Annotated in this window: 59 protein-coding genes and 1 tRNA gene (1 of these 60 only partly in view); 26 read left to right on the plus strand and 34 right to left on the minus strand. The window is 64.0% G+C overall.

What is annotated here, in order from left to right; translation table 11 throughout:
• On the plus strand, positions 1 to 503 hold the 3' portion of the coding sequence (locus tag MUY37_RS10520; protein ID WP_499195324.1) for an ATP phosphoribosyltransferase regulatory subunit. Its footprint begins 610 nt before the window's first position; 503 of the gene's 1113 nt are visible here — the last part of the coding sequence; the start codon falls outside the window, past its left edge; it ends in the stop codon at positions 501 to 503.
• Here MUY37_RS10520 and MUY37_RS10525 read toward each other — a convergent pair.
• Genes MUY37_RS10525 through MUY37_RS10535 form a run of 3 tightly spaced genes read right to left on the minus strand, consistent with a single transcriptional unit; the run spans position 500 to position 2924 of the window.
• Entirely contained in the window at positions 500 to 1105 is a 606-nt protein-coding gene (locus MUY37_RS10525; RefSeq protein ID WP_499195325.1) for a glutathione S-transferase, read from the minus strand. The genes MUY37_RS10520 and MUY37_RS10525 overlap by 4 nt on opposite strands.
• Positions 1098 to 2060: an oxygen-dependent tRNA uridine(34) hydroxylase TrhO gene (gene trhO / locus MUY37_RS10530; protein ID WP_499195326.1), complete on the minus strand. Its 963-nt coding sequence runs from the start codon at positions 2058 to 2060 to the stop codon at positions 1098 to 1100. The genes MUY37_RS10525 and trhO overlap by 8 nt, the downstream gene beginning before the upstream one ends.
• Before the next feature lie 45 nt (positions 2061 to 2105).
• Positions 2106 to 2924 (minus strand): aldo/keto reductase, encoded by an 819-nt coding sequence (locus MUY37_RS10535; protein WP_499195327.1) that lies wholly within the window; start codon positions 2922 to 2924, stop codon positions 2106 to 2108.
• A 182-nt stretch (positions 2925 to 3106) separates the two neighbouring features.
• Between MUY37_RS10535 and MUY37_RS10540 the strand changes: the two genes are divergently transcribed.
• A complete protein-coding gene (locus MUY37_RS10540) occupies positions 3107 to 4396 on the plus strand; it encodes an adenylosuccinate synthase (RefSeq protein WP_499195328.1) in 1290 nt (429 codons plus the stop codon).
• 6 nt (positions 4397 to 4402) lie between these two features.
• Positions 4403 to 4939, plus strand: a complete 537-nt coding sequence (locus MUY37_RS10545) for a L,D-transpeptidase family protein (RefSeq protein ID WP_499195329.1) — start codon at positions 4403 to 4405, stop codon at positions 4937 to 4939.
• Here the strand turns inward: MUY37_RS10545 and MUY37_RS10550 are convergent.
• On the minus strand, positions 4936 to 5310 hold the full coding sequence (locus MUY37_RS10550) for a DUF6768 family protein (protein ID WP_115416220.1): 375 nt from the start codon (positions 5308 to 5310) through the stop codon (positions 4936 to 4938). The genes MUY37_RS10545 and MUY37_RS10550 overlap by 4 nt on opposite strands.
• The gene (locus MUY37_RS10555) at positions 5307 to 5873 is read right to left on the minus strand and encodes an RNA polymerase sigma factor (RefSeq protein WP_499195330.1); all 567 of its coding nucleotides are present in this window, start codon (positions 5871 to 5873) and stop codon (positions 5307 to 5309) included. Before MUY37_RS10555 ends, MUY37_RS10550 begins: the two co-directional genes overlap by 4 nt.
• A 122-nt stretch (positions 5874 to 5995) precedes the next feature.
• On the opposite strand from MUY37_RS10555, the gene MUY37_RS10560 reads away from it, so the two are divergent.
• Positions 5996 to 6967 carry a MarR family transcriptional regulator gene (locus MUY37_RS10560; protein WP_499195331.1) on the plus strand — a complete coding sequence of 324 codons (972 nt, stop codon included), beginning with the start codon at positions 5996 to 5998 and terminating at the stop codon, positions 6965 to 6967.
• Here MUY37_RS10560 and MUY37_RS10565 read toward each other — a convergent pair.
• The 4 genes from MUY37_RS10565 to argH form a co-directional block, all read right to left on the minus strand.
• Positions 6925 to 7731, minus strand: a complete 807-nt coding sequence (locus tag MUY37_RS10565) for a precorrin-2 dehydrogenase/sirohydrochlorin ferrochelatase family protein (protein ID WP_499195332.1) — start codon at positions 7729 to 7731, stop codon at positions 6925 to 6927. The two genes, MUY37_RS10560 and MUY37_RS10565, sit on opposite strands and share 43 nt — an antisense overlap.
• A gap of 12 nt (positions 7732 to 7743) precedes the next feature.
• On the minus strand, positions 7744 to 9006 hold the full coding sequence (lysA, locus tag MUY37_RS10570; RefSeq protein ID WP_499195333.1) for a diaminopimelate decarboxylase: 1263 nt from the start codon (positions 9004 to 9006) through the stop codon (positions 7744 to 7746).
• Between the two features lie 61 nt (positions 9007 to 9067).
• Positions 9068 to 9304, minus strand: coding sequence for an LPS translocon maturation chaperone LptM (gene lptM, locus MUY37_RS10575; RefSeq protein WP_499195334.1), 237 nt, complete (start codon positions 9302 to 9304; stop codon positions 9068 to 9070).
• Entirely contained in the window at positions 9304 to 10680 is a 1377-nt protein-coding gene (argH, locus tag MUY37_RS10580) for an argininosuccinate lyase (RefSeq protein WP_499195713.1), read from the minus strand. The genes lptM and argH overlap by 1 nt, the downstream gene beginning before the upstream one ends.
• 16 nt (positions 10681 to 10696) lie before the next feature.
• On the opposite strand from argH, the gene MUY37_RS10585 reads away from it, so the two are divergent.
• Positions 10697 to 11254 carry a TlpA family protein disulfide reductase gene (locus MUY37_RS10585; protein WP_499195335.1) on the plus strand — a complete coding sequence of 186 codons (558 nt, stop codon included), beginning with the start codon at positions 10697 to 10699 and terminating at the stop codon, positions 11252 to 11254.
• 25 nt (positions 11255 to 11279) lie between these two features.
• On the opposite strand, the gene MUY37_RS10590 is transcribed toward MUY37_RS10585, so the two are convergent.
• A tRNA-Val gene (locus MUY37_RS10590) sits at positions 11280 to 11355 on the minus strand.
• Positions 11356 to 11455: 100 nt separating this feature from the next.
• Here MUY37_RS10590 and MUY37_RS10595 point away from each other — a divergent pair.
• Complete coding sequence (locus MUY37_RS10595; RefSeq protein WP_499195336.1) at positions 11456 to 12433, plus strand: asparaginase; 978 nt, start codon at positions 11456 to 11458, stop codon at positions 12431 to 12433.
• Positions 12434 to 12532: 99 nt separating this feature from the next.
• On the opposite strand, the gene MUY37_RS10600 is transcribed toward MUY37_RS10595, so the two are convergent.
• The 3 genes from MUY37_RS10600 to fmt form a co-directional block, all read right to left on the minus strand.
• Positions 12533 to 13645 (minus strand): zinc-binding dehydrogenase, encoded by a 1113-nt coding sequence (locus tag MUY37_RS10600; protein ID WP_499195337.1) that lies wholly within the window; start codon positions 13643 to 13645, stop codon positions 12533 to 12535.
• A 78-nt stretch (positions 13646 to 13723) separates the two neighbouring features.
• On the minus strand, positions 13724 to 14485 hold the full coding sequence (gene truA / locus MUY37_RS10605) for a tRNA pseudouridine(38-40) synthase TruA (RefSeq protein WP_499195338.1): 762 nt from the start codon (positions 14483 to 14485) through the stop codon (positions 13724 to 13726).
• 103 nt (positions 14486 to 14588) lie between these two features.
• Positions 14589 to 15497, minus strand: a complete 909-nt coding sequence (fmt, locus tag MUY37_RS10610; RefSeq protein WP_499195339.1) for a methionyl-tRNA formyltransferase — start codon at positions 15495 to 15497, stop codon at positions 14589 to 14591.
• A 43-nt stretch (positions 15498 to 15540) separates the two neighbouring features.
• Here fmt and recR point away from each other — a divergent pair, with 43 nt between their 5' ends.
• From recR to MUY37_RS10625, 3 genes are all read left to right on the plus strand, one after another.
• Entirely contained in the window at positions 15541 to 16137 is a 597-nt protein-coding gene (gene recR / locus MUY37_RS10615; protein WP_499195714.1) for a recombination mediator RecR, read from the plus strand.
• A 212-nt stretch (positions 16138 to 16349) separates the two neighbouring features.
• Positions 16350 to 16922, plus strand: a complete 573-nt coding sequence (locus tag MUY37_RS10620) for a peptide deformylase (protein WP_499195340.1) — start codon at positions 16350 to 16352, stop codon at positions 16920 to 16922.
• A 370-nt stretch (positions 16923 to 17292) separates the two neighbouring features.
• Positions 17293 to 18597, plus strand: a complete 1305-nt coding sequence (locus MUY37_RS10625; protein ID WP_499195341.1) for a DNA recombination protein RmuC — start codon at positions 17293 to 17295, stop codon at positions 18595 to 18597.
• On the opposite strand, the gene MUY37_RS10630 is transcribed toward MUY37_RS10625, so the two are convergent.
• The 7 genes from MUY37_RS10630 to MUY37_RS10660 all read right to left on the minus strand — a co-directional run bounded on the left by MUY37_RS10630 (position 18598) and on the right by MUY37_RS10660 (position 23874).
• On the minus strand, positions 18598 to 19416 hold the full coding sequence (locus tag MUY37_RS10630) for a TrmH family RNA methyltransferase (RefSeq protein ID WP_499195342.1): 819 nt from the start codon (positions 19414 to 19416) through the stop codon (positions 18598 to 18600).
• Between the two features lie 4 nt (positions 19417 to 19420).
• Positions 19421 to 19699, minus strand: a complete 279-nt coding sequence (locus MUY37_RS10635) for an HPr family phosphocarrier protein (protein ID WP_499195343.1) — start codon at positions 19697 to 19699, stop codon at positions 19421 to 19423.
• Positions 19696 to 20121 carry a PTS sugar transporter subunit IIA gene (locus tag MUY37_RS10640; RefSeq protein WP_499195344.1) on the minus strand — a complete coding sequence of 142 codons (426 nt, stop codon included), beginning with the start codon at positions 20119 to 20121 and terminating at the stop codon, positions 19696 to 19698. The genes MUY37_RS10635 and MUY37_RS10640 overlap by 4 nt, the downstream gene beginning before the upstream one ends.
• 71 nt (positions 20122 to 20192) lie before the next feature.
• The gene (gene rapZ, locus MUY37_RS10645) at positions 20193 to 21098 is read right to left on the minus strand and encodes an RNase adapter RapZ (RefSeq protein WP_499195345.1); all 906 of its coding nucleotides are present in this window, start codon (positions 21096 to 21098) and stop codon (positions 20193 to 20195) included.
• A gap of 12 nt (positions 21099 to 21110) precedes the next feature.
• Positions 21111 to 21557 carry an HPr kinase/phosphorylase gene (locus MUY37_RS10650; protein WP_499195346.1) on the minus strand — a complete coding sequence of 149 codons (447 nt, stop codon included), beginning with the start codon at positions 21555 to 21557 and terminating at the stop codon, positions 21111 to 21113.
• The gene (locus tag MUY37_RS10655; protein ID WP_499195347.1) at positions 21554 to 23125 is read right to left on the minus strand and encodes a sensor histidine kinase; all 1572 of its coding nucleotides are present in this window, start codon (positions 23123 to 23125) and stop codon (positions 21554 to 21556) included. Before MUY37_RS10655 ends, MUY37_RS10650 begins: the two co-directional genes overlap by 4 nt.
• Positions 23126 to 23142: 17 nt before the next feature.
• Positions 23143 to 23874: a response regulator transcription factor gene (locus MUY37_RS10660; RefSeq protein ID WP_499195348.1), complete on the minus strand. Its 732-nt coding sequence runs from the start codon at positions 23872 to 23874 to the stop codon at positions 23143 to 23145.
• A gap of 204 nt (positions 23875 to 24078) precedes the next feature.
• Here MUY37_RS10660 and MUY37_RS10665 point away from each other — a divergent pair, with 204 nt between their 5' ends.
• Positions 24079 to 25677, plus strand: a complete 1599-nt coding sequence (locus tag MUY37_RS10665) for a phosphoenolpyruvate carboxykinase (RefSeq protein WP_499195349.1) — start codon at positions 24079 to 24081, stop codon at positions 25675 to 25677.
• Between the two features lie 123 nt (positions 25678 to 25800).
• On the opposite strand, the gene MUY37_RS10670 is transcribed toward MUY37_RS10665, so the two are convergent.
• Together MUY37_RS10670 and MUY37_RS10675 are read right to left on the minus strand one after the other, a co-directional pair.
• Positions 25801 to 27381, minus strand: a complete 1581-nt coding sequence (locus tag MUY37_RS10670) for a tetratricopeptide repeat protein (RefSeq protein ID WP_499195350.1) — start codon at positions 27379 to 27381, stop codon at positions 25801 to 25803.
• A 74-nt stretch (positions 27382 to 27455) separates the two neighbouring features.
• Positions 27456 to 29309: a DUF885 domain-containing protein gene (locus tag MUY37_RS10675; RefSeq protein ID WP_499195351.1), complete on the minus strand. Its 1854-nt coding sequence runs from the start codon at positions 29307 to 29309 to the stop codon at positions 27456 to 27458.
• Between the two features lie 66 nt (positions 29310 to 29375).
• On the opposite strand from MUY37_RS10675, the gene MUY37_RS10680 reads away from it, so the two are divergent.
• Positions 29376 to 29585, plus strand: coding sequence for a hypothetical protein (locus MUY37_RS10680; RefSeq protein WP_499195352.1), 210 nt, complete (start codon positions 29376 to 29378; stop codon positions 29583 to 29585).
• A 7-nt stretch (positions 29586 to 29592) separates the two neighbouring features.
• Here the strand turns inward: MUY37_RS10680 and MUY37_RS10685 are convergent, their stop codons facing one another.
• Together MUY37_RS10685 and MUY37_RS10690 are read right to left on the minus strand one after the other, a co-directional pair.
• Positions 29593 to 30258 (minus strand): energy transducer TonB, encoded by a 666-nt coding sequence (locus tag MUY37_RS10685; RefSeq protein WP_499195353.1) that lies wholly within the window; start codon positions 30256 to 30258, stop codon positions 29593 to 29595.
• A 226-nt stretch (positions 30259 to 30484) separates the two neighbouring features.
• Positions 30485 to 31141 carry an alpha/beta hydrolase gene (locus MUY37_RS10690; protein ID WP_115417831.1) on the minus strand — a complete coding sequence of 219 codons (657 nt, stop codon included), beginning with the start codon at positions 31139 to 31141 and terminating at the stop codon, positions 30485 to 30487.
• Positions 31142 to 31223: 82 nt separating this feature from the next.
• Between MUY37_RS10690 and MUY37_RS10695 the strand changes: the two genes are divergently transcribed.
• The 3 genes from MUY37_RS10695 to MUY37_RS10705 all read left to right on the plus strand — a co-directional run bounded on the left by MUY37_RS10695 (position 31224) and on the right by MUY37_RS10705 (position 34227).
• Positions 31224 to 32315, plus strand: a complete 1092-nt coding sequence (locus tag MUY37_RS10695; RefSeq protein ID WP_499195354.1) for a cysteine desulfurase family protein — start codon at positions 31224 to 31226, stop codon at positions 32313 to 32315.
• A gap of 509 nt (positions 32316 to 32824) precedes the next feature.
• A complete protein-coding gene (locus MUY37_RS10700) occupies positions 32825 to 33901 on the plus strand; it encodes a cysteine desulfurase family protein (RefSeq protein ID WP_499195355.1) in 1077 nt (358 codons plus the stop codon).
• On the plus strand, positions 33898 to 34227 hold the full coding sequence (locus MUY37_RS10705) for a 2Fe-2S iron-sulfur cluster-binding protein (RefSeq protein ID WP_499195356.1): 330 nt from the start codon (positions 33898 to 33900) through the stop codon (positions 34225 to 34227). The genes MUY37_RS10700 and MUY37_RS10705 overlap by 4 nt, the downstream gene beginning before the upstream one ends.
• Here the strand turns inward: MUY37_RS10705 and MUY37_RS10710 are convergent.
• Both MUY37_RS10710 and MUY37_RS10715 read right to left on the minus strand, forming a co-directional pair.
• Positions 34224 to 35174, minus strand: coding sequence for a DUF4349 domain-containing protein (locus MUY37_RS10710; protein ID WP_499195357.1), 951 nt, complete (start codon positions 35172 to 35174; stop codon positions 34224 to 34226). The genes MUY37_RS10705 and MUY37_RS10710 overlap by 4 nt on opposite strands.
• A gap of 203 nt (positions 35175 to 35377) precedes the next feature.
• Positions 35378 to 35935, minus strand: coding sequence for a type 1 glutamine amidotransferase domain-containing protein (locus tag MUY37_RS10715; RefSeq protein ID WP_499195358.1), 558 nt, complete (start codon positions 35933 to 35935; stop codon positions 35378 to 35380).
• Between the two features lie 144 nt (positions 35936 to 36079).
• Here MUY37_RS10715 and MUY37_RS10720 point away from each other — a divergent pair, with 144 nt between their 5' ends.
• Together MUY37_RS10720 and parC are read left to right on the plus strand one after the other, a co-directional pair.
• Positions 36080 to 36853: an ion transporter gene (locus MUY37_RS10720; RefSeq protein WP_499195359.1), complete on the plus strand. Its 774-nt coding sequence runs from the start codon at positions 36080 to 36082 to the stop codon at positions 36851 to 36853.
• Positions 36854 to 36911: 58 nt separating this feature from the next.
• On the plus strand, positions 36912 to 39203 hold the full coding sequence (gene parC / locus MUY37_RS10725; protein ID WP_499195360.1) for a DNA topoisomerase IV subunit A: 2292 nt from the start codon (positions 36912 to 36914) through the stop codon (positions 39201 to 39203).
• 116 nt (positions 39204 to 39319) lie between these two features.
• Here the strand turns inward: parC and MUY37_RS10730 are convergent, their stop codons facing one another.
• The 6 genes from MUY37_RS10730 to MUY37_RS10755 form a co-directional block, all read right to left on the minus strand.
• Positions 39320 to 39850 (minus strand): hypothetical protein, encoded by a 531-nt coding sequence (locus tag MUY37_RS10730; RefSeq protein ID WP_499195361.1) that lies wholly within the window; start codon positions 39848 to 39850, stop codon positions 39320 to 39322.
• A 230-nt stretch (positions 39851 to 40080) separates the two neighbouring features.
• Complete coding sequence (locus MUY37_RS10735; RefSeq protein ID WP_499195362.1) at positions 40081 to 41265, minus strand: CCA tRNA nucleotidyltransferase; 1185 nt, start codon at positions 41263 to 41265, stop codon at positions 40081 to 40083.
• Positions 41262 to 41864, minus strand: a complete 603-nt coding sequence (locus MUY37_RS10740) for a CoA pyrophosphatase (RefSeq protein WP_499195363.1) — start codon at positions 41862 to 41864, stop codon at positions 41262 to 41264. The genes MUY37_RS10735 and MUY37_RS10740 overlap by 4 nt, the downstream gene beginning before the upstream one ends.
• Entirely contained in the window at positions 41861 to 42409 is a 549-nt protein-coding gene (locus tag MUY37_RS10745; protein WP_499195715.1) for a DUF1285 domain-containing protein, read from the minus strand. Before MUY37_RS10745 ends, MUY37_RS10740 begins: the two co-directional genes overlap by 4 nt.
• A 198-nt stretch (positions 42410 to 42607) precedes the next feature.
• Positions 42608 to 43129, minus strand: coding sequence for a GNAT family N-acetyltransferase (locus tag MUY37_RS10750; protein ID WP_499195364.1), 522 nt, complete (start codon positions 43127 to 43129; stop codon positions 42608 to 42610).
• Between the two features lie 49 nt (positions 43130 to 43178).
• Complete coding sequence (locus tag MUY37_RS10755) at positions 43179 to 44357, minus strand: PQQ-dependent sugar dehydrogenase (RefSeq protein WP_499195365.1); 1179 nt, start codon at positions 44355 to 44357, stop codon at positions 43179 to 43181.
• Here MUY37_RS10755 and rnhB point away from each other — a divergent pair.
• From rnhB to folP, 5 genes are all read left to right on the plus strand, one after another.
• Positions 44356 to 44982 (plus strand): ribonuclease HII, encoded by a 627-nt coding sequence (rnhB, locus tag MUY37_RS10760; RefSeq protein ID WP_499195366.1) that lies wholly within the window; start codon positions 44356 to 44358, stop codon positions 44980 to 44982. The two genes, MUY37_RS10755 and rnhB, sit on opposite strands and share 2 nt — an antisense overlap.
• A gap of 37 nt (positions 44983 to 45019) precedes the next feature.
• Positions 45020 to 45949 carry a calcium/sodium antiporter gene (locus MUY37_RS10765; RefSeq protein ID WP_499195367.1) on the plus strand — a complete coding sequence of 310 codons (930 nt, stop codon included), beginning with the start codon at positions 45020 to 45022 and terminating at the stop codon, positions 45947 to 45949.
• 197 nt (positions 45950 to 46146) lie between these two features.
• Positions 46147 to 47301, plus strand: coding sequence for a site-specific DNA-methyltransferase (locus tag MUY37_RS10770; RefSeq protein ID WP_499195368.1), 1155 nt, complete (start codon positions 46147 to 46149; stop codon positions 47299 to 47301).
• A 40-nt stretch (positions 47302 to 47341) separates the two neighbouring features.
• On the plus strand, positions 47342 to 47896 hold the full coding sequence (locus MUY37_RS10775; RefSeq protein WP_499195369.1) for a GNAT family N-acetyltransferase: 555 nt from the start codon (positions 47342 to 47344) through the stop codon (positions 47894 to 47896).
• Positions 47893 to 49002 carry a dihydropteroate synthase gene (gene folP / locus MUY37_RS10780; protein WP_499195370.1) on the plus strand — a complete coding sequence of 370 codons (1110 nt, stop codon included), beginning with the start codon at positions 47893 to 47895 and terminating at the stop codon, positions 49000 to 49002. The genes MUY37_RS10775 and folP overlap by 4 nt, the downstream gene beginning before the upstream one ends.
• On the opposite strand, the gene MUY37_RS10785 is transcribed toward folP, so the two are convergent.
• The gene (locus MUY37_RS10785) at positions 48999 to 49793 is read right to left on the minus strand and encodes an SDR family NAD(P)-dependent oxidoreductase (protein ID WP_499195371.1); all 795 of its coding nucleotides are present in this window, start codon (positions 49791 to 49793) and stop codon (positions 48999 to 49001) included. The two genes, folP and MUY37_RS10785, sit on opposite strands and share 4 nt — an antisense overlap.
• A 127-nt stretch (positions 49794 to 49920) precedes the next feature.
• Positions 49921 to 51339, minus strand: a complete 1419-nt coding sequence (locus tag MUY37_RS10790) for a sigma-54-dependent transcriptional regulator (protein ID WP_499195372.1) — start codon at positions 51337 to 51339, stop codon at positions 49921 to 49923.
• A 188-nt stretch (positions 51340 to 51527) separates the two neighbouring features.
• Here MUY37_RS10790 and MUY37_RS10795 point away from each other — a divergent pair, with 188 nt between their 5' ends.
• The 5 genes from MUY37_RS10795 to MUY37_RS10815 all read left to right on the plus strand — a co-directional run bounded on the left by MUY37_RS10795 (position 51528) and on the right by MUY37_RS10815 (position 55013).
• Positions 51528 to 51653, plus strand: coding sequence for an aa3-type cytochrome c oxidase subunit IV (locus tag MUY37_RS10795; protein WP_499195373.1), 126 nt, complete (start codon positions 51528 to 51530; stop codon positions 51651 to 51653).
• Positions 51654 to 51657: 4 nt separating this feature from the next.
• Positions 51658 to 52788 carry an NAD(P) transhydrogenase subunit alpha gene (locus tag MUY37_RS10800; RefSeq protein WP_499195374.1) on the plus strand — a complete coding sequence of 377 codons (1131 nt, stop codon included), beginning with the start codon at positions 51658 to 51660 and terminating at the stop codon, positions 52786 to 52788.
• Positions 52789 to 52811: 23 nt separating this feature from the next.
• On the plus strand, positions 52812 to 53096 hold the full coding sequence (locus MUY37_RS10805) for an NAD(P) transhydrogenase subunit alpha part 2 (protein WP_047806364.1): 285 nt from the start codon (positions 52812 to 52814) through the stop codon (positions 53094 to 53096).
• Between the two features lie 122 nt (positions 53097 to 53218).
• Positions 53219 to 54667: an NAD(P)(+) transhydrogenase (Re/Si-specific) subunit beta gene (locus MUY37_RS10810; protein WP_499195716.1), complete on the plus strand. Its 1449-nt coding sequence runs from the start codon at positions 53219 to 53221 to the stop codon at positions 54665 to 54667.
• Position 54668: 1 nt separating this feature from the next.
• Entirely contained in the window at positions 54669 to 55013 is a 345-nt protein-coding gene (locus MUY37_RS10815) for a hypothetical protein (protein WP_499195375.1), read from the plus strand.
• Positions 55014 to 55029: the final 16 nt, after the last annotated feature.

The following is a 55029-nucleotide window of genomic DNA, read 5'->3' on the forward strand; positions in this document are numbered from 1 at the left end:
GCGAGGCGTATCTGCCGCTGCTTTACGCGACCGGTGCGTTCGACGAGGCGATTGCCAAGCTCGCCGCGCTGGACGCTGGCGGGGTATTGGCCAGCCGCATCGCAGGGCTGCGCGCGGTAGCAGAGGCCATCGGCACCCGCGCCCGCGTAACGCTCGACCCGACCGAGCGTCACGGCTTCGAATATCAGAGCTGGTTCGGTTTCACGCTTTATGGCGAAGGCGCGCGCGGCGCGCTGGGCCGGGGCGGGACCTACACGATCAAAGGCAGCAACGAGGCTGCGACCGGCTTCTCGCTCTATATGGACCCGTTGCTCGATGCGCTGGCGCCAATGAAGACGGAGGAAGCGCAAAAGCTCTTCCTGCCGCTGGGCCATGATCGCGATGCGGCGGCGCGGCTGCGAGCGATCGGCTGGCGCACGGTTGCTGCGGTTGCGGAGGGCGACGATGCACGCACGCTGGGGTGCTCGCACGTGCTCGACGGCAAGGAACCGAAGGCGCTTTAGGCGGTCTTCCACTGGGGATGCTTGTGCATCACCCCGGCAAACAGCTCCGAATCGACCAGCCCCGCCAGCCATGCTTGCAGCCGGGGCAAGTCCTGTGCGTCGAACCAGGCGCGGTCGGCATTCGCGAACTGGCGGATGAACGGGAAAATGGCGATATCCGCGAAACCGCGCTGTGCGCCGCGGAGATAAGCGCTCTCATCCAGCCGCCGGTCCAGCCGTGCAAGAATTTCCATTGCGGCCGCGCGGTGCTCCTCCGGCTCCACATTCTCATACCGCGTGGCATATTTGTAGCGGTCGAGATGGTGCTTGAAAGGGCCGTCATTGGTCTCGACCAGTGCAGGATCGTCGCGGTCCAGCCAGCCTTCGGGATCGCCCTGGCCAAGCGCCCAACGCATGACATCCAGGCTTTCCTCCAGCACCTCGCCCTCCGCCGTCACCAGCACCGGAACGGTGCCTTTGGGCGACACTTCGAGCATCTGCGGTGGCTTGTCGCGGAGCACCACCTCGCGGTGCTCATAGGGCGCGCCGCTCACGCTTAACGCCATCCGGGCGCGCATGGCGTAAGGACAGCGGCGGAAGCTGTAGAGCACCGCGTCAGCCATCGGGGTCTGCTTCCTCGCGCCGCCCGATATGCTCCAGCCCGCGCGCCTCGGCGAGCATTTCCTGCCGCTGTCGTTCGGCATAGCGCGCGCGCTGTTCGTCCGTCCGCTCATCCCAGCAGCGATGGCAGCTAATGCCTTCCTCATAGTGTTCGTGCCCCATGTCCTCTGCACTCAGCGGGCGACGGCAGGCGCGGCAGAGTGCATGGTCGCCGAGCCTGAGACCGTGGCCCACGCTCACGCGCTCGTCGAAGACGAAGCACTCGCCATGCCACAGGCTTTCCTCTTCGGGCACATGTTCGAGGTAATTCAGAATGCCGCCCTTGAGGTGGTACACCTCCTTCACACCCTCGGCGCGGGCGAAAGCGGTCGACTTCTCGCAGCGGATACCGCCGGTGCAGAACATGGCGATCTTGGGCGAGCCACCTTGCGCCTCGATCTCGGCGCGCTTGGCACGGAACCACTCGGGAAATTCGCGGAAGCTCTTGGTCTCGGGATCGATCGCACCTTTGAAAGTACCGATCTGCACTTCGTAATCGTTCCGCGTATCGATGAGTATCGTTTCCGGATTGGAAATCAGCGTGTTCCAATCGTCGGGCGCGACATAGGTGCCCACGCCCGCCAGCGGGTCGAGATCGGGCTGGCCCATGGTCACGATTTCTTTTTTCAGCCGTACCTTGGTGCGGTGGAAGGGCATGGCCGCCGCGCGCGATTCCTTGACCTCGATTTCTGCGCAGCCGGGCAGGGTCCGCACATGGTCGAGGACCGCCTCGATCCCTTCGTCGCTCCCTGCAATGGTCCCGTTGATCCCCTCGCGTGCGAGCAACAGCGTGCCGCGCACCCCTGCTTTTTCCATCGCGCCAAGCAAGTCGGGCTTGATCGCGGCAGGATCGTCGAACCGCGCGAATTGGTAGAGCGCGGCAATGCGGATGGGGAGGTTGGTCTTGTCGTCGGTCACGCGGCGCCCCCTAGCACCGCCTTGCGCGCGCTGCATCCCCTCGCATCACCCCTCGAATGACGCCGGATCAGGTCCGAGTCGCCCCTCGGGATCGTCGAGGGCGTCGATCCGTGCCATATGATCGTCCGACAGTTCGAACGAAAGCGCGGCGAAGTTCTGCTCGATATGGTCGCGGCTGGTCGATTTGGGGATTGGGCAGAGGCCGTGCTGGATGTGCCAGCGCAGCACCACCGCGCTGGGCGGCTGGTTTGTTTCGCCCGCGATTTCCTGGATCGCGGCTGCGTCCATGCCGCCGCCCTGTCCGAGCGGCGACCAGCTCTGCGTGACGATGCCCATGTCGTCATGGACCTTGCGCAGGGCTCGCTGCTGAAAGCCGGGATGCAGTTCGATCTGGTTGAGTGCGGGCGTGACGCCTGTTTCATCGACGATGCGCTTCAAATCCTCTTCGCGAAAGTTCGACACGCCGATCGATTTCGCCTTTCCCTGGTCGCGCAGTTCGATCAGCGCTTTCCATGTGTCCACGTACAGGTTCTTGTCCGGGCAGGGCCAGTGAATCAACAGCATGTCGACATGATCGCGCCCGAGCCTTTCGAGGCATTTGTCGGCCGCCTTCAATGTCCGGTCGTACCCCTGGCTCTCGTTCCAGATCTTGGTCTGGAGGAAGAGGTCGGACCAGTCGCCTATCCCGTCGCCCACGCCGCGTTCGTTCCGGTAAATGGCGGCCGTATCGACCAGCCAGTATCCGACGTCGAGCGCGGTTTTGACCGCTTGAGCGGCCTGGTCATCCTCGATCTGCCAGGTGCCGAAACCGAGTTGGGGAATCCGGCGGCCATCGTTGAGAGCGAGTGTGGGATAATCGGTCATGGTGTCTCCTTTACGCTATCAATGACTGGCACGCGGCAAGGTTTCATTGGCTTGACGCGCCTTGCCCCGAGCCCTAACCCGCGCACCGCATTTGAAGCGGCTATCCGCTTCTCCATTCCATCCCTTGGTCGAGTCCTGTCGAAGGACCTTGTGGATCCCCGGGCAGGGGAAAAGGCGTATTCATGGCAAATGTGACCGTAATCGGTGCCCAGTGGGGCGATGAGGGCAAGGGCAAGATCGTCGACTGGCTCGCTAGTCGGGCAGACGCCGTCGTGCGCTTCCAGGGCGGGCACAATGCCGGCCACACGCTCGTCGTGGGCGACAAGACCTACAAGCTGTCGCTGCTGCCGAGCGGCATTGTCACCGGCACGTTGAGCATCGTCGGCAATGGCGTCGTGCTCGATCCCTGGCATCTCAAGGCCGAGGTCGAGAAGCTCGAGGCGCAGGGCGTCGAGATCAATCCCGACAATTTCGCGATTGCCGACAATTGCCCGCTGATCCTGCCCATCCACCGCGATCTCGACGGTCTGCGTGAAACCGCGGCCGGTTCGGGCAAGATCGGCACCACCGGGCGCGGCATCGGCCCGGCTTACGAGGACAAGGTCGGCCGCCGCGCGATCCGCGTGTGCGATCTGGCGCATCTCGACCATCTCGAACCGCAGCTCGACCGGCTGTGCGCGCACCATGACGCACTGCGGGCGGGCTTCGACCAGCCGCCCATTGATCGCGAGGAGCTGCTCGCCCAGCTACGCGAGATCGCGCCCTTCGTGCTGCAATTCGCCCAGCCGGTGTGGAAACGCCTGAAGAAGGTCCGCAAGGCCGGCGCCAAGATCCTGTTCGAGGGCGCGCAGGGCGTGCTGCTCGACATCGATCACGGCACTTACCCCTTCGTCACCAGCTCGAACACCGTCAGCGGAACCGCCGCAGCCGGTAGCGGTCTTGGACCGAACTCCACCGGCTTCGTGCTCGGCATCGTCAAGGCCTACACGACACGCGTCGGCAGCGGACCGTTCCCGACCGAGCTCGACGACGAGGTCGGCCAGGGGCTGGGGACACGCGGCCACGAGTTCGGCACCGTTACCGGACGCCAGCGCCGGGTGGGCTGGTTCGATGCCGTGCTGGTGCGCCAGACCTGCGCGATCAGCGGCGTGACCGGCATCGCGCTGACCAAGATCGACGTGCTCGACGGAATGGACGAAGTGAAGCTCTGCACCGGCTATCGGCTGCGCGGGCAGGTCTACGATTACTTCCCCAGCCACGCCGCCGACCAGGCTGCGGTGGAGCCGATCTACGAGACGATGGAGGGCTGGAAGGGAAGCACGGCAGGCGCGCGCAGCTATGCCGATCTGCCCGCCAATGCGGTGAAATACATCCAGCGCGTGCAGGAACTGATCGAAACGCCGGTGGCGCTGGTTTCCACCAGCCCCGAGCGCGACGACACGATCCTGATGCGCGACCCGTTCATGGATTGATTGCAAATGCGCGGTATGGTGCATGCCATCATGCGCAGCCTCGCCCTTTCTTTAGCGATCGCAGTTGCCGCAGCAGCGCTGCCAGCATCGCATGCCCATGCGCAGCAGGCGCGGCCGGGCGAGCGGGCGGATTTCGTCCTCATCGACAAGTCGGACCGCACATTGTGGGTGTATCAGGGCGGCCGGGTGATCCGCAGCTATTCGGGCCTGCAATATGGTGACCGGCCGATGGGGCACAAACGCTTTCAGGGGGACGAGCGTACCCCGGAAGGGCGCTATACGATCACCTATGGCAATGAGCAGTCGAGCTTCTATCTCAGCCTGCATATCAATTATCCCAATGCGCAGGACAGGGCCTATGCGCGTGCCCGGGGCCGCTCGCCGGGCGGGTTGATTTTCCTCCATGGCCAGCCCAACGGCCTGCCTTTCGACGAGCGGGTGCCGGGCGACTGGACCGATGGCTGCATCGCGCTCTCGAATGCCGAGATCGCCGAGCTGTGGAGCCTGGTGCCCGACGGAACCCCGATAGAGATCAGGCCCTAACCGCGACGATCCTCCAGCATCGCCAACTGCACCTGCAGTCGTTTCACTTCCCGCAGGACAGTGAGCATGTTCATGCGGTTGAAGAACCATTCTTTGAGGAAACCCTGCGCGATCAGCGCCGCGATCGTTGCGAGGCTCCACAGCACCGTCTCGCGCACGTCAGGTGCAACGAGCGCCTGATAGAGCGTGTAGATCATTGCCGCACCGAGGGCGAAGGATACCACCGCCATGAGCTTGGCCCAGCCGCCCAGCGCGCCCCCCATGGCATCGCCGATCTGTCGGAACATGCCGCGATCTTCCTCCAGCCGGTCGAGAAATGCTCTGTCGTCCGCGTCGAGCGCGGTGCGGATCTGGTCGTCGATATCGGTCATAGGTCTTCTCCTGGTTTGTCTTCGCTCAGGGCCACTTTCAGCTTGCGGCGAGCGTGGAAGAGGCGCGTCTTGGCGGTGCCCAGCGGCACTTGCTGCACCTCGGCGATCTCGGCGAGGGTGAGCCCTTCGACGAAGAACAGTTGCGCGGCGAATCGTTGATCGCGGGGTAGCGCAGCGAAGGCCTGGCGGATGGCTAACGCATCATCCGCCGTGGCGGGCAGATCGGGTTCTTCCCCGCTCTCGGCTTTGTGCAATCTGCTCGACTGCGCCCTCCGGATATGATCCGTGCATCGCCGACGCAGGATGCCGAAGGCCCAGGGTGCAAAGCGAGTCGGATCACGCAAGCCCTCGACCCCGCGCAGGATCGACAGCCAAGTCTCCTGAACCACCCCCAGCGCCGCTTCGTCATCGGCAAGGAGCCGCCGGGCGGTGCGCGCCAATCGTGGCTGCCAGCGTACCGCAAGCCGTTCCCGGGCGCGCCGGTCGCCAGATTGCACCAGCGTGACGAGCAATTCGTCATAGAGCCGTTCCGCCGACGGCGCTTTGGCGTTCCGCCCTGACATGATCGGATAGTCGCAGCAGGGCGGCAAATGGTTCAATCGGTCTCGCGATTTTTGCTCCACTTCTTGACCTGATCCTGATTTGTTCCCACTATGTCTCTTCGTCAGGCAAGGAGTACGACTCGATGCAGGCCAATTTTAGCTACGAGCCAGAATGCGATTCTTCCGGCAACCGACTTTCGGTGACCGTACTGGCGGATCGTGATCATGTTCGCGCCGAAATGCGTGAAGATGTACTGGCGGCCGGATTCCGCCTCCTCGAATGTTGTAGTCTGGAAGAGTATGCGCAGGGACCGCTCGCCGCGCTGGGCGATCTGGTGCTGATCGATTGCGGGCAGGCGAGTGCCGATGCGCTGGCGCTGCTTTCCCGGCTCGACATGCGCGGCGGCAAGGCGGGCGCGCAAATGGTGGTTTCCACCACAATGGCTGCGCTCGACAGCGTGTTCGCCTGCTTTTCGATGTCGTCTCCGCAGATCCTCGTCGATCCCGCGAGGGCCGAACGAGTGATCGCCATCGGCCGGGTGCTGGCGCGCATTTCCAATCTGCGATTGCGCGAAATGGGCGAGGAGGACCGGCTCATGCTTTTGCGCCTGACCGAGCAGGTCGGTCGAATTGCGGAACGGCTCGAAATGCTCTCACCCGGCCAGCGCGAAGGGGGTGGGGCGTTCCGCTTCGAAGCTCCGGCCACCGCGTGGCATGGCGAGGGGCAAGACTATACGCCGGAGCATCAGGACGATGACCGTCCCCGCCTTCCCGATGCTGCCGTCATCCGGCGGTTGATCAAGGCTCGCCAGTTGCGCGCGCGTTATTTCGATGCCGACCACTTCGCCGATCCCGCCTGGGATATATTGCTCGATCTGGCGGCTGCACGGGCCGAGCGGCAGCAGGTCAGCGTCACTTCATTGTGCATTGCGGCTGGCGTCCCGGCGACGACTGCGCTGCGCTGGATCGGCCAGATGGTTGATGCCGATCTCCTGGTACGGGTTTCCGATCCGCACGACCGGCGCCGCGCCTATATTGCCCTGGCCGACAACACGGCCGATGCAATGGCGCGCTATTTCGCCGAAGTGCGTGCAGGGGAACTGGCGGTCATCTGATCCAGTCTCAAAATGACGGTCAGGCCTGCTTCCGGCGGTGTGGCGGGAAGCGCCGTGCGCACCGCGTCGGCGCGCGCCCGGACCAGCACTTCTTCGGGTATCTGCGGATCGTGCAGCACGGTATCGGCCATGCCCAGCGCGCGTGCCTGCCGCAGCGTCAGCTCCTCGGGATCGCTGCTGGTCAGCGTGAAATCCAGCACTTCGCTCCGCTTGGTCGCGTTTCTCCCGGCTAGCCATTGCTGTACCGTCCCGGCCTCGGGGTTCGCGAATGGATCGAGCGCGCCCCCTTCCTGCAAAGCGGTGTCGATCGCCCGTCGCCGCGCATTGCCATCGGGGAAGCGGGCACGGATGGCATCGCGCGCTGCTGCCAATGCCGTCGCCAGCATTCCCAGCGATTGGGGCAGTATCGCCTCCAGCCGCAGGCGCAGATGCTTGGCCAGCCCGGCCGAGGCACCGCCCGTGCTTACCGCCACCAGCACCGGATCGCGGTCGAGCACACTCGGCAGAGTGAAATCGCACAAATCGGGCCGGTCGGCGACGTTTACCAGCAGCCCCGCGCGCTTGAGCCGCAAAGCGGCGGCCTCTGCGGCGCGGCTGTCTTCCAGCGCAACGAAAGCGATCATGGCATGATGGGCTTCGGTTTCGGGGCAGGGCAGGCCTCCGCAACGCTCCACCAGCCGGGCCTTCGCCCCGGCCATGTCGCCCGTCCCCACGACCACCACGCGCTTTCCGCGGATGCGGTGGAAGAGGGGAAGGCTATGCATGACGCCCGCGCATCAGCCGAGCCATTCCGGAACGCGCTCCGCATCCATGATCGCACTGGCCGCGATTCGCTCGGCGACCACGGCGTAGCGATCGCCGTCGACCAGCGCTTCCGCCACGAAACCGCGCGAATTGTAAGACGAGGCCATGGTCGCGCCATAGGCTCCGGCAGTACGAAACACCGCCAGGTCTCCAGCTACCAGGGCATCGCATTCGCGGTCCATGGCAAAGGTATCGCCCGTTTCGCAGATCGGGCCGACGATATGCGCGGTCATCTTCTCCCCCGTGGGCTCGACCGCTTCGAAATCATGCCAGGCGCCGTACATGGCAGGCCGTGCAAGGTCGTTCATCGCCGCATCGACGACAACGAAAGGAGGCCCGTTTCCACTGCGTTTCGAGCGGATCACGCGGGTCAGCAATACGCCCGCATTGCCCGCGATCACGCGACCGGGTTCGAACATCAGACGGACATTCCAGCCCTTGGTGACGCGCGCCACCATCGCCCCATAATCGGCCGGAGCGGGCAGTTGCTCGCCCGCCTTGTAGGGCACGCCGAGCCCGCCGCCGAGATCGGCGTGGGTCACCGTGCAACCCTTGTCGCGCAGCTCGGCAATCAGCGTGCCGACCTTGACGAAAGCGGTTTCCAGCGGCTCCAGCGAAGAAAGCTGACTGCCGATATGGACCGCGATGCCGCGCATATCGAGGCCATCCTCACGCGCCAGCCCCGCATAGATTTCCGCCGCGCGATCCAGCGGAACGCCAAACTTGTTCTCGCGCTTGCCGGTCGAAATCTTTTCGTGGGTGCGCGCGTCGACATCGGGATTGACCCGCAGCGCACAGGCCGCGCGCTTGCCCTGCCGTGCAGCGATGGCGGAAAGTTCGTACCCCTCTTCTTCGCTCTCGATGTTGAACTGGCCGATCCCTTCATCAAGCCCCTGCAGCAATTCGGCATGAGTTTTGCCGACGCCCGAAAACACGATGTCCTCCGGCTTCATTCCCGCAGCCAGTGCGCGTGTCAGCTCCCCGCCCGAGACGACATCGGCGCCGTACCCCTCGTTTGCGAGGATTTTCAGCACGGCAAGATTGGGATTGGCCTTGACCGCAAAGGCGATGTGCGGATTGTCGAGGCTGGATAGCGCTTCGCGGAACACGCGTGCGTGCCGTTCCAGCGTCGCGCGGGAATAGACATAGACGGGGGTCCCCACTTCCTCGGCAATGCGCGGCAGGGGAACGTCTTCGGCGTACAGCACGCCGTCTCGAGGCTGGAAATGATCCATGCGCGCGCCTGTGCCCAAAGCCCGTGCCTATGTCGAGCAAGGCTTGCTTGTTATGTTGAAATCACTCGGGCGGCAGGTCGAACGGATCGTCTTCGCGTTCTTCCGATCGGGTGCGCAATTCGACATTGCGGGCGGGCGCTGCTTCGGGATCGAGTACGAGCAGCTCATCGGCATCGGGCTGCACCTCCGCGCCATAGGGAGCCGGGGGCAGGGAGGCGCCTTCCACGGGTTCGAGCGGGGCTTTTTGCCCGCAAGCGCCCAGCATCAGGGCAGCGACAAGTGTGACCCGGTAACGCATCAATCCTCCATCCCGAGGCGCTGCTTCGCCGCGGCCACCTGCTCCCTTACGCGAACCGGCGCGGTCCCGCCATAGGATGCGCGCGCCGCGACCGAGGCATCGACGGACAGTGCCTGGAACACCTCTTGATCGATGCGTTGATCGATCGCCTTCAGGTCGTCGAGCGCGAGTTGATCGAGCGCCACGCCCTTTTCGTCGGCCAGCTTCACGGCAGCGCCCGTAATATGATGCGCCTCGCGGAACGGAATGTCGGCCTGGCGCACCAGCCAGTCGGCAAGGTCGGTCGCGGTCGCATGGCCTGCCTCGGCGGCCTTGCGCATGCGCGCGGTCTCGAAACCGCTGTCGGCGACCATCCCGGCCATTGCGGCGAGGCTAAGATCGAGCAGGCCCGCGGCTTCGAACACCGGCGGCTTGTCGTCCTGCATGTCCTTCGAATAGGCGAGCGGCAGGCCCTTCATCGTCACCATCAGCGATGTCGCGCAGCCGATCACGCGGCCGGCATGCCCGCGCACCAGTTCGGCAGCGTCGGGATTGCGCTTTTGCGGCATGATCGAACTGCCGGTCGACAGCGTGTCGGGCAGCTTGACGAAGCCGAAGGGCTGACTCGCCCAGATGATGAATTCTTCGGCCAAGCGCGAGAGGTGGAGCGAGCACTGGCTCGCCGCCATCAGGTAGTCGAGCGCGAAATCGCGGTCGGACACGGCATCGAGGCTGTTGCGCGTGGGCCTTGCGAAACCGAGTGCCTCGGCAGTCATCTCGCGGTCGAGATCGAATCCGGTCCCGGCCAGCGCCGCCGAACCCAGCGGGCACTCGTCCAGCCGCGTCAGCGCATCGGCAAAGCGCGAACGGTCGCGCATCAGCATCTCGAAATAGGCGAGGAGGTGATGGCCGAGCGTGACCGGCTGCGCGGTCTGGAGATGCGTGAAGCCCGGCATGATGCTGTCCGCATGCTCTTCCGCCCGGACCACCAGCGCGCCCAGCACGGCGTCGATCCCGGCCACGGCGCGTTGCATGGCGCTGCGCGTCCATATGCGGAAATCGGTCGCCACCTGGTCGTTGCGGCTGCGTGCGGTATGGAGCCGCCCTGCAACCGGCCCGACGATTTCGGTCAGCCGCGCTTCCACAGTCATGTGGATGTCTTCTAGGTCCCAGTTCTCGGGCACCCCGTCGCGTTCATATTCGGCGGCAACCTGTTGCAGACCGTCGTCGATTGCCCGCGCATCGGCTTCGCTCACGATGCCCTGCTTCGCCAACATGGCGACATGCGCGCGGCTGCCGGCGATATCCTCGCGCCACAGCGCCTTGTCGAAGGGGATCGAGGCGTTGATTTCGCGCATGATCGCGCTAGGTCCCTCGGCGAACCTGCTGCCCCACATCGAATTGGAGCTGTCCTTGTCCCGCTTGTCGTTCACGCTTGCCATTACCTTCGGTCTTGCTGTCGCCGCCTGCGATAGGGGCGCGTCTGATGAGGTGCAAGAAAGCAGCGCTTCACCCGCGCCAACCGGGCAGATCGATGATAGCGAGGCGGGTACGCTGATGCCCGCAGCCAATGTCACCGATCCGCAGGGACGTGTGCTCAACCTCGGCGCGCTGCAGGGCACGCCGGTGTTGATCAATCTCTGGGCCACCTGGTGTGCGCCCTGCGTCAAGGAGATGCCGCTGCTGGACGAACTGGCAAGCGAGTACGAAGGGCGGCTGCGGGTGTTGACGGTGAGCCAGGACATGCAGGGGGCACAGAAGGTCGAACCGTTCTTCGCCGCGAACACATTCGAATGGCTCGAACCGTGGATGGACCCGCAGAACGAGCTCGGCTTCGCCATCGGCGGCGGAATGATGCCGACAACGGTGCTTTACGATTCGCTCGGCCGCGAAGTCTGGCGCGTGCAGGGCGACTATGATTGGTCGTCCGAGGAAGCCCGCGCCGCCATCGACACGGCGATTGCGGAGTAGCGCTGGGCGCACCTGCAACAGGGAATGGTGGGCGATGACAGGCTCGAACTGCCGACCCTCTCGGTGTAAACGAGATGCTCTACCAACTGAGCTAATCGCCCCAACCACGGGAACCGCCATGTCTGCGGTGTGCTGCACATAGCGCCCAAATCTTCAAAATCAATTGCCGAGTTTGCATTGGCGGCGCTAGGCCGCTGAGCCATGACCACCAAGCTCACCGTCCTCGCCACCGGCGGCACCATCGCCGGGATCGCGGGAAGCGCCATCGCGCACGACTATCGTTCGGGTGAGATCGGGATCGAGGACTATCTCGAGCGGGTCGGCGGACTGGGGCTGGAGGCGGAGCTTTCGGGCACCCAGATTGCCAATATCGATTCGGCGGATATCGGGCAGGGCACCTGGCATTCGCTGCATGTCGCCGCGCTGGCCGCGCTGGCGGACGGGGATTGCCACGGCATCATCGTCACCCACGGCACCGATACGCTGGAAGAAACGGCCTTCCTGCTCGACCTGACGCTGCCCGCGACCAAGCCGGTGGTGGTGGTCGGGGCGATGCGGCCCGCCGATGCGGTCGGTTATGACGGGCTCAGGAACTTCGCCAATGCCGTGCGCGTGGCGAGCGATGCGCAAGCCTCCGGGCGCGGGGTGCTGGTGGTGATGGGCGACCGCGTGTTCGCCGCGCGCGATGTGCGCAAGGTGCGCACCCGCGGGACCGAGGCCTTTCGCGGTTTCCCGCGCGAATCGGTCGGGCTGGTAACGCCCGCCTCGCTCGAATGGTTCGGCGCGCCCTGGCGCAGCGAAACGCAGGCGGCCTTCGCCTGGCCCGAAACACTGCCCGAAGTGGTGGTCGTCTTCGCCTATGCGGGGCTCGACGGGGCGACCGTGAGGCGACAAATCGGCGACGAGACGCGCGGTGTGGTGGTTGCGGGCGTGGGCGAGGGCAATATGCCCGAGAGCGCGCGGACCGAGCTGGTCAAATTCGCCCATCGCGGCATCCCTGTGGTTCGTGCGAGCCGCGCCGACGAGGGCCTGGTCGACCGCGAGCCGGAGGACACGGCAAACGGCTTCATCGCTGCCCGCGCGCTCAACCCGCAAAAGGCGCGCATCCTGCTGCAATTGCTGCTGGCTGGCGGTGAGAGCGATCCTGCCGCCATCCAGCGCGCCTTCGACGGGCGATAGAGATCACGTCATTGCGAGCGGCAAAGCCGCGCGGCAATCCAGAGTGGCACGGACCCGCCCTGGATTGCTTCGCTTCGCTCGCAATGACTGTTTCGGGAGCTATCCGTTCGGCATGACGAGGTATTTCTCGCCCGTCTTCATCTGGCGATAGTCGAGAATCGCATCCTTGGTCAGCATGCCTTCGAGATCGACCTTGGTCTTGTAGCTGCTGGCGAAGGTCGTGGTGAGGTTGTCGAGCACACGCTTGCGCATCCGCATCACCGTGTCCATGCCCGCATGCTGCAGGAACGGGGTCAGCAGCCAGCCCGACAGCGTCCAGCCGAAGCCGTAGGAAGGCGTCAGCGTGGTCGGCGAGAAGTCGAGGCGGCCATAGATGAACATGCGCTTCGCCTGATTCGAACCGTAGCGCGAATATTCGGTCATCTTCGACACGGCGACCTGCTCCATCGCCTTGAAACAGGTGTCGACCATCTGGCCGCCGCCGATCGGGTCGAAGCCGTAGAAGGCGTCGGTCTCGTCGATGGTCGCCTTGAGGTTGGCGAAGAAGTTCTCGTCCGAAGAGTTGACCACGTGCTTCGCGCCGAGGCCGGTGAGCAGGTCGACATGCTCCTGCTTGCGCACGATGTTGACGAGATCGAGCCCGTCTTCCTGGCAGATCTTGACCAGCATCTGCCCAAGGTTCGATGCGCCGACCGTGTGCAGGATGGCCTTCTGGCCGTCCATCTTGGCGTTCTCGGCAAAACCCAGCGCGGTCATCGGATTGACGAAGCTCGATGCGCCGTCCTCTGCGGAATGGTCGCCCAGCGGTAGGCACATAGCGGCATCGGCGATGGCATATTCGGCATAGGCGCTCCCCGGCACGCAGGCGACGCGCTGGCCCATGAGGGCCTTGGCCATGTCGGAATCGCCCGTGGCGACGACCGTGCCGGCACCTTCGTTGCCCGCTGGAAGCCGCTGGCCGTGGCGCGCCTTCTGCCCCGAATTGAACGGTTCGGGCATCTTGGCGACGACCTTGCCGGGCGAGTATTCGGCATTCTCGAAATCGGCCGCCCCGGTCAGGATTGCGAGGTCCGAAGGGTTGATCGGTGCAGCTTCCATCTTGACCAGCACCTGATTGCCCGTCGGATCGGGAAACTCGCTCTGTGCGATCTCGACCGTCAGCGTACCGTCGCTTTCAAGAGTGGTAAAAAGCTGCTTTCCGGTAGTCGGCATGTCCATCCTCCCTATTCGAATCCGGTTTACGGAGCATCGCTACGCCTCTCCCGCACACTTGGCTAGAGCGACGTTACGTCAAGTGTCTTCGGGATAGACCGCGCGGACGAAATAGAGCCCATGCGGCGGGGCGTTGAGGCCGAGCGCCTGCCGGTCGCGCGCCGCCAGCGCCTCGGCCACCTGCTCCTCGCGCCAGCGGCCCATGCCGACCAGCGCGAGACAGCCGACCATGCTTCGGACCTGGTGGTGGAGGAAACTGCGCGCCTCGGCATGGATGCGAACCTCTTCGCCCCAAGGTGTTCTGGCGCGTTCGACGTCGAGTCGGTCGAGCGTCTTGACCGGACTGTCCGACTGGCAATGGACCGAGCGGAAGGTGGTGAAATCGTGAAGGCCCACCAGCGACTGCGCGGCAGCGTGCATCGCCTCGTGGTCGAGCTCCTGCGGGACCTGCCACAGCCGGTTCTTGTCCAGCGTCAGCGGCGCGCGGCGGTTGGCGATGCGATAGACATAGGCGCGGCCCGTGCAGGAAAAGCGCGCGTGCCAGTCGTCCGGCACCACCTTGCAATGCGTCACCGCGATCGGATCGGGACGCAGGTGCGCGTTCAATGCCTCCATCAGGCGATAGGGCGCGATGTCCTTCTCGATGTCCAAATGGCTGCGCATGGCGAGCGCGTGGACACCGGTATCGGTGCGCCCCGAACTGTGCAGCCGCACCTCTTCGCCCAGCACGCGAAAGGCGGCCTCCTCGACCGCCTGCTGCACGCTCGGCCCGTCCTTCTGGCGCTGGAGGCCGTAGAATGGCGTACCGTCGAATTCGAGGGTAAGCGCGAAGCGGGTCATGGCCTTGGTCCGTCATCCCAGCGAAAGCTGGGATCGCTCAATGCCTGGTGCCCGATCGAGGCCGATCCCAGCTTTTTCTGGGATGACGGAAGGGGGGGATTGGTCACGCCAGCGTGGTCCCCTTCGTTACGGGATTGCCGCGCAGGAAGGTGTCGAGGTCCATCTTGGGCTTGCCCGCGCGCTGGAGTTCGACGGGGCGGATCGCACCTTCGGAGCAGGCGATGGAGAGCCGTTCGTCGAGCACTTCGCCGGGCTTGCCCGAACCGTGCGCCACTTCGGCGCGCAGGACCTTTACCCGCACGCCCTCCACTTCGAACCAGGCGCCGGGGAAGGGCGAGAGGCCGTGGATATGGCGCACGACCTCCCGTGCCGGGCGGTCCCAGTCGATCCGCGCTTCGGCCTTGTCGATCTTGGCGGCATAAGTCGCCTCGTCGTCGTCCTGCTCCAGCGGATGCAGCATTTCGAGGTCGATCAGCGTGCCCACCATCAGCTGGGCGCCGATTTCGGCCAATTCCTCGGTCAGTTCGCCGGTCGTCTTGTCCTCGATCGGGGTGCGCGCCATCGTCAGCATCGGGCCGGTGTCGAGGCCGGCCTCCATCTGCATGATCGTGACGCCGGTCACCGGGTCGCCCGCCATCACCGCGCGGTGAATTGGCGCCGCCCCGCGCCAGCGCGGCAGGATCGAGGCGTGGACGTTGAGGCAGCCGTATTTCGGCGCATCGAGCACCGCTTGCGGCAGGATCAGGCCATAGGCGGCGACCACCGCCACGTCGGCGTCGAGCGCGGCGAAAGCCTCCTGCTCCTCCGCTGATTTGAGCGACTTGGGATGCCGCACCTCGATTCCCAGATCGCTGGCGCGCTGGTGCACCGGCGTCTTCGTCAGCTCCTTGCCGCGCCTGCCGCCCGGGCGCGGCGGCTGGGTATAGACGCACACCACCTCATGCGCCGCATCGACCAGCGCCTGCAGCGTTGGCACCGCGAAATCGGGCGATCCCATGAAGATAATGCGCATGACGGCCTTTCTCTGTTTCGCTGCGGCCCCTATCTGTCGCCTCATGGCATCGCAAGAGATCGAGACGCTGGCCGCCGCGCTGGCACGGCTGCCCGGCCTCGGCCCGCGTTCGGCGCGGCGCGCCGTGCTGTGGCTGGTCAAACGCCGCGAAAGCGCGCTGCCCGCGCTGCTCGAGGCCCTGGCCACCGTCGGCGAGGCGCTGGTCGAATGCGAGACCTGCGGCAATGTCGACACCACCAACCCCTGCGGCATCTGCGCCGACCCGCGCCGCGACCTGAAATCGCTCTGCGTGGTCGAGGATGTGGCTGACCTTTGGGCGCTCGACCGGGCAAAGCTCTTCACCGGAAGATATCATGTGCTCGGCGGCAAGCTGTCCGCGCTCGACGGTGTGCGGCCGGAGGACCTCAATATCGCATCGCTGATGGCGCGGGTGGAAGAAGGCGGAGTGGATGAGATCGTCCTCGCCATGAACGCGACGCTCGAAGGCCAGACCACCGCGCATTACCTCGCCGAACGGCTGGAGGAGCATCCCGTGCGGATCACGCAGCTTGCCCACGGCCTGCCGGTCGGCGGCGAGCTCGACTACCTTGACGAAGGTACGCTGGCGCAGGCGTTGAGAGCCAGAAGGCCGGTGGGGTAGGTTTTTGTCGGGTACGCCTTCGACCTCCGTCGAAGGCTTGCGGCACCGGCCCACGCCCCCACCCGGCCATCCACGGCACGGTATCTTATGGGTGGCCGGGTGGGGGCGTGGGCCGGTGCAGCCGCAAGGGAAGCGCGGAGGCGTTTCCCGCACGCAATGAACTCACGCAACGAACAATTGAAGAATCCCGCGCTCGCGACTATCTGGCCCACATGGCTATCCGTGAAATCCTCGAAGTGCCGGACCCCCGGCTTAAGACCGTGTCGACCAGGGTCGAACCCGACGAATTCGGCGACGACTTGAACACCCTCGTCTCCGATATGTTCGAAACCATGTATGCCGCGCCCGGCATCGGCCTTGCCGCGATTCAGGTCGGTGTGCCCAAGCGCGTGCTGGTGATCGACCTCCAGCCCGAGGATACCGACGCCGAGCCCGAACCGTGCAACCATGACGGTCACGAGCACGTGCACTATCCGGTGAAGAAGGAACCGCGCGTCTTCATCAATCCGGAAATCCTCGATCCGGCGGATGAACTGGCGACCTACCAGGAAGGCTGTCTCTCGGTCCCCGACATCTTCGCCGATGTCGACCGCCCGGCAACCTGTCGCGTGCGCTACCAGGACCTCGAGGGCGAGACCCATGAAGAAGACTTGGACGGGCTGATGGCCACCTGCATCCAGCACGAGATGGACCACCTCGAGGGCATTCTCTTCATCGACCACCTCTCGCGCCTCAAGCGCAACATGGCGCTGAAGAAGCTCAAAAAGCTGCGCGAAGCGGCGTAAGGTCGGCAGTCTTTCCAGCAACTCTTTGATCGTCACCCCGGACTTGATCCGGGGTCCCGCTTTTCTTCGAACCACCCGTCGCACCGAAAGTAAGCCTGACCCCGGCTCGGAGGCCGGGGCGACGATTGTGGGTAGGGTGGTCGAGGGGCTGGCGTTCCCTCTCCGTTCCGCCTAATGTCACGCGATGGATCCCGCAATTCTCGCCATCATCGCGCTCGTTCTCGGCCTCGCGCTGGGCTATTTTCTCGGCCACCGCTTCGGCTCGGCGCCCGCCAAGGACTGGCAGGCCCGGCACGGCGAAAGCGAGACGCGCGCCAAGGAGCTCGACGAGAAGTTTCGCAAGGCGATCGTCGATCTCGAAAACGCTAGTGTGCGCGCCGATCGCGCGGATGCGCTCGATGCGGAGCTGCGCGAGACGCGCGAAAAACACGAACGCGCGCTCGACGCGATACGTACCGAAAAGAGTGCTCTAGCCTCGGAGCTTAATGCCCTGAAGAGCGGCACCGCTGCGCGCGAAAAGGCCCTTGAAGAGCGCTATGCGGAGCGTGAGAGGCAATTCGAGCGCGAGCTGGCTCGCTTGATCGAAGCCGAGGAGAAGCTGCAAGCCAAGTTCGGAGAGATCGGGGAGAAAATGCTGGCTGGCGCGCAGTCGAAGTTTCTCGAGGGGGCTGGTGCTCACCTCGCCAATCTCAACAAGGAAAGCCTAGCGGAACTCGAAAAAAAGGCCGGTCCCATTAGTCGGACGCTAGAGGACTATCGCAAGCGAGTGGAAGAGTTGGAGAAAGGCCGATCGGAAGCTTGGCATCAGCTTCAGGGGGTCATCGGGGAGGTCAAGGCAGGGCAGCGAGAGGTGATAGATGGGGCGCGGCAGATCACCACTACCCTGCAGGGGGCCACCAAAGCGCGCGGCGATTGGGGTGAGCTACAATTGGAAAATCTCCTCGAAAGTTGTGGTCTCACCGATCGAACCGACTTTCGTCGGGAAGTTAATGTTAAAGATGACGATGGCAGGGATCTGCGCCCAGATGCGATCATCAACATTCCCGGCGGACGAAAGCTGATCGTCGACGTAAAAAACGTCTTCAACACGTATAAGGAAGCCAACGAGGCTGAGACCGAAGAGCAACGGTCCGTATTGCTCGCGAAACATGCGCGCGAGCTTCGTGGACACGTTCAGGCGCTCGCAGCAAAACGCTATCAGGACAGTGTGGAAGGGTCGGCAGATTTCGTCATCTTGTTCGTCCCTGGCGAGCATGTCCTTTATGCGGCATTGACTCAAAGCGAGGACCTGCTGGACTTTGCGCTCCGCCAGAACGTGGTACTGTCGAGCCCGCTCAACTTCATGTCCATTGCAATGACGGTCGCGACGGTATGGCGGCAGGCTGGCGTGCAGGCGGATGCGCAGGAAATCGCGAAACTGGGCAAGGAACTCTACGACCGGCTCGGTGTGGTCGCGGGCTACCTGTCCAACCTGCGCCGCGATTTGGGCAAAGCCAACAATAGCTTTGACTCGCTGGTAGGTTCTTTCGACACCAATCTGCGCCGCACCGGCGAGCGCTTCGAGGCTCTCAGCATCGACACGTCGGCTAAGGATTTGTCGGAAGCGCTTCCGCTCAACAAGCAGCCGCGGCGACTAGCTAACTTTGCGGACGAAGGTCATGAGGACGGAGAATAACTATCCCTCCAACCCCGCCAACACCTCATACCCAAGCACCGCCGCCGCTACCGCCGCGTTGAGGCTGTCGGCGCGGCCTTTCATCGGCATGGTGACGCGCAGGTCGCAGGCCATCTCGTACTGTTCGGGCAGGCCGCGGCTTTCATTGCCGACCATCACGAAGCAGGGCGCAGTGTAGGGCGCACCGCGATAAGGTTGGGCATCGCGCAGGGATGCGGCGACAAGCTGGCCGCCCTGTTGGCCTGGTACGCTGCGCAGCCAGCTTTCGAAATCGCTCCATTCGGCGCGGGCAATGCGCTGTGTGAACACGGCGCCCATGCTGGCGCGCACCGCCTCCACGCTGAAGGGATCGGCGCAATCGTCGATCAGGATCAGCCCGCCCCCTCCGATGGCATCGCCCGTGCGCAGCATTGTGCCCAGATTACCCGGATCGCGCAGCGCCTGCGCGACCAGCCAGATATCGGCGCTGCTCCGGTCGAGCGCGGCAAGCGAGGTGTCGAATTCCGCGAACACGCCCGCAACCGCCTGCGGATTGTCCTTGCCGGTGATCTTGGCGAGGATGTCGGGCGTGGTTTCGATAATCTCGCCGCCGCTGGCCTCGACCGCGGTTTCGAGCGCGGACAGCAGCGGATGCGGATCGCGCCGGTCGGCCAGCACCAGCACTTCGGGCACATGGCCGCACTCGCGCGCGTCGGTCAGCAGGCGCAGCCCTTCGGCGAGGAATTTACCTGCCAGCTTGCGATGCTTCTTCTCGCGCAGGGCGCGCAGCGCCTTGACGGTCGGATTGGAAAACCCGGTTATGTGGCGGCGCTCGGCCATGATCCTACGGCTCCCCGAAACCGTCCTCGATCATGGCGGATAGTTCGGCCATCACTGCTTCGGCATTGTCGCCCGCAACGATCAGGTCGACCGTATCGCCCTTGGCCGCGCCCAGCATCATCAGCCCGAGGATCGACCCGCCGGCTGCCTCGTTCTCGCCCTTGGCCACACGCACGGTGCAGCCATTGGGCAGTTCGGCCACGGCATTGACGAATTTTGCGCTGGCCCGCGCGTGCAAGCCGCGCTGGTTGACCACTTCGATGCTCTTGCGCAGCTCGCTCAAGAGGCTTTCCGTGCGCTTTCGAGGTCCTGGCCGAGGAACTCGCTGGCAACGGTGATGTAATTGCGACCGGCGGTCTGCGCGGCGTTCACCGCATCGACCACATTCATGCTTTTGCGTGCGCCTGCCAGACGGATGAGCATCGGCAGGTTGATGCCTGCGATCACTTCGATGTGGCCGGTGTCGAGCAGCGAGATGGCGAGGTTGGAAGGCGTGCCGCCGAACAGATCGGTCAGGATGATCGCGCCCGCGCCGGTATCCACCTGCTTGATCGCGTCGGCGATATCCGCGCGGCGTTGTTCCATATCGTCATTGGGGCCGATACAGATGGTGGCCACGCCTTCCTGCTTGCCGACCACATGCTCCATCGCATCGATGAAGTGTTCGGCCAGTCTGCCGTGGGTGACGAGGATCATGCCGATCATGCAGCTTCAGTTCCGTTTACGATGCCGAAGGATATGCGTGCTTGGCGCTTAACCATTCCTTGCCCCGGGGTCTAGCGTCGCTCGAGCGGGTCGGCGGGACGCGAACCGAGATTTCGGTGGATGACCGTGGGCGAAAATCCCGCCTTGCGCAAGGCTTCGGCTGCACGCTCTGCACTATAGACCGAGCGATGCCGACCGCCGGTACAGCCGAAAGCGATGTTGAGATAGCTACGTCCCTGCGCCGTATAACGCGGCATGACTTCGTACAGCAGCTCGAGAATCCGTTTGAAAGCCGGGGCGAAGGCGGGGTCGGCGGAAATGTGCTTGCCCACGGCCTTGTCCAATCCGGTTTTCTCGCGCAGCCCTTCGACCCAGTGCGGATTGTCGAGAAACCGCATGTCGAACAGCAAATCGGCCAGCGGCGGCATGCCACGGGCGAAACCGAAGCTGGAAATGGTCACGGTCATGTTGCCCTCGGCATGGGCCGCAAACCGTTCACGCACGAGCTGCTGCAAATGATTGGTCGCGTAATCGGTCGTGTCGATGACGATATCGGCCCAGCGGCGCAGCGGCTCCAGCAGTTCGCGCTCTGCCTTGATCCCGTCGAGTGCGGGCCGACCGCGCGCCATCGGGTGTGGCCGCCGGGTTTCGTTGTAGCGTCGCTGCAATTCGGCACTGGAGCAATCGATAAAGAGAGCGGTGAGTTCGACATCTTCCCGCGCTTCGAACTGCTTGCACATTTCGATGATTTCGGCGGGGACGAAACCGCGCGTGCGCGAATCGAAGCCGATCGCCAAGGGCGTGTCGCTGACGGTGCCGCCCTCGCTCGCGACGAGACCGCCGAGCAGACGGATCGGAAAATTGTCGATCGTCTCCCAGCCCAGATCCTCGAGCACTTGCAATGCGGTGGTCTTGCCCGCGCCCGACAGACCGGTGACGAGCAGGATACGCTGGGGGGGAATCGATTCGTCGGCCATCAGCGGCGGTGCCTATGCCTTTTCGTTGCGTTTGGGGAGAGGGAGTCCATGCAGCGAAAGCGCATATTCCGCGCGCAGGGCCTGCACCGCATCACCCGCCGCGAAATTCAGGGCGGGCACCTCCATGCCTTCTATCAAGCGCAGCGCGACGTCCAGCGGATAGCGCGGGGCCTTCGGATCGAGCTGCAGGATCAGCGCCACGGGACCGCTGGCCACCGGCAGTTCGACGATCCCGACATTGCGCACTTCGATCATTCCCCTTGTGTTGGGCGGGGGAGAGGCGGTGAGGAACCCGCCCTCGCGGGCGATGCTTACCGCGTCATCGCCCACCAACGTCGCCCCGCGGTCGATCAGCGCCAGTGCAAGCGCCGATTTCCCGGCTCCCGGAGGCCCCGCGATCAGCAACCCCCTGCCGCCGACGATCACGCCGGTGACATTGGCAAGGACAGTGGCGCTCATCGTTTCTGAGCGGCCGGCAGGCCGAGCTTGAGACACGCGCCGGATTCGCCGTCCTCACGCGATGCGGCGATCAGCGTACCGTCATGCGCTTCGGCAATCGTGCGCGCGATGGCGAGGCCGAGCCCCGAATGGTTTCCAAAATCCTCTTCCTCGGGCCGGTCGGAATGAAAGCGCTGGAAGACCTTTTCACGCTTTTCTTCCGGAATGCCCGGCCCTTCATCGCAGATTGCCAGCGTCACCCAATCGTCGCGGCGCGAAATGTCGGCCCAGATACGACCGTTCGGAGGCGAGAAGGAAACCGCATTGTCGAGCAGGTTCTGGATCACGCGTTCGAGCCGCACGGGAACGCCCATGACCCATACCGGCCGCTCGGCCCCGGATATCTCCAGCCTGCGCCCCTCATTCTCGTCGCGCGTCTCGCGGCTTTCGAAGATCGTACAGAGCAGTCGGGCCAGATCGACTCGCTCGAACTCGGTGCGCGACATTTCGGCATCGATGCGGCTGGCATCGGAAATCTCGGTCACCAGCCGGTCGATCCGGCGCACGTCATGGGTCGCGATGTCGAGCAATTGCGCGCGCAGGGCCGGGTCCTCGACCTTGCCCAGCGATTCGGTCGCGCTGCGCAAGGATGCGAGCGGGTTCTTGATTTCATGGGCCACGTCGGCGGCGAAATGCTCCACCGCATCGATCCGCTGACGCAGCGCGGCGGTCATGTCGGATATCGAGCGGGCAAGCATGCCGATTTCGTCGCGGCGCTGCGGCAGGCGCGGAACTTCCACCTGGCGGTCCCGCCCCTGGCGGACGCGGATCGCGGCCTGCACCAGCTCGCGCAGGGGCCGCACGATGGTCTGGGCCAGGAATAGCGACAGCAGGGTCGAGATCGCCAGCGCCAGCAGCACGACCAGCGCGACGGTAGACCGCGCTTCGCGCACGCTTTCGGTGATGTCGACCGGATTGCGCGTGAGCAGCAGTGTATCGCCGTCGAGCCCGACCGGGGCGGCGGCGTTGATCACATGGGTACCGTCGGGTGCATCGCGCAGCACGATCTGCGTCAGGCTTTCCTCGCGCGCGCGGCTGAGTTCGGGCCAGTCCTCCGCATCGTCGCTTTCGGGTTCGAGATAATCGGGCAGGGCGGGCGCGCCGACTACCCGGTCGAACCAGCGGTCGAGCTGCAAGGCAAAGGCGTCCTGGTCCACGTCCTCTGCGCGCGGCAGGGTGAAGCTGGGCGGGGCGAGCTGGAAGCTGTCGGCCTCGAGTTTGCCGTCCGGATCGTAGACGCGCAATCGCAAGCGCTGCTCCTTGCCGATCTGGATCAGCAAGGCTTCCTGGCGCTGGGGTGTCGCCCCGGCCAGCGCTTCGGCGGTGATCTGCGCTTCGACCAGTGCGAGCTTGAAGCGTTCGTCGAGCAATTGTTTGCGATAGGCATCGACATAGATCACCCCGCCGCCCAACAGGACCAGAGGCAGAACATTGACGAAGAGGATGCGACTGGTCAGCGAGAGCCGCCGCGACCAGCGCAGCTTTTCGAGCCGCGGATCGCCTTTGAGCACACTGCCGGTTTCGGACATGGTTTCCGCGCTCCGTCTCAGCCTTCGTTGAAGCTGTAGCCCGCGCCGTAGAGGGTCTCGATCGCGGAGAAGGCCGGGTCGATACTGCGGAACTTGCGGCGCATGCGTTTGATGTGGCTGTCGACCGTGCGGTCGTCGACGAAGACATCGTCGGGATAGGCCGCATCCATCAACTGGTTGCGGCTTTTGATCACGCCCGGACGCGCGGCCAGCGCCTCGAGCAGCAGGAATTCGGTTACCGTCAGCGATACCGCCTGCCCGCCCCAGGTCACGTGGTGCCGCGCCGGATCCATGAACAGCCGCCCGCGCTCGAGCACTTCGCCGGGCTTGTCGTCGAACTGTTCGGACAGCAGCAGCGGATGATCGCCGCCGCTGCGGCGCAGGATCGCGCGGATGCGCGCCAGCAGCAGGCGCAGGCTGAAGGGCTTGGCGATATAATCGTCCGCGCCCATTTCGAGGCCGGCTTCCTCGTCGGTTTCGTCATCCTTGCTGGTCAGGAAGATCACCGGCAGCGGGGACTGTTCGCGCAGGCGTCGAAGCAGTTCCATTCCGTCCATCTTGGGCATTTTGATATCGAAGATCGCCAGATCGGGCGGGTTCGACAACAAGGCGCCCAGCGCCGCTTCGCCATCCGAGTAAACTCGTGTGTCGAAACCTTCGGCCTGCAGGGCGATCGAAACTGTAGTGAGAATGTTGCGATCATCGTCGACCAGCGCGATGACTGTCCGGTTTTCCTCGCCCGTAGGCATGGATTCTCGCCCTGTGCTTTCCATCGTTTCGTGACTAGCCCTATTGTCGTGGCAAAACAACGCGGCGCTGTTCCACAGCGGCACTGAATGCCGGGCCGCAATTTGACGCAACGGCATGGGACGACTATTGGCGAGCGGGAAGGCCGCGCATTCGTATGCGAAGGCGATTCCCGGACCAACCCGCATCATGCGCTGGAGGATTCAGTGACCTTTCCGCTTTCCCACTCGCTTGCCGCGCAGGGCATCGAGACCACTGCCACCATTCACCCCAATCTGACCTCGGAAGAGCTGACCGCCGCCGCGCTGGAAAACGGCGAAGGCCGCCGCGCCAAGGACGGCCCGCTGGTCGTCGAAACCGGCAAGCACACGGGACGCAGTGCGAAGGACAAGTTCATCGTCCGCGATGCCGAAACCGAGGATACGGTGTGGTGGGACAACAATGCTTCCATGACGAGCGAGCATTTCTCCGCGCTCAAGGAAGATTTCCTCAAGGCCGTGGCCGATAAGGGCGATCTGTACGTGGCCGACCTGTTCGGCGGTTCGCAGCCCGAATATCGCGTGAATGTGCGTGTCATCAACGAGCTTGCCTGGCACAACCAGTTCATCCGCACGCTGCTGGTTCGCCCGACCGAGGCGGAGCTCGACGGTTTCGTTCCCGAATATACGATCATCGACCTTCCGACCTTCCGCGCCGATCCGGAACGTCACGGCTGCCGCAGCGAAACCGTGATTGCGGTGAACTTGTCTGAGAAGCTGATCCTCATCGGCGGCACCAAATATGCCGGCGAAATGAAGAAGAGCGTCTTCGGCATCCTCAATTATCTTCTACCGGCCAAGGGCGTCATGCCGATGCACTGTTCGGCCAATATCGGTCCCGACGGCAAGAGCGCGGTGTTCTTCGGCCTGTCGGGCACCGGCAAGACCACGCTTTCGGCCGATGCCAGCCGCACGCTGATCGGCGATGACGAACATGGCTGGTCGGACACGGCGGTCTTCAACTTCGAGGGCGGCTGCTATGCCAAGATGATTCGCCTAAACCCCGAAGCAGAGCCGGAAATCTACGCCACCACCAAAATGAAAGGCACCGTGCTCGAAAACGTGGTGATGAACGATGCGGGCGAAATCGACCTCGACGATAACAGCCTCGCCGAAAATACCCGCGGCGCCTATCCGCTGTCCTCGATCCCCAATACCTCGGAAGAGAATATGGGGCCGCCGCCGTCTAACGTCATCATGCTGACCGCCGATGCTTTTGGCGTGCTGCCCCCGATCGCGCGGCTGACGCCCGACCAGGCGATGTATCACTTCCTGTCGGGCTATACGGCGAAAGTGGCCGGCACTGAAATCGGCGTGACCGAACCGGAAGCCACCTTCAGCACCTGTTTCGGCGCACCTTTCATGCCCCGCCACCCGAGCGTTTACGGCAATCTGCTGAAAGAACGTATCGCCAAGGGCGAGGTCGCCTGCTGGCTGGTCAATACCGGCTGGACCGGCGGCAAATACGGCACTGGCAATCGGATGCCGATCAAGGCCACCCGCGCGCTGCTCAATGCCGCGCTCGATGGCAGCCTGAACAATGCGGAATTCCGCAAGGATCCGAATTTCGGTTTCGAGGTGCCGGTGAGCGTGGAGGGGGTGGACGATGCCATTCTCGATCCGCGTTCGACTTGGGCCGACAAGGACGAATACGACCGCACGGCCGCCAAGCTGGTCCAGCTTTTCGTTGACAATTTCGAACCTTTCGCCGCGCATGTCGATCAGGGTGTGCGCGATGCGGCACCGACGAGTGCGGTTGCCGCCTGATTGAGATCGGCTCCGCCATCGGAGCCCACGATTTGGAGAGGAGACCCCCGGCCGCGGCGACGCGGACCGGGGGTTTTGCCAATGGGAAGGTAGGGGTGAACAAAAGCCAGTGGCCGGATGCTCTTACGTGCTCGGGCCTTCGCTCTCTTCATCCTCTCCTGCAGTGTCGTCGGCAATCGCCTCGAGTGTGCCGGTCGGGTCGGCCATCGGGCCAGGGCGCCATTTAGTGCCCTCCGCGACCTCGGCCAGCTCGTCTAGATAGAATTGCGCGACGCGCGCGAGTTCGCCACCATGCGGATTGGCCGCCACCGGATCGAGGCTGCTGCGGGCGATGGCGATCTTGCCCTCGCTGGCCTGCATGAGCCCCTTGTTCATGGCGAGGCCTTGGTCGAACAGCGCAAGTTGTGAGGCGCGCTCAAGCGCATGTCGGGCGGTTTCATTCGGTTCCACGCCGCGCTCGACGAAGCTGCGGTAGTAATAGATCAGCGGTATCGGATGATCCTGCTCGATCCTGTTGAGGGCGGAGAAGGGCTGCATTGCCACCCCGTAGGCAGCATCCGGATCTTCGGCGTCCTCGGCTTTTGCGAAAAGCGCGTAGCCTTTCTGGATCAGTGCGTTCTTTACCGCTGGATCGATTGCCAGCGCGGCATCGGCGACAGCCACGGCGCGATCGTAATTGCCAGCGTCGAATTCGGCTTCCGCCAGCGTCGCGAGCACTGCTTGATCGTCCGGGAATTCGGCGGCGACCTCGCGCAGGTCGGGCAGTAGTTCGAGCGCGTCTTCCCGCGTCACGCCGCGCTGCAAACGAATGCGGAACGGCATAACCTCCCCTTCGCCTTCTGACAGCTTGCGCACCCGGACCGGAGCGGTCTCGAGCGCATCGGCCCCTAGATTCCACACCTTCATTCTGCGCTGACGGAGGTAACGGTCGAGGTCTTTCTGAAGCTCGTCGAAATCGCCGAAGGCCTGGTTGGCCGCCTCGACCTGGTCGGTGCCACGCGTGATCGCGACGAGGTACTGCCCAAGTTGCCCGCGGCGATCTTCAGCGAAATAGAGGTAATGGTACAGCAGCCAGGCGCGACCGTAAAAGGCGTCGTATCGCTTGCTGCGGTTCTTTCTGTAGAGTTCCGGATCGATCAGTTCGCGAACGCTGACATCCTTGGCGTGGAACAGTTCGCCGGCCCGATGACGAGCCGGACCGCCGATTGAGATACCGCCATCTTTTTCGAACTTCGCCGATGCATAGAATTCCGCCGCACCTTCGTTGACCCAGCGCGGCAACGCATAGGGCGAATTCGACATAAGGTAATGGTGCGCATATTCATGCAGCAAAATGGTGACCGAAAAATCCGTCCGCCGCTTGTGCATACGGATATCGGGCACGAATGCTCGCGAAGCGCCGGCACGCGAGAAATAGAAACCCGCAACATTGTTCGCGCCCTCGCCAAGGAGTTTGCGGACCTTGTTCTCGCTGCCGACCACGAAAATCGTCACGCGGTTGGAGGGGCTGGGTTTCGTGTCTTCTCGTATGTTCAACACATTCAAGGCGGCGTGATAGCGCTCCAGTGCTTCGCCGAATTCCTGCACGTCTTGCCAGCGATCGTCCGCATAGACGACGAAATGGTCCGATTCCGCCGCATACCAATCGGCTTGCGCGGGAAACGCGAAGACCAAGCTCGCAAGGAGAAGTAGAACCCTTTTCATCAAATCGACCCCTGAAATCCAATCAGGTCGACCATTGCATGATGATTATTACGGTTGAAGTCTCAATATGCAGTCTAGCCCCAATTCTTTGCAATATAGCGGCCTACATTCTTCTCCAGAACGTCCATGGGGACATTACCACCCAGCACCACGGCGTCGTTGAACGCCTTGAAGTCATAGGCTGCGCCCAATTCGCGCTGTGCGCGGGCGCGTTGGTCGACGATGCGGCTGTGGCCGAGCTTGTAGCCGGTCGCCTGGCCCGGCCAGCTGCAATAGCGGTCGACCTCGCTCTCCACCTCGGCCGGTTTGCTGCCATTGCGGGTGACGAAGAAATCGACCGCCTTGGCACGGCTCCAGCCCTTGGCGTGGAGGCCAGTGTCGACTACCATCCGGCAGGCGCGGAAGGCGAGGCTCTGCAAATATCCCAGCCGACCGACGGTGAAATCGTCATAAGCGCCCAGCTCGTCGGCCAGTTGCTCGCCATAGAGCGCCCAGCCTTCACTGAACGGATTGAAGGCGAGGATCGAGCGGATCAGCGGCAGGCGGTTCGAATATTCGCCCTCCCACACATGGCCCGGAATGGTCTCGTGATAGGTCAGATCGGCTAGGTCGTATTTGCGGTGCAGATCCGTGGTCCTCAGGTTGATCCAGAAGCGGCCCGGGATCGTCCCGTCCTTGCTCCCCGCGCCGCCATAGGCGCCCGGCGCGCCGACTTCCTCGGCGGGCGGAATGCGGCGCACCTCCATGTTCGGATCGACCAGCGTGTTGAAAGCACGCGGCATCTGCGCCTTGATCCAGTCTACCCGCTCGGCGATGAAATCCATGATCTCCGCGCGCCCCGGATCGCCCTTGGCGAACTGGTAACGCGGGTCCTGCGACAGAGCCTGCATGCGCTCGCCAACCGTACCGCTGGTATAGCCGATATCGCGCAGGATCGGGTCCATGCGCGCATGCAGCGCATCGAGTTCCTCCAGACCCTGGCGATGCACCTCGTCGGGGGTCAGGCGGGTGGTCGTGCTCGACCGCAGCGCCCAGTCATAGAATGCATCGCCATGGGCGCGCGCGGATATGCCCGGATCGTCCGTCGCCACAGCTCGCTCGGCGCGTAGTTCTTCGAGCTGGCGGGTCAGCGCTTCGGCGATCGGCCCGGCTTCGAGGATCGCCGCGCGGTTGGCGTGGCTTTCCGGCATGCCCTTGGCCGCCAGCTTCGCGCGCAGATCGTCTGCGAAAAGCTCGCCCTTTCCGGCGCTGGCGATGGTCTGTTCCATCTGGCGAAGCGCCTTGTCGAGCAGGAAGGAAGGCGGCACCACGCCCATGCCCCGGGCCGCGCGAATGCGTGCAAGTTCACCATCGAACACCGCGGGCATCTGTTCCATCCGTTCGATATAGGCATCGGCATCGTCGCCATTTTCGACCTTGTGGTTCGATTGCATGAACCGTGGCAGGGCGAGATACTCGCCGACATTCTGAATCACGACATAGGGTGCGGTACGCCAGTTGCCGACGGGTGTATCGCCATAGGGCAGGGCAAAGCCGTCGAGCGCGAGGTCGTAGGCGCTTTCGACCACGTCGAGACTGGTCAGCGTGTCGCTGTCGAGTCCTTCGCGCGAGTAAGCGCGGACACGGGCGAGATCTTGCCGCAATGTCGCGGCATAGGCTTCCTGCCCCACAGGCGATTGGTCCTCGAGCCTGCCGCGCAGGTAAGCATATCGCCCGGTGTCGACTCCCAGCGCCGTCGCGCGTTCGGGTTCGTGTTCGAGCAGGTTATACCCCACGACCTCGAGCAGACGCTGCGCCCCGATCGAGCGCGCCTGCGATATGGCCTCCGGCCGGGCCGTGGCGGCGCATCCGGAAAGTGCGAGGGCGGAGGTCGCGCCGAGACCGGCAAGGGCTTGGCGACGGGTGATGGCTGTGCTGGCAATGGTCATGCCCACGGGTGTGCTTCGCACGCGCAGGGCTGTCAAATACCGTGCAAGCTGCGTATGGCGACGTGCATGCTCGATACCGTGCTCTCCATCACCGTCCTTGCCGCGATCCTGCTGATTATCGGCGCCTTCTTCCTATGGCGCCGCACGGGCAATGTGAAAAATGCGCTGCTGATGGTGCTGCTCGCCGCAGTCGCGCTGATGAATGTCGCGATCTGGACGCTGCCCGATGCGGGCGGCGAAGCCCCGCTCGACAGGCTCGAGCAGGGCGCCCGCTAGCTGCGGCTTACTCGGGCAACTGCCAGAGCACCGATCCGGTGTAACTGCCTGCCACCGCCTCGCCATTGCCGCCGCGCGCAGGCTCGAAACGGGCGCGCTTGCTGACCAGACGGCAGGTGGCCGCGTCGAGCTCGTTATGACCGGTCGAGCCGGTGACAGCGCATCCGGTGACGCGGCCATTGGCGGCGATTTCCAGTCGGAAGGTGGCCAGGCCGGTAAGTTCCTTCCTGATCCAGACCGGGCGATAATCATTATTCGACAGCCACGCGCCGGGATCGTTCTTCGGCCTCGCGCCGACTGGATCGAAGCTCGGCTGCGGCGTCGGCTTTGGAATCTCCACGCCGAGGCCCGGCGAAGGCTTGGGAAGTGGCGGGAAAACCAGCGGGGTCGAGGGAATCGTCGGTTCGACCGGCTTCAGGTTCAGCTTCTGCCGGGGAATGTGAACCAGTGGCTGGGTCGGTTCGGCCGGTTTCGCCTCGACTGGATCTGCTGGCTTGGGCGGCGGTGGCGGCTCGACAGGAATATTGGTCGCGCCGATCTTGTTGACGATCTGCGGCAAGGTGCCGGTTACCGTAAGGCCGGTGACAAGCAAGGCGCCAACCGCAGCATGCACACCGATAACGGCGGCCATTCCGGCGGGCGAGGGCCTGCGCGTTTGATCCACGTAAGACATGGTTTCATCCTCCTCCAATGCGGGAGACGGCGACCCGACTCCTCGTCTCAGGAATGTTACAACGTAACAATGCCGAGGCAAGAAGTTTCGCGTTGCAGATCGCAATGCGTTTTCGTCGTGCCGGGTGCAGCGTGCTGCATATCCAGCAGCGACGAACCCGTAGAGGCGGGGTCGAAAATTGGAATCAATGGGAGACGCCGCCCATCGGGCTGGTGCGTCTAGGCCATCACGTGATCGGACAACTCGGGTCGAGGCGGAAGTCGAGATAGTTGTCGACCGACTTCATCAGCTCTTCCTGCTCGTTTTCGAAGAAGTGGTTTGCGCGCGGAATTTCTTCGTGATGCACGGTGATGTGCTTCTGCGTGCGCAGCTTCTCGACCAGCTTGGTCACCGCCTGCGGCTGAACCACCGTATCCTGCGCGCCGTGGATGAAGATGCCGCTGGCCGGGCAGGGGGCGAGGAACGAGAAGTCATACATGCTCGCGGGTGCGCCGATGCTGATCCAGCCGCGGATCTCGGGGCGGCGCATCAGCAATTGCATGCCGATCAGCGCGCCGAAGCTGACGCCGGCGACCCAGGTCACCTGCGCTTCGGGGTGGACCTGCTGCACCCAGTCGAGCGCACTGGCCGCATCGGAAAGTTCGCCGATACCGTTGTCGAAGCTGCCCTGGCTGCGACCGACGCCGCGGAAATTGAAGCGCAGCGTGGCAAACCCGCGATTGACGAAGGTCTTGTACAGCCGCTGGGTCATTTGCTCGTTCATCGTTCCGCCACCTTGCGGGTGCGGGTGGAGAATCATCGCCACGGGTGCGCGGGGGCGCGGAGCGGGGGAGAAACGGCCTTCGAGGCGGCCTTCGGGGCCGGGAAAGATCACGGTCGGCATGGGAGGTATACCCTGGTCGAAATTTTCATGGGCGCGGTGCCCGATCAGGACTTGCGCGAGGTTGCGCGCTATATAGGGTTTATTGCCCAAATCGCAATCATTTCGAGACCGTATCATCCCAGACCGTATCTATCTCGACCATGCCGCCACCATGCCGCTGCGTCCCGAAGCGCGCACAGCGATGGAGGAGGGGTTCGACCAATGGGCGAATCCCAGCAGTCCGCACGCGCAGGGGCGCAAAGCACGCAAGCTTCTGGAGGACGCACGCGAACGGGTAAGGGCGGCACTCGGTTGGGAGGGGGAAGTGATCTTCACTTCGGGTGCGAGCGAGGCGGCAGCGCTGGCGCTGCGGCATGCCAAGGCGGGTGCCCGGCTGGTCTCCACAGTGGAGCACGATTGCATGTTGCAGGCCGTGCCCGATGCCGAGCGTTTGCCGGTACGCAGCGATGGCGCGCTCGACCTCGATATTCTGTGCGAAGCGGTGCAGCGCGAAACGCCGCTTGTCGCCGTCCAGCAGGTCAATTCGGAAACCGGCAATCGGCAGGACCTGGCCGCCATTGCGGGCATCGTCCACCAGGCGGGCGGCCTGCTCCTCGCCGATTGCGCGCAAGGCGCAGGCAAGATGCCGCTGGCGCCATGCGATATGGCGGTCCTCGCCGCGCACAAGTTCGGCGGGCCGATCGGCGTGGGTGCGCTGCTGGTGCGGGATTACGCCATGCTGTCGCCATCGGGCGGGCAGGAGCGCGGCTACCGGCGCGGGACCGAGAACATGCCCGGCGTGCTGGCCATGGCGGCGGCGCTGGAGGCCTGCGACCAGCCCTTCCTCGATCCCCATATCCTCGCTCGGCTCAACGAGCTGTCGGCGACATGCCGCGACATCGGTGGCACATGGCTTTCCGACCGCCTTGCCGATCCCACACCCTATATCCGCGCCGTCGCCATGCCCAATATGAGCGCCACGGCGCAGGTCATGCGCTTCGACATGGCCGGGATCGCCGTATCCCAGGGTAGCGCCTGTTCCAGCGGGACGATGAAGACCAGCCGTGTGCTCGACGCGATGCAGGTCGAGCCCGAAATCGCCGCGAACACGATCCGCGTCTCGGTCGGCTGGAACACGACCCGCGCCGATGTGGAGCGCTTTTGCGAAGTGTGGCTCGAGTTGGCTAGGTCATGAGTTTTGCCAGGTGTTTCTGTCTCGTCGCCCCGGACCTGATCCGGGGCTGGTGCTTTGCTTTTGGCAAGCCTCGCCAAGTGAGCCCGATCCCGGATCAAGTCCGGGATGACGGCGTGGGGGCGAGTCCGGGATGACGGCGTGGGGGCACCGTCATGATCTATCTCGATTATCAGGCCATCACTCCGCCTTCCCGGAGGCGCGCGATGCCATGCTGCGCTGGCTCGCCGGGCGCTGATCCCGCGCCGCGGTGTTGGCATTCCCTCCGGGCAGCCGCGTCGGCGCGATGCCGGGGCTGAGTGACGGCGATGAATATTCCGCTTTCCTACTCGACATTTGCACGGCAGGTTCTGCGCCATGTTCGAACCGACAGCCCCCCCGGCCCACCCTGCAAGTGTCACTCACTGCGGATTTTTGCAACACACTGTAATTGAAGAAAGTCTTTGCGGTTCTTCATGGGTGACACGGTGTCACCTTCGTCACCCGGCTGTCCGGGTGCCGGGGCAGGGGGCATGATCTATCTCGACTACCAGGCCACCACCCCGCTCGCGCCCGAGGCGCGCGATGCGATGCTGCGCTGGCTCGACGGGCCGGGCGGCACCGGTTTCGGCAATCCGCATTCGGCGCACCGGATGGGCCGTCAGGCAAAGGCCGCGATCGAGCTGGCGCGCGACCAGGTCGCCGCGCTGTTCCCGCCCAATGGCCGCGTGATCTTCACCGGCGGTGCGACCGAGGCGCTCAATCTCGCCATTCGCGGCTCCGGACGGGGCGGCACGGTCTCTTACTCTGCGATCGAGCATTCGGCGGTCGGCGATACCGCGCAGGACGCGGGTAAAAGCCATGTGCTCAACGTCGCCAATACCGGCCAGTGCAATACGAAGCAGGACCTTCCGGCCGACACGCGGCTGGTCTGCGTCATGCAGGTCAATAACGAGATCGGCACCATCCAGCCGACCATCGAATGGCACCGCAAAGCCAAGGGAGCGGGCGCGCTGTTCCTGTGCGATGCGGTACAGGCCTATGGCAGGATCGAGCTGACCGGCGCGGATATGATCGCGATCTCGGCGCACAAGTTCCACGGCCCCAAGGGCGTCGGTGCGTTGTGGGTGCGTGGCGGGCTCGATCTGCACGAGGTCCAGACCGGCGGCGGGCAGGAATTCGGCCTGCGCTCGGGCACGCTCTCGCCTGCGCTCATCGCGGGCATGGGTGCGGCGGCGGCAGAGGCGAAAGACCGCATGGAGCAGGACCGCGAGCATGTCGAAAAACTCTGGAGCCGGGCGCGCGAGATGTTCGCGGGCTGGACGCTCAACGGCAGCGAGGAGGCGCGCTGGCACGGTAACTTCAACATCCGCCGCGATGGCCTCGACGTCGCCCGGCTGATGAGCGATGTGCGCGACGTGATGTTTTCCGCCGGATCGGCCTGCGCCAGCGGTTCGGGCCGCCCGAGCCATGTGCTCAAGGCGATCGGTCTTTCGGACAGGCAGGCGAAAAGCTCGATCCGCCTGGGCTTCGGGCGCTATACCACGTTGGAAGAGATCGAGGAGGCCGCGAGCAAGATCAACGCGGCTGCGAAGGCGCAAGGGTTGTGAGAATCGAATTCGAAACTGCGCAGGGCGAAACCGTCACTGCCGAGGCCGAGCCGGGCGACAATCTGCTGCGTGTCGCGCAAGGGGCGGGCCTCCCGCTGGAGGGAACCTGCGAGGGCCAGATGGCCTGCTCCACCTGCCATGTTGTCGTGGCCCCCGAATGGTTCGACCGGCTCAAGGAAGCGAGCGAGGAGGAAGAGGACATGCTCGACCTCGCCGCCGGTGTCGCGCGCACGAGCCGTCTGTCCTGCCAGATAATGCTAACGGCAGAAATGGACGGCCTAACCGTGCGCATCCCCGCGACGAGCCACGATATGCGGGGGTTCTAGGAGGTTTCGGTGTTCTCCGGCTTTGTCCAGCCGGCTCCAATTCCGGTTGACAGGCCGAAACGCCGCCAGACTTTGCCGCCCAGCCACGCCAGCAGCCCCAGCGGGACAAGGACGGCGAGCAGAACGATCAGTATGCTGATCATCGTACCGAAGATGCCGCCCAGCGAGTTCCACGCATTGCGGATCGGCTGGGCGAAACCGCCAATAGCCGGTTTGCCGCTTTCATAGGTCACGCTCATGTTCGAATAGGCAACGCGTCCGCGCATTTCTGCCAGCCAGCTTTGCGCCTGGTCGATCTCTTCATTGACCTGCGCCACGCCGCGCTCCGCTGCTACCAATTCAGAAACGGTCCCGCGGCGATTACGCAGAACATCCATCAGCCGGTCCCGCAGCACGGTGCGTGCCCGCAACCGTGCTTCTGTATCGACGATGCGTTTGGACAGGTCCTCGCCCTCGATCGAGGAGGAAACGAGCTTGCCATCGACCTTGCCGCTCGCATTGGCAAGTTCCTTGCCGAATGTGCGTGCATCGCGGGCGCGTACGGCCAGCGTCAGGCTGCCATAGGCATAGTCGCCCTCGTTCTCCGCCTGGTCCATCGAGATGATGCGGCAGACCTCGGCACCCTTCGCTTCGCACATATCGGCGTGACGTTCCTGTAAAGGTCGGATCGCATCGGAGGGCAGACGGAAACCATAGGCATAGCGATAAGCCACCTGCGGCGTGCCGACCGGGATTTCGCCGCCGCCGGAGATGGTGTCGCTAGCCTCACCCTCGGCGGCCTGGGAGGCCATCGCCGGAGGGGGAGGCGGTGCAGCCATTTCATAGCTGGCCGCATCCGCTGCTTCGATATCCATCGTCGACACGCGTTCGACGGTATCGCTCTCGCCGCCGCTGCACGCAGCCAGAACCAGCATTGAAGCGGACCCTGAAAGCAAACGTATCCTCATGATTTTCTCCTCTTCCCTCACCCGTCCCAGTTCCGCCTTATTTTCGCCACAATATTAACACAGCCGAAACGCGTTTTGTATCAATGTTACAGCGTAACATGTTCGCGCAAGCCAGCGATGGAGAAATCCGCGAGTGCGCTTCACGCAAAAAGCCCCGCCGCATTGCTGCGACGGGGCTCTCGCTGTGAAGCGTTTTCAGCCGTTTAGGCGGTTTCGAGCTCGCGCTTGTCGACGCTTTCGCCCAGCATTTCGATCAGCGCCTTGGTGAAGGCTGGAATATCGTCGGGATTGCGGCTGGTGATGAGGTTACCATCGGTGGCAACTTCCTGGTCTACCACCTTCGCGCCCGCATTCTTAAGATCGGTGCGGATCGAGGGCCAGCCGGTTACGGTCTTGCCGTCGATCAGACCTGCCTCGGCCAGCAGCCAGGGTGCGTGGCAAATCGCGGCAATCGGCTTGTCCGCCATGCCGAATTCGCGGACGATGGCGACGGCGCGCTCGTTCATGCGGAGAATATCGGGGTTCATCTGTCCACCGGGGAGCAACAGTGCATCATAGCCTTCGCAGCTCGACACATCGTCCACGGTCTTGTCGACTGCGACGCTTTCGCCCCAACCGTTATCCTTCCAGCCCTTGATTTCGCCACTCTCGAGACTGACGATTTCGGTCTCGATACCGGCGTTCGCAAGGTTGGCCTTTGGCTTCATCAGCTCCGATTGTTCGAAGCCATTGGTGGCGAGGATCATTACGCGCTTTGTCATAGTGCAACTCCTTGATTTCTTGTTGCCTGTTCAACGGTTGGCGCGCAGCGCACGTTCCGCCGTGACAGCCGAGGCGTGGCGGTGGTAGGGCGGGTCGAAGATGGCCGCGCGATCCGGCCTGTTTCCTATCTGGAGTGTAAGAAAATGAGCCTGCGCGATAAGGTGCGCCAGCTGGTCGAGACACGCGCGTTCGAGCGTTTCATCATCGCGGTTATCGTCATCAATGCGATCGGGCTCGGCCTGGAGACCTCACCTGCGATTATGGCGCGGTTCGGGTCCGTTATCGTGGCGCTCGATGCGATTGCGCTCGGCATTTTCGTGGTCGAGCTGACGCTCAAGCTCTTCGCCTATGGCTGGCGCTTCTTCCGCAATGGCTGGAATGTGTTCGACTTTGCCATCGTGACTGTCGCGCTCATGCCGGCAGCGGGCGCATTCTCGGTCCTGCGTGCGCTGCGTATCCTGCGGGCGCTGCGCCTGATTTCGGTGGTGCCGAGCATGCGCAAGGTCATCATCGGATTGTTCAGCGCCATTCCCAGCATCGGAACGGTCATCGTAATGCTGCTGCTCCTATTCTACATCAGTGGGGTAATGGCGACGAAGCTGTTCGGTGGTGAGTTCCCTGAATGGTTCGGCACTCTGGGCGCTTCGCTCTATTCCTTGTTCCAGATCATGACGTTGGAAAGCTGGTCGATGGGCATCGTGCGGCCGGTGATGGAGGTTTTCCCCTACGCCTGGGCCTTTTTCGTGCCCTTCATCCTTCTGACCAGCTTCATCGTCCTCAACCTTTTCATCGGTGTGATCGTCAACGCGATGGCGGAGGCAACCGAAGACGAAGCGCATGACGAACGCGAGGAGATCCTGCGGGAGCTCAAGGGCCTGCGCGAAGACATAGCCGGTCTGAAAAGAGGTGAGGATTAAGCGCCGCTTTTTGCTCAGCGGTCTCCCGCAGGGCCGAGCGCCTTGCTAGGGAGGTCGAATGGCCGATGTGACCGATATTCCCGATTCCGATCCGTTCGACACGATTGTCGACGCGCCTTTCGACAGCGCGTTGTCCGAACGCTACCTCGTCTATGCGCTCTCGACGATTACCGCCCGTTCGCTGCCTGATCTTCGCGACGGGTTGAAGCCGGTCCATCGCCGCCTTTTGTGGACGATGCGCCAGCTAAAGCTCGATCCCACGAGCGGCTTCAAGAAATCGGCCCGTGTGGTCGGGGAAGTCATCGGTAAGTACCATCCGCATGGCGATACGGCTGCCTATGATGCGATGGTCCGCCTCGCGCAGGATTTCGCGCTGCGTTATCCGCTGGTGGAAGGGCAGGGCAATTTCGGCAATATCGACGGCGATAACGCCGCTGCCTACCGCTACACCGAAGCGCGCCTGACCAAGACGGCGATGCGCCTGATGGAGGGCCTCGACGCCGGTACGGTCGACTTCATCCCGACCTACAATAACGAGGAGGAAGAGCCGGAGATCATGCCGGGTCTCTTCCCCAACCTGCTCGCCAATGGCGCGAGCGGGATTGCCGTGGGCATGGCGACCAACATCCCTTCGCACAATGTTGCCGAAATCGTCGATGCGACGCTGGAAGTGATCGACAATCCGCATGTCGATCACGCACGGCTGATGGAACTGTTCAAGGGGCCGGACTTTGCCACCGGCGGGATCGTAGCCGAAAGCGCCGAGACGATCAGCCATGCCTACGAGACCGGGCGCGGGAGCTTCCGCGTGCGGGGCCGGTTCCACGCTGCCGAAGCAGAAAAGGCCGAGGATCGCGAGGCGGGCATCGAGCGATTGGGCGGCGGGCAATGGCAGTTGGTGGTGAGCGAAATTCCCTACCAGGTTCCCAAGGGCAAGCTGATCGAACAGATCGCACAGGCCATCGCCGACAAGAAGCTGCCGATCCTTGAGGACGTGCGCGACGAGAGCGACGAGCATATCCGCATCGTGCTCGTCCCGCGCAGCCGCAATGTCGATCCGGAACTGCTCAAGGAATCGCTCTACAAGCTGACCGATCTCGAAACGCGCTTCGGCCTCAATCTCAACGTGCTCGATGCGGGACGCACGCCGATGGTGATGGGGCTGAAGGAAGTCCTGACCCACTGGATCGCCAGCCAGATCGACATCCTCCAGCGCCGCAGCCAACACCGGCTCGATCAGATCGCGCGGCGGCTGGAACTGGTCGAAGGCTATATTATCGCCTTTCTCAACCTGGACCGGGTGATCGAAATCATCCGCACCGAGGACGAACCCAAGCCGGTGATGATGGAAGAGTTCAAGCTCACCGACCGGCAGGCGGAGGCGATCCTCAACATGCGGCTGCGCAGCTTGCGCAAGCTGGAGGAAATGCAACTTCGCGGCGAGAAGGACGATCTGCTCAAGGAACAGGACGAGCTGGAAAAATTGCTCGGCTCGCCCGCACGCCAGCGCACGCGCTTGAAGCGAGACCTGAACGCCCTGCACAAGGAATATGGCAAGGATACCGATCTCGGCCGCCGACGCACGACGATCGAGGAGGCCGCCCCCGCGGTCGAATTCAGCATGGATGCGATGATCGAAAAGGAACCGGTCACGGTGATCCTGTCGCAAAAGGGCTGGATCCGCGGGGCCAAGGGGCATCTGCCTCTGGATCAGGAGTTCAAATACAAGGAAGGCGACGGGCCTGCCTTCGTGTTTCACGCCCAGACCACGGACAAGCTGCTGCTGGCGACCGATAAGGGCCGGTTCTTCACTCTGGGCGCGGACAAACTGCCCGGCGCGCGCGGCTTCGGCGAGCCGGTGAGGAATACACTCGACATCGATGCGACCGCGCAGATCGTGGCGGTGGTGGTGCACGAAAAGGGCAAGCGGCTATTGCTCGCCGCGAGCACCGGCAAGGGTTTCGGAACCACGACCGATGAATTGCTGGCCGAAACACGCAAGGGCAGACAGGTCGTCAATCTGAAGGGCGATGCGCGGCTCGCAGTGGTCCGGCCAATCGCGGCAGGGCACGATCATGTTGCGGTGGTGGGCGACAATCGCAAGCTGGTGGTTTTCAACCTCGAAGAACTGCCGACTCTGTCGAAAGGGCAGGGGGTCAAGCTGCAAAACTATCGCGATGGGGGGCTGTCGGATGCGACCACCTTCACGCTCGCAGAGGGCCTGTCCTGGCAGATGGGCGGCAAGGGCGACCGCACGCGCACGGAAGGTGAAATGTGGCAGTGGAAGGTTGCGCGCGGCGGCGCCGGACGCCTCCCGCCGCAGGGTTTCCCGCGCGACAATAAATTCTAATACTTTGGGCTTGCGTGCCGGACAGTGGTCCTGATCGCGCGCATCAACCGCAACTAAAAAAGCCGAAGGCGATTGCTCGCCTCCGGCCTTTGTAAACCCGTCCAAGGGTAGTGGGATTATTCCCCGGTGCTGTCGGCGGCGGGAGCAGCCTGCGCCATCGCTGCCTCGATCTGCGCATTGGTCAGCAGCGCCATCAGGCCATGCTCGCCGCTGCTGAAGTGCTCGCGCAGCAGCGTGACCTTCTGGGTCTCGTCGCCACCGCGGGCGATCACGATGTTGTCGCCGTTGATTTCAAGCACGGTGCCGAGCGGCGCGTGTTCCGCGTCCATCGCCTGCGCACCTACGACCAGCGCGGCATCGCGCTTGGCAGCGGCTTCGGCAAGCTGCGCGTCGATCATGCCGTCGATCTGCGCCTTGGTGACAGTGATGGTCGGGCCGGCTTCACCCTGGCCATACATATCCACCGCCAGCGGAACCTTGTGCTTGCCGGTGTCGAGCACGGTCTGGCCGTTTTCGACCGAAACGATCGTGCCCACGGCATTACCTTCGGGACCGGTCACGACTGCACCGGCAACGACCTGCTCGTTGGCCAGGGCGGGGGTGGCGGCGAGGGCGATGGCGGCGACGGCCAGCTTCGCGAATTTCATAATGCAACTCCAAGACTTGTTATTCTTACGACGCGGCTCCCCCACGCGCGAAACGCGCGATCGAGCCGATCAAACTGGAAAACGCGGGCGAGAGTGGGTATTCCGCGCCACCCGCAAGTTCCCCCAAGGGAACCGGCGCTCTATTTCACGGATCGCATCTTTCTGCAACCGCGTGACATTTATGCTGCATTGCACCTTAAGCCAAGCTGAAGGATCGCAATTACCCGTGGTCAGCGGGCCGCGAGTTCCTCGTCGAGCAGAGCCTCCACCCTGTCACGGGAGGGGAAATGCTCCTCGACCCATCGGTTCTCGATCCGCTGGAGAATGCGCGCGACTTCCGGCCCCTTGCCCACACCGCGCGCGACGATCTCGCCACCTTTCAAGGGAAAAACGGGCGGTTCCCATTCCATGATCGGCGTCGCATCCGCGCCACCGATCAACAGGCGATCGATCGCGCATTCCATGCCGACCATATAGGCCAGTCCGCGCGGGTGTTCGCCGTCACCCATCTCGCGGCGGGCGACACATACCAACCGGCTGCGCTGGCTGCGCGACAGGCGCAGGCGGGCGGCCACCGTTTCGGCCACTGGCGGAATCGCGGGAAGTAGGGCTGCCAAGCGGCGCATGGGATCGGCTCCGATAACGGCGCGTCTTTCGGCAGCGATCAGGCGTTCAAGCTGCTCGACCTCGCGTTTGCCGCTTTCCGGCAGTACATGATCGAGTACGCCCAGCTCGCGCATTTTCGCGAGCGTCGCCGCAGGATCGGGCAGGGCCAGCAGGTTCAGCAATTCCTGACCGACCCGCTCTCGGCTCAGTCCCTTCAGGGTCGCGGCCAGTTCGCTGCAGGCGTCGGTTGCCTCCGCATCCCAGGAATCGCCGAAGCGGGTGACGAAGCGGAAGTAACGCAGGATGCGTAAATGATCTTCCCTGATCCGCGTCGCGGCATCGCCGATAAAGCGCACGTGCCGCGCGGCGAGATCGTCCAGCCCGCCGAAATAGTCGCTGATCTCCAGCGTTTCGGGATGCGCATAAAGCGCGTTGATGGTGAAATCGCGCCGCGCGGCGTCGTCCCGCCATTCCTCGCTGAAGGCAATCGTCGCGCGGCGCCCGTCGGTGGCGACATCGCGGCGCAGCGTCGTGATCTCGACACTGCCGTCGGCGAGGACTGCGGTGACCGTGCCGTGATCGATGCCGGTGGGGATGGTGCGGATGCCGGCAGCCTTGCAGCGATCGATCACGGTCGCGGGCAAGTGCCGCGTCGCCGCGTCGATATCGTTCGCCTCGTGTCCCAACAGCGTATCGCGCACGCAGCCACCGACCCAGCGGACATTCTGCGCCCCCAAGGCTTCGACCAGCTTCGCCAGGCTCGCGCGCTGTGTCCACGCGGCCCGGGGAAGGCGCGCACTCGTGCTCATTCGCGGGCCTCCAGCCAGGCGATCCGGCGCGACAGGTTCCAGCAGATTGCCGCCGTCACGCCCCAGATCCTGTAACCTTCGTGATCCATTTCGAGATATTCGCGCATCGCGCCTTTCCAGAACACCGAATTGCGGCCCCATTGCGATGCATCCATCAGCTTGTCGAGCGGGCATTCGAACCAGCTTTCGACTTCGCGCGGGTCGGGGCGAATTGGCAGGTCGTGCGGTACGGTGGCGAGTACCGGGGTGATGTCGAACCCGGTGCCTGTTTGATAGCGATCGGTCGTGCCGATGACGCGGACCTGGTCCGGCTCGATATGCAATTCTTCCCATGCTTCGCGCAGCGCCGCCTCCACCGCATCTTCGCCATGGTCGAGCTTACCGCCGGGAAAGGCGACCTGGCCGGGATGATCGCGCATGGTGCGCGGGCGCTGGGTGAGAAGGACGGTGGGACGTGGCTGCTCGGTCACGGCGATCAGCACGGCGGCGTCGGCCGTGCGTTCGGCATCGGCGAAGCGGCTGTCCGACATCAGATCGGCCATATCGCGGCTGTGGCCATGCTCGAACAAGCGGGTCAGGCGGTCGAAGATCGCACTCATGCGGGCAGCAGAGAGAAGCTCTGGCCATTGCTCGTCACCGTCCAGTCGTCACCGCGTTCGAGCGCGATCCGGGCGAGCTGTTCATAGGTCGAGCGGTTGAGCCGCGCTTCGCATCCGCGCCTGACATGAACGTAGATGGCCGGACGATCGGCATTGCCCGCCGCCCGGATCGGATGGTCAGGCCCGGCCACCACCAGCTCATCGGTGTTCAGCCGAAAGGCGAGATCGCCTTCGGTCTCGCTGACATCGGTGGCGATGAAGCAGGCGTCTTCTACCTCGATGCTCAGCTTTTGATAGGGCACGACGAGCCAGTAGCCGCCGTCTTCCTCGCGATTGAGCAGCCCGGCAAAGGCGCGAACCATGGCCGGGCGCGCGATCGGCGAACCCTCGTGATACCACGTCCCGTCGGCGGCAATGTGCATATGGCTCTCGCCGACATGTTCCGGTGACCACTGTTCGACCGGCGGCAGCTTACGCTTGGCAACCGCTTCGGCGATTTGGGCGAGCGACAGTCCGGCGAGTTCGGGGGGCGGGGTGTAAGGCACGGCGCCAGCGATGGCAGAAGGTGGTGGGAGAGACAATCCGTGTCTTTTTTCGGGTGCGCCTTCGACATCCGTCGAAGGCTTGCGGCACCGGCCCACTCCCCCACCCACGGCACGATACTGTTTTGGTGACCGGGTGGGCGAGTGGGACGGTGCCGCAGCAAGGTCAGGACGGATGTCCTGACCGCACGCACCAAAAAACTATCCCACCCACGGCCCCAGCATGCCCTCGACGGGCAGGATCGCCGGATTGCCGGTGCGCGCCAGCAGGCGGTGCTTCTCGAACGGGCCGGGGCAGTGCCAGCCCCCGGTGTGGGTGGCCACGAAATCCCAGCGGTCGTAATAGTCGGGATCGCCGATCATGACCTGCGGCAGCGGCGCCGCGCCATCATCGAACCCTGTATCGATCGCGCCGAGGCTTGCCGCCATGAGCGCCTTGCCGAAGCCTTCACCCTGCCGTCCGGGCATGACCGCGACGGGGCCGACCATGATCATCGGATGCGCGCGGCCCTGCGGGTCGGTCAGCGCCACGGGCCAGAGCTGGATCGTCCCGGCGAGATAATCCTCGTCGTCGAGCGCAGCGAAACTTAGCCCCTCGAGCCAGTCCATGCCTTCACGGATGCGATAGGCGGTGCGTGCATGGCGCCCCTCACCGAAAGCTGCGTCGAGCAGATCTTCGACCAGCGCCGGATCGATCGCGGAAAGGGGGACGAGGCTCGCCATAGGGCGCGCCGATTAGGCGCGCGCAGCGCCCAAGTCGATCAATTTCGGCTTAGCCGGGTGTTAGCTTGAGCAGCCGCCCGCCTTCGCCATCCTCGATCACCCACAGCGCGCCATCGGGTCCCTGAGCCACACCGCGAATGCGCTGGTCCATCGGGTACCGGGCCACCTCGCGCGCCTTCTCGCCGTCGATGGCGACGCGAACGATGGCATTGGAGGAAAGCCCGGCGATCAGCGCGTCGCCCTTCATGCCGGGGAACAGGTCATGGCGATAGAAGATCATCGATCCCGGCGCGATGACCGGGGTCCAGGTGATGGCCGGTCGCGCATAGGCATCGCTGGTGTCGTTGTCGGGGATCGGATCGCCATCGTAATGGATGCCGTCCGACACATTGGGCCAACCGTAATTGGCGCCTTCGCGCACAAGGTTCAGTTCATCGCCGCCGCGCGGACCGTGTTCCATATCCCACAGCCGTCCCTGCGCATCGAAATCCATGCCGAGGATGTTGCGGTGGCCCCAGCTCCAGATGTCCGGCGATGCGCCACCTTGTCCGGCGAGCGGGTTGCCGCTGGCGGGCGTGCCGTCGAGGTTGAGCCGGACGATACTGCCGAGGTTGTTGGTAGTATCCTGCGCTGGGTCGAGCTTCTGCCGGTCGCCGCTCGCCACGAACATGTGTTGTTCGTCGGGGCTGAAGACGATGCGGTGCGAATAGTGGCCGCGCCCCGTGACCTTGTCCTGCCGCCAGATCACCGCGAGATCCTCGATCGCGCAGGTCTGGTGGTCTTCGCAGGACAGCATACCGCGCCCGACCACCGCGCCGCGCGTGTCACCGCTCCCGGCTTCGGCCCAGCTCAGATAGATCGTGCGGCCCGACAGGGGGTCGCCCGCCTGCGATGGCAGGAAAGCGATATCGCCCATGCCGCCCTGGCCGCCATAGTCGACTTGCGGCGCGCCGGTGAAGAACAACGCCTTCCCGGCCTCCACGTCGTAGCCCTTCAGCCCGCCTGCCTTTTCGCTGACCACCACGATTTCGGTGCCCGGAATGAACGTGACCGCCCAGGGTTCGTCATAGGTGCCCATTTCGGCGACGGCGAAGGTGCCATCGAATTCTCCAGTATCGGCGACCGCCGCCTTCGTCGCGCCGTCTGTATCCACATTGGCGGCATTGCTGCAGCTTGCGAGACCGATGGCGAGGGGTAGGATGACGGCGAGTGATGGATAGTGGGCCATGTTGAGTGCAACTCCCGAAACAGGTTTGGGCGCCGCGCCGCTGATCGTCGGCGTGGACGAAGCCGGGCGCGGGCCGCTGGCAGGCCCCGTAGTCGCAGTCGCGGTGGTGCTGTGCAAGCCCTGCCCCGAAGGGTTGGACGATTCCAAACGCCTTTCGTCGAAAAAGCGCGGCCTGCTGGAACCGCAGATTCGGGAAAGCTGCGCCTGGGGGCTGGCCGTGATCGAGCCCGAGGAGATCGACCGGATCAACATCTTTCAGGCGACCATGCTGGCGATGACGCTGGCCGTGACCCGGCTGGTCGATGTGCTGGGGCGGGACCCCGACCAAGTACTGATCGATGGCAACATGAGCCCGCATGGCCGGAACCCCGGCTGGCGCTGGCCCGATGCCCGCCCGATCGTCGGTGGCGATGGCAAGGAAAAGTGCATCGGGGCCGCCTCGATCCTCGCGAAGGAGCACCGCGATCGCGTGATGCGCGAAGCGGCCGAAAGACATCCCCGGTACGGCTGGGAACGCAATGCGGGCTATGGCACGGCCGAGCATATGGAGGCGCTGCGCAGACACGGCCCCACGCCGCTCCACCGCCGCAGTTTCGCGCCCGTGGCCCAGCTTGCGCTGCTTTAGCGCTTGCGGCGCCGCTGCGGCAGGCTAGGAGCGGGGCATGACATTGACGATCTTGATGGTTCTCGGCGGGCTCGTTTTGCTGACGGTCGGCGGAGAACTGCTGGTGCGCGGCGCTGTGGCCATCTCCATGCGCCTGGGACTGCCCACGGTCGTCACCGGCGTGGTCATCGTCGGTGCGGCCACTTCCATGCCCGAACTGGTTACGAGCATCGACGCCGCGCTGATGGGGTCGCCGGGTATCGCCTGGGGCAACATCGTCGGCTCGAACATTGCCAACAGCCTGTTGATCCTGGGGGCGGTCGCGCTGCTGTTTCCCTTCCCGCTGACCGGCGCGGGCAAGCGCGACGCGGTGGTCGGCCTGATCGCCTCGATCCTGCTGGCGGCTATTGCCTATGCGGGCCTGCATTCGGTCGGCATCGGCATTTTCTTGCTGGCCGCGCTGGCGGCCTACATCCTCTGGCGCGTGACCCATCCGCGCAAGACCGAGGCGGTCGAGGGCGATGATGGCGAGGCCCCGCAAACCGCTCTCCTTCTCGCGATCGCGCTGTTTCTGGCGGGCGTCGGCGCGCTGGTGGCGGGCGGGCATTTACTGGTCGAAGGCGCGGTGGAAATCGCTCGCATTGCCGGGGTCAGCGAAGTGGCGATCGGCGCGACGGTCGTCGCGGTCGGCACCTCGCTGCCCGAACTCGCCGCCTCGATCGCGGCCGCCTGGCGCGGGCAGCCGGGTCTGGCGCTGGGCAATGTCGTCGGTTCGAACGCCTTCAACCTGCTGCTGATCGGGGGCGTCACCATGGCGATCGCGCCGGTCGCGATTCCGGCCGAGCTGCTCGACATCGAATGGCCGTTGCTGGTCGTCAGTGCCGCGCTGCTGGTGGGCCTGTGCGCTTTTGCCAAACAGGCCGGGCGGCTGCTGGGCGCACTGTTGCTGGCAGCCTTCGCCGCCAATTCGGTGCTGCTGTTCGCTTGACCGGCGGCGTGAGTCCTCAGCGCCACACCGCACCATCTTGAGTCCGAAAATTCCGCAGGGACTCAACATCTTGTGCCGGACACCTTCTGTTCTCCCTCAGCAACCCGAAATTAACCATCACGTGCGAGGTTTTTCGTGCTTGACCGGGAATCCATTTGGACTCACCCTGTGGATAACTAAGGACAGGGACGGACATCATGGGGGTCATCGAGACCACGAAGAGTCGCGCAAAAGCGACTGTAAAACTTGCGGAAACTCCGAAGGAGCTCCTCCCGCTGGGGCAGATCATCCCGGGCGACTGCGTGGAAGCCATGCGGTCCATCCCGACCGCGTCGGTCGACCTCGTCTTCGCCGATCCGCCCTACAACCTCCAGCTCGGCGGCGACCTCAACCGGCCCGACGGCAGCCATGTCGATGCGGTGACCGACGACTGGGACAAGTTCGATACCTTCAAGGCCTACGACGATTTTACCCGCGCCTGGTTGATCGAGGCCAAGCGTATCCTCAAGCCCGATGGCGGGCTGTGGGTGATCGGCAGCTATCACAATATCTACCGTGTCGGCGCGATCCTGCAGGACCTGGGCTTCTGGATCCTCAACGACATCGTCTGGCGCAAGTCCAATCCCATGCCCAATTTCCGCGGCACGCGCTTCACCAACGCGCATGAAACGTTGCTGTGGTGCAGCCAGGGCGAGAAGGCGAAGTACCACTTCAACTACCGCGCGATGAAGACCCTCAATGACGAGCTCCAGATGCGCAGCGACTGGGTCCTGCCGATCTGCAACGGGGCGGAGCGGCTGAAGGAGGGCGGCCACAAGGTCCACCCGACGCAGAAGCCCGAAAGCCTGCTCTACCGCGTGCTGCTCTCCACCACCGAGCGCGGCGACGTGGTGCTCGACCCCTTCTTCGGCACCGGCACCACCGGCGCGGTGGCCAAGCGCCTGGGCCGTGAATGGATCGGCTGCGAGCGTGAGGGCGTCTATCGCGATGCCGCCTTGAAGCGGATCGCAAAGGAACTCCCGCTCGACGAAAGCGCGCTGACCACCATGCAGGCCGGCCGCAGCGCACCCAAGGTAGCCTTCGGCGCGCTGGTCGAGAGTGGGTATTTGAAGCCCGGAACCGAGGTGTTCGACAAGAAACGCCGCTGGGTGGCGACGGTACGGGCGGACGGCTCACTGGCAGTTGTCGATGGCAGGGGGGGCAAGCAAACCGGCAGCATCCACGGCCTCGGCAAGGACCTGCAGGGCGCGCCCAGCTGCAATGGCTGGACCTTCTGGCACTACGAAGTGGATGGAGACGTGAAGCCCATCGACGCCGCGCGGCAGTTGTATCTTCTGGCGGTCGAGGATTGAGCGACTTTCCAGTCGAGCATTGGCCAAGGCAGGGCATACCATGATCAAGCCTGTCATCACTCTTCAGACGCCGCGTTTCACCATGCGCAAATTGCAGCGCCAAGATGCTGCGGCCCTGCTGCCGACGCTGGGGGACGAGGCGCAGTGCCGCTATCTCTTGCGGCCCGCATTCTCGTCGGAAGAGGAGCTGTGGAGCTGGCTCGCGGATCCGAGCTGGACCGGTCGTACGTGGATAGCCCAAGATACCGATGGCCAAGTCGTCGGGCGGTTCGTCGCCGTTCCGCAGGACGAGGCCGGGGTCGAGGAGATCGGTTACATCACCTGCGCCAACCGACAGGGCAAGGGGATCGCGCGCGAATGTACCGCCACCTTGATAGCCCATCTGTTTGACGGCGATAAATCGGCGCACCGGCTTACAGCGGAAGTCGATGCCGATAACATCCCATCGATCCGCCTGCTCGAACGGCTTGGTTTTGTGCGCGAGGCGCTGCATCTCTCTTACGAAGAAACCCATAAGGGGATTTGCGACGTGGCAATCTACGCCCTGTCGCGCGAAGCCTATGCAGCAAGCGCGTCACAGATGAGTAAACCATGACCGACCGCATCTATATCCGCCCCATCGGCTTCGTGCCCGGCCCGCAATCCGAGCATGGCAATGCCATCCGCCTCGCGGGCGGGATGGTCTATGCGAGCCGTTTTGCCGTGGTGCTGCGGCGGGATGGCGACATAGCCGAACGCTGGCTCGCCGCGCCCGATACGATTGCGGAGGTGCTGGCAGCGTTGCCCGATGACGTCGGCGCGGAGGCCGAAGCGCAATGGGCCAATCTCACACTCGCGCATCCGCCGCTCGAGCTGGGAGCGCGCACGGTACGGCTCGACCAGCCGCAGGTGATGGGCATCCTCAATGTCACACCCGACAGCTTCAGCGATGGCGGCGCGCATGACAGCCCCGATGCAGCGCGTGAGCATGCTGCCACTATGGTCGAAGTCGGGGCGTCGATCATCGATGTGGGCGGCGAGAGCACACGGCCCGGCGCCAAGTCGGTGTGGGAAGGCGACGAGATCGAACGCGTCGTGCCGGCGATCGAAGCGGCTGCGGCGATGGGCGCGGCGGTCAGTATCGATACGCGCAAGGCGGCCGTAATGGAAGCTGCGCTCGATGCAGGTGCGGTGCTGGTCAATGATGTCAGTGGCCTGACGCATGATCCGCGAAGTGCCGAAGTCATCGCCTCGCGCGGGTGCCCCGTGGTATTGATGCACGCGCCCGGGACAGGGCAGGATCTGCATGAGGGCGGAGAGTACGCCAATGTCGTGTTCGACGTTTTCGACGAGCTCCACTGCCGCCGCAACGAAGCACTGGAGGCAGGCATCGACGCGAGCCGCATCCTGCTCGATCCGGGCATCGGTTTCGGCAAGAGCCTCGCTGACAATCTTGCGCTGATCAATGCGCTGCCGCTGTTCCACGCTCTCGGCCATCCGCTGATGCTGGGCGCGAGCCGCAAGCGGATGATCGGCGCGCTCTCGAACGAGGCCGAGGCCGACGCGCGCCTCGGCGGCAGCGTGGCGCTGGCGGTGAAGGGAATGGATGCGGGCGTCCAGCTCCACCGCGTCCACGACGTCCCCGAAACCGTCCAGGCCCGTAACGTCTGGCGGGGCCTGCGCGACGCGGCGCTGACCGACTTTAGCGATTTGCCGGACTAGCTTCCGGGCGAGGCCGCGCTGCCTGCCAGCAGCCCGCCGTCGAGGGTTAGCTCGGAGCCGGTCATGTAGGCGCTGTCATCGCTGGCGAGGTAGACGCAGAGCGCGGCGACCTCCTCGACCGTGCCGAAGCGCTTGAGCGGTGTATCCGCGACCAGCGCAGCCATGCGCTGCTCGCGGTCGGGGCCATCGCCGATCAGGGCCTCCCACATCGGGGTGAGGATGGCGGCGGGGTGGATCGAGTTGCAGCGGATTTGCCAGCCTTGCTGCGCGGCATAGAGCGCGACCGATTTCGTGTGGTTGCGGATCGCCGCCTTGCTCGCGGCATAGGCGGCGGCACCGGGAATGCCGACGAGGCCCGAGCGCGAGGACATGTTGATGATCGAGCCCGTGCCGCCCGAACTCGCCTGCGCCTTCATCGCGCGCAGGGCATAGCGGCAGCCGAGGAAGCAGCCATCGGTATTGACCGCGTGGACCCTGTGCCATTCTGCCAGGCTGGCATTCTCCGGATCGTGCGCGGCAGGCCCGCTCTCGAAGCCGGTGATCCCGGCATTGTTGACCAGCACGTCGATCGCCGGGAAAGCCTCGGCCAGCACGCCCCACTCGGCCTCGCTGGCAACGTCGAGCGGGTGCCATTCGCAGCCCAGTTCCCTGGCGGCGTACCTGCCCGCTTCTGTGTCGATATCGGTGAGGACGACGCGCGCGCCTTCGGCCAGGAAAGCTTCGCCCACGGCCTTGCCGATGCCGCGCGCACCGCCGGTTACCACGCAGAGCATGTCGTTCAGTTTTTGCATTGAGGGACCTCGGGAAATTCAGGTGAGATTCCGGGCGTTGTCCGGCCCGATCGAGCATCTGTCCGACTTAACGGTGGCTCTTGTTCACCTGAGGTACTCCCGTTTGTGTGCCTGCCCTATGGCCAGCTCACGCCGCGTTGTCGATGCCCAGTTCGGTGAGCTTGCGGTAGAGCGTCGAGCGCCCGATGCCGAGACGGCGGGCGACTTCAGTCATGCGGCCGCGATAATGGCCGATGGCTAGGCGGATAATGTCGGCCTCGATTTCTTCAAGCGGGCGAACATTGCCATCGTCGGTATAAAGCAGCACGCCAAGCCCGCGCGCACGGCTTTCGCCCCGGTCGGCCAGATCGCCTAGCATTTCGGCGAGTTGGGGGAAGCTGTGCGCGGTCAGCGCCTCGCGCTGTTCGAAGACGCAGGCGCGGAACAGCACGGCTTGCAATTGGCGGACATTGCCGGGCCAGTCATAGGCTTCGAGAAGCGAGAGCGCGCTGTCGGCGATCGAATGATGCTTGAGTCCCGGCTGTTCCCCGATCTTGGCGAGGAAGTAGCGGGTGAGAGCGGGGATGTCGCCGAGCCGCTCGCGCAGGGCAGGCAGGCGGATACGGGTGGCGGCAAGCTGATCGTAAAGGTCCTGCGAGAACTCGCTGGCGGCGACCAGCTCGTCGAACGCGAAATCGCTGGTGGCGATCACGCGCAGGTCGATCTTGAAACCGTGCGCCGCGCCGGTGGGGCGCACGATGCCGCTGGCAAGTGTCTCAGCGAGGCGCGCCTGATGGGTGGCGGGCAGGCGGTCGATATCGTCGAGGATGAGAGTGCCGCCATCGCAATACTCGATCAGCCCGGTCTGGCGGTCGAAGGCTCCGGCAAAAGCGCCTTTCTCATGTCCGAACAGCAGCGATTCGAGCGAGGCGGGCGGCATGCCGCCGCAATGCACCACCCGCATCGGAGCCTTGGCTCTGGTGCTGGCGGCATGCATGGCCCGGGTCAGCATGTCCTTGCCCGTGCCGCTTTCGCCCTCGACCAGGACGTGGCCATGACCGCGCGCCGCCGTTGCGGCTTTGGCCAGCGCGGTGCGGAACGGTGCCGCCGTTCCGACCATGGCGTCGAAATCGAGGGGATGGGGCAGCTTTTCGGCCATGGGCTGAAGTTCGGCGCGGGGCCGCTCGGCGTGGGTCGCACTGGCGAGCGCCTGCAGCAACCGGTCCGACCCGACCGGTTTGATGAGGTAGTCGGTCGCGCCGGCGCGCATCGCCTCCACCGCCAGCAGGGGCGATGTGCTCGCCGTCAGCATGAGCAGCGGAAGATCGGGCCGGGCCTCGCGCAATTCGCGGATTAGATCGCAGGCCGCATCGCCCGGGACCCACTGGTCGAGCAGAATGGCCTGTACGTCGCTGCCCTCGGGTGAGGCCAGCGTTTCGAGTGCCGCTTCGCTGGTTTCCACGGTCAGGGTGCGCCAGCCTTCGCGCGCAGCAAGCGCCGACACCAGCCGACTTTGTGCCGGTTCGTCGTCGATCAGCATCAACAGGCGGTTTTCCTGGGTCGCCATGTGTTTTGCCGTGCTCCCTTGCAACGCTCGGACATGAAATCATGTTCTTGTCCACGCCCTCTATCCGAAACGGGTAAAGAGCCGATTAAGCCTGTTTCGGGAGCACTGGCGCGACGGCGGGGCTTGAGCGCGGGGCACCTCCGCGATAGACCGACCGGGAAATCAATTCCAAACGGGGATATATCGTCATGGATTCCGCCAACGACCACAAGGCGCACAACAAAACCTACGAGTCTTTCATCGGCATGCTCAAATGGTCGGTGCCGCTTGTTGCCATCATCACCCTGCTCATCGTCATCCTGATTGCCGAATAAGCGCATGGCGCTACGCATCGCGGTGCTTAAGGAGCGCGCGCCGGGCGAGAGCCGGGTTGCGCTGACGCCCGAAACGGCGAAGAAATTCGCCGCGCTCGGGGCCATAGTCGCTGTTGAAGAGGGAGCGGGTCTGGGGGCGGCGATCACCGACGAGGCTTATGCGCAAGCAGGGGCGGAGGTGGTTCCCGGTGCGAAAGCGGTCGAGGGGGCGGATATCGTGCTCGGTGTGCAGGCACCCGATGTCGCCGCCCTGGCGGGCGCGAAGCCCGGCGCATGGGTAGCGGCGACCTTCGATCCGTTTCGCAATGGCGAACTGGTCGAGGCTTATGCCAAGGGCGGTTTCGAAGCGCTGTCGATGGAATTCATGCCGCGCATTACCCGCGCGCAGAGTATGGATGTGCTCTCCAGCCAGTCGAATCTGGCAGGGTATAAAGCGGTGTTGACCGCAGCCAACGAATACGGCCGCGCCTTTCCGATGATGATGACCGCCGCCGGCACGGTGCAGGCGGCCAAGGTTTTCGTGATGGGCGTGGGCGTCGCGGGGCTTCAGGCGATCGCCACGGCCAAGCGGCTGGGCGCGCAGGTCAGCGCGACCGATGTGCGCAGCGCCACCAAGGAACAGATCCAGTCATTGGGCGCCAAGCCGATCTTCGTCGAAAACGTCGCCGGGATCGAGGGCGAGGGTTCGGGTGGCTATGCCACTGAAATGAGCGAGGAATACAAGGCCGCGCAGGCGGAACTCGTTTCTTCGCATATCGCCAAGCAGGACATTGTCATCACCACTGCGCTGATTCCGGGGCGCGCTGCTCCGCGGCTTATCAGCGACGCGCAGATCGCCACCATGAAGCCGGGCAGCGTGATCTTCGATCTCGCGGTTGCGCAAGGCGGCAATGTCGAAGGCTCCAAGCCTGACGAGGTAGTGGAAAGGCACGGCGTGAAAATCGTCGGTTACACCAATACCGCTGGCCATCTGGCAGCCGATGCGTCAGCCCTGTTCGCGCGCAATCACTACAATTTCCTCTCCGCCTTCTGGGACAAGGAGGCGGGCAAACCGGTTCTCGACGAGGAAATCGGCGATGCCGTGCGGCTGACGCAAGGCGGCAAGGTGGTGAACGAGAGGCTCACCGCGCAATAAACCGGCCCGGGGAGGGGCCATGCATGGATTTCATTTCGATCCTGTCGATCTTCGTGCTGGCGTGTTTCGTCGGCTATTACGTGGTCTGGTCGGTCACGCCCGCGCTGCACACCCCGCTGATGGCGGTGACCAATGCGATTTCGAGCGTGATTATCGTCGGCGCGCTGATCGCGGCGGCCGAAGCCGGTAGCCCGGCAGCGAAATGGCTGGGGCTGGCGGGCGTGGTGCTCGCGAGCGTGAACATCTTCGGCGGCTTCGCCGTAACCGAACGGATGCTGGCGATGTACAAGAAGAAGGAGAAGAAGTGATGCAGGCGCTCACCTCACTCCTTCGTCGCCCCGGCCCCCGAGCCGGGGTGGTGCTTCCTTCAGGCGCGGTCACAGGAGAAAAGCACCGACCCCGGATCAAGTCCGGGGTGACGTTTGCGCTTTTGGCCGGTCTTTTTGCCACCCCCGCCCATGCCGCAACCGGCGAGGCGGTGAACCCGTGGGTTGCGCTGGCTTATCTGGTCTCGGGCGTGTTCTTCATCCTCGCACTGCGCGGACTTTCGAGCCCCGCCAGCAGCCGCCGGGGCAATCGCTTCGGCATGGCCGGTATGCTGATTGCGGTGGTGACGACGCTGGTCACGCATGACGTTGCCAATATCGTCGAGATCGCAATCGCCATCGCGATCGGCGGTCTGATCGGCTTCCTCATCGCCCGCCGCATCGCCATGACCGCGATGCCCGAACTGGTCGCGGCATTCCACAGTCTCGTCGGCCTGGCCGCGGTGCTGGTGGGCTGGGCGGCCTATCTCAATCCGGGCGCCTTCGGCCTGCTGGTCGGCGACAGCATCGGCGCGGTTTCCAAGGTCGAGATGGGCCTCGGCATCGCTATCGGGGCGATTACCTTCTCCGGCTCGGTCATCGCCTTTGCCAAGCTGTCGGGCCGGATGAGCGGTTCGCCGATTCTCCTGCCTGCGCGCCATGTCATCAACCTTGGCACGCTGGCCGCGATCATCGTGCTGACCGCGCTGTTCGCCATGGCCGGGCCTTCCGAGACCATGCCGCTGATCATCGCGCTGACCGTCCTCGCATTCCTCATCGGCTTCCTGCTCATCATTCCCATTGGCGGGGCTGACATGCCGGTCGTGGTCTCGATGCTGAACTCCTATTCGGGCTGGGCGGCAGCGGCGATGGGCTTCACGCTCGGCAATACGGCGATGATCATCACCGGTGCGCTGGTCGGCTCTTCGGGCGCGATCCTCAGCTACATCATGTGCCGCGCGATGAACCGCAGTTTCATCAGTGTGATCGCGGGCGGCTTCGGTGCGGACGCCAGTTCTGGCGGGGGCGAGGCGAAGGAGCAGCGCCCCTACAAGCAGGGAAGCGCGGCCGATGCGGCCTTCATGCTCGAACAGGCAGAGAAGGTCATTATCATTCCTGGCTACGGCATGGCGGTTGCACAGGCCCAGCACGCGCTGCGCGAAATGGCCGACATCCTGGAAGAAAAGGGCGTGGAGGTGAAATACGCCATCCACCCCGTCGCTGGGCGCATGCCGGGGCACATGAACGTGCTGCTCGCCGAAGCGCAGGTGCCTTACGAGAACGTGTTCGAGCTGGAAGACATCAACAGCGAATTCGCGCAGGCCGATGTCGCTTTCATCATCGGCGCAAACGACGTGGTGAACCCGGCGGCCAAGACCGACAAGTCCTCTCCCATCTATGGCATGCCCGTGTTCGACGTGGACAAGGCCAAGCAGGTGTTCTTCATCAAGCGCAGCATGGGAGGCGTGGGCTATGCCGGCGTCGACAACGACGTTTTCTACATGGACCAGACCATGATGCTGCTATCCGATGCGAAGAAGATGGTCGAGGAAATCGTCAAGGCGCTGGATTGACATGAAGCGCGTGCTGATCGCGCTTGCGCTGCTGGCTATTGTCGGCGTGATCGTGTGGGCGACGATCGGCGGCGGGCTGCGGGGCACGGTCGAAGACCGGCTCGAGGAACAGATGATCGCGCGCGGCCTGCCGCAGCCGATCGCCGAATGCATGGCCGGACGCATGGCGGAGCGGCTTTCGGTGGGGCAGCTTCGCAAGCTCGAAAACCTCCAGGCCGAGGCGGGCGAACCCGATATCCCGCTTACCATAGCCGAATTTCTGGAGCGGGTACGGCGCGTCGATGATCGCGAAGTCCTTGAAGTCGTGGCAAGTTCCGCCGCGATTTGCGCATTTGCGAGTGGCTGAAACACTTGCAATCATT

This window comes from Qipengyuania sp. ABI-127-1 (assembly GCA_022953095.1).
GTDB lineage: Bacteria > Pseudomonadota > Alphaproteobacteria > Sphingomonadales > Sphingomonadaceae > Qipengyuania.

Coding starts and splice junctions, on each gene's coding strand:
- MUY37_RS10525 (WP_499195325.1), bottom strand. CDS start 1,105: ATGGCTGACGCGGTGCTCTACAGCTTCCGCCGCTGTCCTTACGCCATG.
- MUY37_RS10535 (WP_499195327.1), bottom strand. CDS start 2,924: ATGACCGATTATCCCACACTCGCTCTCAACGATGGCCGCCGGATTCCC.
- MUY37_RS10540 (WP_499195328.1), top strand. CDS start 3,107: ATGGCAAATGTGACCGTAATCGGTGCCCAGTGGGGCGATGAGGGCAAG.
- MUY37_RS10545 (WP_499195329.1), top strand. CDS start 4,403: ATGCGCGGTATGGTGCATGCCATCATGCGCAGCCTCGCCCTTTCTTTA.
- MUY37_RS10550 (WP_115416220.1), bottom strand. CDS start 5,310: ATGACCGATATCGACGACCAGATCCGCACCGCGCTCGACGCGGACGAC.
- MUY37_RS10555 (WP_499195330.1), bottom strand. CDS start 5,873: ATGTCAGGGCGGAACGCCAAAGCGCCGTCGGCGGAACGGCTCTATGAC.
- MUY37_RS10560 (WP_499195331.1), top strand. CDS start 5,996: ATGCAGGCCAATTTTAGCTACGAGCCAGAATGCGATTCTTCCGGCAAC.
- MUY37_RS10565 (WP_499195332.1), bottom strand. CDS start 7,731: ATGCATAGCCTTCCCCTCTTCCACCGCATCCGCGGAAAGCGCGTGGTG.
- lysA (WP_499195333.1), bottom strand. CDS start 9,006: ATGGATCATTTCCAGCCTCGAGACGGCGTGCTGTACGCCGAAGACGTT.
- lptM (WP_499195334.1), bottom strand. CDS start 9,304: ATGCGTTACCGGGTCACACTTGTCGCTGCCCTGATGCTGGGCGCTTGC.
- argH (WP_499195713.1), bottom strand. CDS start 10,680: ATGTGGGGCAGCAGGTTCGCCGAGGGACCTAGCGCGATCATGCGCGAA.
- MUY37_RS10595 (WP_499195336.1), top strand. CDS start 11,456: ATGACCACCAAGCTCACCGTCCTCGCCACCGGCGGCACCATCGCCGGG.
- MUY37_RS10600 (WP_499195337.1), bottom strand. CDS start 13,645: ATGCCGACTACCGGAAAGCAGCTTTTTACCACTCTTGAAAGCGACGGT.
- truA (WP_499195338.1), bottom strand. CDS start 14,485: ATGACCCGCTTCGCGCTTACCCTCGAATTCGACGGTACGCCATTCTAC.
- fmt (WP_499195339.1), bottom strand. CDS start 15,497: ATGCGCATTATCTTCATGGGATCGCCCGATTTCGCGGTGCCAACGCTG.
- recR (WP_499195714.1), top strand. CDS start 15,541: ATGGCATCGCAAGAGATCGAGACGCTGGCCGCCGCGCTGGCACGGCTG.
- MUY37_RS10620 (WP_499195340.1), top strand. CDS start 16,350: ATGGCTATCCGTGAAATCCTCGAAGTGCCGGACCCCCGGCTTAAGACC.
- MUY37_RS10630 (WP_499195342.1), bottom strand. CDS start 19,416: ATGGCCGAGCGCCGCCACATAACCGGGTTTTCCAATCCGACCGTCAAG.
- MUY37_RS10640 (WP_499195344.1), bottom strand. CDS start 20,121: ATGATCGGCATGATCCTCGTCACCCACGGCAGACTGGCCGAACACTTC.
- rapZ (WP_499195345.1), bottom strand. CDS start 21,098: ATGGCCGACGAATCGATTCCCCCCCAGCGTATCCTGCTCGTCACCGGT.
- MUY37_RS10650 (WP_499195346.1), bottom strand. CDS start 21,557: ATGAGCGCCACTGTCCTTGCCAATGTCACCGGCGTGATCGTCGGCGGC.
- MUY37_RS10655 (WP_499195347.1), bottom strand. CDS start 23,125: ATGTCCGAAACCGGCAGTGTGCTCAAAGGCGATCCGCGGCTCGAAAAG.
- MUY37_RS10660 (WP_499195348.1), bottom strand. CDS start 23,874: ATGCCTACGGGCGAGGAAAACCGGACAGTCATCGCGCTGGTCGACGAT.
- MUY37_RS10670 (WP_499195350.1), bottom strand. CDS start 27,381: ATGAAAAGGGTTCTACTTCTCCTTGCGAGCTTGGTCTTCGCGTTTCCC.
- MUY37_RS10675 (WP_499195351.1), bottom strand. CDS start 29,309: ATGACCATTGCCAGCACAGCCATCACCCGTCGCCAAGCCCTTGCCGGT.
- MUY37_RS10680 (WP_499195352.1), top strand. CDS start 29,376: ATGCTCGATACCGTGCTCTCCATCACCGTCCTTGCCGCGATCCTGCTG.
- MUY37_RS10685 (WP_499195353.1), bottom strand. CDS start 30,258: ATGTCTTACGTGGATCAAACGCGCAGGCCCTCGCCCGCCGGAATGGCC.
- MUY37_RS10690 (WP_115417831.1), bottom strand. CDS start 31,141: ATGCCGACCGTGATCTTTCCCGGCCCCGAAGGCCGCCTCGAAGGCCGT.
- MUY37_RS10700 (WP_499195355.1), top strand. CDS start 32,825: ATGATCTATCTCGACTACCAGGCCACCACCCCGCTCGCGCCCGAGGCG.
- MUY37_RS10710 (WP_499195357.1), bottom strand. CDS start 35,174: ATGAGGATACGTTTGCTTTCAGGGTCCGCTTCAATGCTGGTTCTGGCT.
- MUY37_RS10715 (WP_499195358.1), bottom strand. CDS start 35,935: ATGACAAAGCGCGTAATGATCCTCGCCACCAATGGCTTCGAACAATCG.
- MUY37_RS10720 (WP_499195359.1), top strand. CDS start 36,080: ATGAGCCTGCGCGATAAGGTGCGCCAGCTGGTCGAGACACGCGCGTTC.
- parC (WP_499195360.1), top strand. CDS start 36,912: ATGGCCGATGTGACCGATATTCCCGATTCCGATCCGTTCGACACGATT.
- MUY37_RS10730 (WP_499195361.1), bottom strand. CDS start 39,850: ATGAAATTCGCGAAGCTGGCCGTCGCCGCCATCGCCCTCGCCGCCACC.
- MUY37_RS10735 (WP_499195362.1), bottom strand. CDS start 41,265: ATGAGCACGAGTGCGCGCCTTCCCCGGGCCGCGTGGACACAGCGCGCG.
- MUY37_RS10740 (WP_499195363.1), bottom strand. CDS start 41,864: ATGAGTGCGATCTTCGACCGCCTGACCCGCTTGTTCGAGCATGGCCAC.
- MUY37_RS10750 (WP_499195364.1), bottom strand. CDS start 43,129: ATGGCGAGCCTCGTCCCCCTTTCCGCGATCGATCCGGCGCTGGTCGAA.
- rnhB (WP_499195366.1), top strand. CDS start 44,356: ATGTTGAGTGCAACTCCCGAAACAGGTTTGGGCGCCGCGCCGCTGATC.
- MUY37_RS10755 (WP_499195365.1), bottom strand. CDS start 44,357: ATGGCCCACTATCCATCACTCGCCGTCATCCTACCCCTCGCCATCGGT.
- MUY37_RS10765 (WP_499195367.1), top strand. CDS start 45,020: ATGACATTGACGATCTTGATGGTTCTCGGCGGGCTCGTTTTGCTGACG.
- MUY37_RS10770 (WP_499195368.1), top strand. CDS start 46,147: ATGGGGGTCATCGAGACCACGAAGAGTCGCGCAAAAGCGACTGTAAAA.
- MUY37_RS10775 (WP_499195369.1), top strand. CDS start 47,342: ATGATCAAGCCTGTCATCACTCTTCAGACGCCGCGTTTCACCATGCGC.
- folP (WP_499195370.1), top strand. CDS start 47,893: ATGACCGACCGCATCTATATCCGCCCCATCGGCTTCGTGCCCGGCCCG.
- MUY37_RS10785 (WP_499195371.1), bottom strand. CDS start 49,793: ATGCAAAAACTGAACGACATGCTCTGCGTGGTAACCGGCGGTGCGCGC.
- MUY37_RS10790 (WP_499195372.1), bottom strand. CDS start 51,339: ATGGCGACCCAGGAAAACCGCCTGTTGATGCTGATCGACGACGAACCG.
- MUY37_RS10795 (WP_499195373.1), top strand. CDS start 51,528: ATGGATTCCGCCAACGACCACAAGGCGCACAACAAAACCTACGAGTCT.
- MUY37_RS10800 (WP_499195374.1), top strand. CDS start 51,658: ATGGCGCTACGCATCGCGGTGCTTAAGGAGCGCGCGCCGGGCGAGAGC.
- MUY37_RS10805 (WP_047806364.1), top strand. CDS start 52,812: ATGGATTTCATTTCGATCCTGTCGATCTTCGTGCTGGCGTGTTTCGTC.
- MUY37_RS10815 (WP_499195375.1), top strand. CDS start 54,669: ATGAAGCGCGTGCTGATCGCGCTTGCGCTGCTGGCTATTGTCGGCGTG.